The following is a 57,671-nucleotide window of genomic DNA, read 5'->3' on the forward strand; positions in this document are numbered from 1 at the left end:
GAACTGACCTCTGGTATTCAAGAAAAGTCGGACAGATAAAAAGAGCGATATTCTACCTGCTTTCTAGTAGAGAGAAAAACGCTTTTGTGCTTTTTAAGTTTAGGGGGCAAACTAAATATATATAAGATCTATATATATGATCTTTTATTAGATCTACTATTAGGATCGACGATCTCTGTGGATAAGTTAAAAATGATCAACAAGATCATGGATCTTATTAGGATCATATCATGTGATCTTACCTTGATCAGATCGAGGATTAGCTGGGATCAAAATCGGTACTTATACACAGGGGTGAATTCGGATCAAAGTTGTTATTGGGATAACTATAGGTTAATCACCGGATAAACGCTGACTTATACACAGTTAGTTTGATTAAAAACTGTCCAATTAAACCTGTTGTTGTGACTCAATCCTATCCACAAGACAAAAAAATAGGCCAGCATTGCTGACCTAGTGACATTTTCTTCGTCTCTATTTACCGATATCGTTGCTAAATCTGGTTTAAAAACGTTCGATATGATCCTGTAACCAGAGTTCCGCTGCATCTTCAGGGACTGGGTGAGCCAAAACATCGATGGTCAAACAGTCACTAATTGGTGTTCCACCAATGTCTTCTAATAGCTCATGCGCATGTTTTCCAGCGGCGCAGAAGGTATCGTAGCTTGAATCACCAATGGCAATCACCGCGTATTTTACTTCGCTCATTTTTGGTGGTGTTGCTTGAAGTGCCTGAATAAACGGTTGGATGTTGTCTGGATAGTCGCCAGCCCCATGAGTGGATGTGACGATTAGCCATGTTCCCTGAGGTTCGATTTCAGCAAAGTTAGGTTGATTGTGGATCGTGGTTTTAAATCCCTTATCCACCAGCAGATCACTTAAATGATCGCCGACATACTCAGCTCCGCCTAAGGTGCTGCCTGTAATAATATGAATCATACTGTTTTGATCCCTTATAGATTCAAACGCATCAAACAATGCATCATTAAAGATATAAAAAAACGCGTATCACTGATACGCGTTTAGAGCTATTTACCGATACAGAAAGAGGAGAATATACGTCCGAGCAAGTCATCAGAGCTGAACTCGCCGGTAATCTCATTGAGGTGTTGCTGAGCAATACGCAGCTCCTCTGCGAGAATTTCTCCAGCCATGTAGCCTTCAAGTTGCTGTTGGCCAATGTCGAGGTGCTCTGCTGCACGCTCGAGAGCCTCTAGATGACGTCGACGAGCCATAAAGCCCCCTTCGTGACCACCCGCAAAGCCCATGCACTCTTTTAGGTGACTGCGCAGCGCATCAACACCTGCGCCAGTTTTGGCTGAAAGGCGAATTAAGGTTGGTGAGTTAACGTGGCAGATCCCAAGCTCTTCGCCTGTTTGATCGGCTTTATTACGGATCACAGTCATGCCAATACTATCGGGTAAACGATCGACGAAGTCTGGCCAAATATCTTTTGGATCGGTGGCATCGGTTGTCGTGCCATCCACCATAAATAGTACGCGGTCTGCTTGAGCGATTTCGTCCCAAGCGCGCTCGATACCTATTTTTTCAACTTCATCTGACGCATCACGCAGACCTGCGGTGTCAATAATATGCAGCGGCATGCCATCAATATGAATGTGTTCACGTAATACGTCACGAGTTGTCCCCGCGATGTCAGTGACGATAGCGGACTCTTTGCCTGACAGAGCATTAAGAAGGCTGGATTTCCCTGCATTTGGACGACCAGCAATAACCACTTTCATCCCTTCACGCATTATTGCGCCTTGGTTGGCTTCTTTACGCACTGCGTGAAGGTTATCGATGATCGCTTGTAAGTCGGCAGACACTTTACCGTCAGCAAGAAAATCGATTTCTTCTTCTGGGAAGTCTATCGCGGCCTCAACGTAAATACGCAGATGAATTAATGACTCTACCAGCGTGTTGATGCGTTGCGAGAATGCGCCTTGTAACGACTGTAGTGCTGATTTTGCCGCTTCTTCTGAGCTGGCATCAATCAAGTCTGCAATGGCCTCTGCTTGCGCTAAATCGAGCTTGTCGTTTAAAAATGCGCGTTCAGAGAACTCACCTGGACGAGCGGTGCGAATCCCCTCAATTTTAAGAATACGCTTGATCAGCATATCCATGACAACGGGCCCACCATGACCCTGTAGCTCAAGTACATCTTCACCCGTAAACGAGTGTGGGTTAGGGAAGTAGAGTGCAATACCTTGGTCAAGTTGATTGCCCGCCTCATCACTAAATGACAAATACTCGGCGTAGCGTGGACGCAAAGTTTTACCTGTGACTTCAAGAGCCACTTTTTCAGCTAACGGACCTGAAACGCGGATAATACCGACACCGCCACGACCGGGCGCAGTGGCTTGGGCGACAATGGTATCTGTTGTCATAACGAGTGTGCCTATGATTGTGTTGCTCTTCAATTGAGCAGAAATAATGCGATTAGCTGAATTGTAATCAGCTCGAATAAAAAAGGCGACCTTTTGGTCGCCTTTGTATTCGATTAAGACTTACTTCGTCTTAGTGTGTAAGCCTTTCTTCTCCAGAGACTTGTAGATAAGTGTCTGCTGGATAAGCGTTACAATGTTCGATACCAACCAGTATAGAACTAGACCTGAAGGGAAGAACAGGAAGAAGAACGTAAACATAACCGGCATAAAGGTCATGATCTTCTGCTGCATTGGGTCAGTAACAGTTGTTGGGCTCATCTTCTGGATCATAAACATTGACGCACCCATCAGTAGCGGCAAGATGTAGTACGGGTCTTGCGCTGAAAGGTCGTGAATCCAACCGAAGAACGGTGAGTGACGTAGTTCAACCGATTCCATTAGTGCCCAGTATAGAGCGATGAAGATTGGCATCTGTAGAATCAGAGGTAGACAGCCACCCAATGGGTTCACTTTCTCTTTCTTGTACAGTTCCATCATCTCTTGGCTCATACGCTGACGGTCATCGCCGATACGCTCACGCATCGCTTGCAGCTTAGGCTGAAGCATACGCATTTTCGCCATAGAGGTGTACTGAGCTTTAGTCAGTGGGTACATCGCACCACGAACAACAAAAGTCAGTAGGATGATTGCCACACCCCAGTTACCCACGAAGCCGTGAATAGTCGATAGTAGCCAGTGCAGAGGTTTAGCAATAAACCACAACCAACCGTAGTCCACTACTAGGTCTAGGTGTGGAGCAACTTCAGCCATTTGGTCTTGAAGTTTAGGACCTACCCATAGTGTTGCTTTTAGTTCAGCCGTTTCACCGTTCGCGATGGTTTTATTTGGCATACGAACACCGATGTCCGCAAGGTTGCCAATAACACGCGTGTAAAGGTTAGTGCCTGGTTCATCACGTGGAATCCAAGCGCTAGCGAAGTAGTGCTGAATCATCGCAGCCCAACCTTGACCATCAGTCAGATTGATAGACAGGTTGCGATCTTGCATATCGTCAAAGCTGTACTTTTTGTACTTGGTATCTTCAGTCGAGTAAGCACCGCCACGGTAAGTTGGCATTGTGATGCTACCGCCGTCATCCATTACGTTTTGACGTAGGTGAGCGTACATACCGAAGGTCGCGTTGTTACCAGAGTTGTTTACAACATCGTATTCAACATCAACCGCGTAGCTACCACGTTTTAGGATGAAAGTTTTTGTGTACTCAATACCGTTTGCTGCAAACGTCATTGGAATACGTAGCTCATCTTGACCATCTGCTAGAGTAAAGCTGTCAGCGCTTACTGCGTAGTGTGGACGGTTTGAGCTACTCAAGTCGATGCCTTGAGGGCCAACTAAGCCACTTTGTGCAATAAACTGATGACCAGGCTCGTTCTTGAGAAGCTCAAATAGAGCTGGAGAATCAAGTTCTGCTGTGTACTGGTTTAGGTCAGCTTGAACAATGTCACCACCAACCGTATCAATAGACAGAGTTAATACATCCGTTGTTACAGTAATCGCTTTCGCTGTTGCCTGTTGAGCAGGCGCAGGGTCTAGCTCATCGGCAAAAGATGGTGCAGGTAGGGAGCTGCTTGATTGTGCCTGTTCAATCGCTTGCGGAGCTGGATTCTTTGCTACGTTCCATTGCTGGTAAAGTAGGAAGGAGACCAAAGCCAAGGCGATTAACAGGATATTACGTTGAGAATCCATCGTTATTTATCTCTGTCGTGTTTTTGAACTGGTGGAACGGGGTCAAAGCCCCCTTCATTTAGAGGGTGGCATTTTAATAGACGTTTGCCCGATAACCAACACCCTTTTACAAAACCGTGAGCTTTCAGCGCTTCTACAGCATAAGTTGAGCATGTTGGTTGAAAACGACAACGGGGTCCGATAAGCGGACTAATTAGACCTTGATAAAGTCGGACTACACCGATTGCTAGCCACGTGATGGGCGAGACAGTCGTTGCCATAGCTTATCAAATAATTTGAACATTTCATCATTGCTTAGATCTTGTGCGCTTTTTTTCGCAATAACAACAAAATCTTTGTTAGGAAGGTTATGTTGATTGTTACGAAAACTTTCACGAGCAAGACGCTTGAATCGGTTACGACCTACAGCCGTTTTGATTTGCTTTTTAGGAACTGCTAAACCTAGTCGAGGATGAGATAGGTTATTGTTACGTGCAATGATGGTGAAATGAGGTGAGCCAGCTCGGTGAGCTTGCTTGAAGACATTTTGATAATGCTCGGGAGTTAACAAGCGTAACTCCCGATTGAACGCGTACGTATTCAAAATAAATTAATTATTATTTTGACAGGCGCGCACGGCCTTTAGCACGACGTGCATTAATTACTTTACGACCGTTCTTAGTTGCCATGCGAGCACGGAAGCCGTGAGTACGCTTGCGCTTTAGAACTGTAGGTTGAAAAGTGCGTTTCATGATAATTACCTTACTGATCAGTAGTTTTAGGTTCTTAGTTAACCCGGCGTGGGTACAAAGTCTTCTTTATATATAAAGAGGACAAACCGACGCCTCTCAACAAAGAGGCGGAATTGTAATCACACTCACAAATTGTGTCAACGACTCATGTGTGTGAAATTCCGCGTCGGGCGATTATACGTAGTGTGAGCAAAATCTCAAGGATCAAGCGATCCTTCTGTTGGATCTTTATTCAACACCGACTTGATTAAGGAATTTTTTCAATCTTGGATCTTGCGGATTGTCGAAAATTTCCGCAGGCGATCCTTGTTCGACAATATTTCCCTCTGCCATGAAGATCACTCTATCAGCGACTTCTTTGGCAAATTGCATTTCATGAGTGACCACCAGCATGGTTTGATGTTGAGTGGCGAGTTGTTTCATTAAGTTGAGCACTTCGCCGACCCACTCAGGATCCAATGCAGATGTTGGCTCATCAAATAGCAATAGTTCTGGCTGTAGTGCCATCGCACGGCCAATACCAACGCGTTGCTGTTGTCCACCTGAAAGTGCCGCAGGGTAGCTATCGCCTTTATCGCTTAAGCCAATATCATCGAGGATTTGTTGCGCGCGGGCGAGGGCGTCTGTTTTTTTCCAGCCGCGTACCGTCACCAATCCTTCGGCAATGTTCTGTCTTGCTGTCATGTGGGCAAAAAGCGCATAGTTTTGAAACACAAACCCGGTTTTACGGCGTAGGGCTAAGACTTCTGCTTGGGTGTGTTTTTCACTATTAACGCTCACGTCATCAATGGTAATCGTACCTTGGTCTGCTTGCTCCAAAAAATTAACGCAGCGCAGTAAGGTGGATTTGCCGGTGCCGCTTGAGCCGATAATGACAATGATCTCCCCTTGCTTGATTTCGAGATCAATACCTTTGAGGACCTCGCTCTCGCCAAAGCGTTTATGGATATTATTTAGCTTGATCATCGTACATACGCCTTATTCAATTTGTCTTCTGCCCAGCTTTGCACTCGAGTTAGAATCACGACCACACCCCAATAAATTAAGGCAACGGCAAGGAAAGCTTCAAAAAATCGGAAGCTTGAGGAGGCTTCCATCTGCGCTTTAGCCATAATTTCAGCCACGCCAAGAGTAAATGCCAGTGAGGTTGACTTAATCATATCGATGAAATAGTTCATCAGAGAAGGTAAGGCAACGCGGGTTGCTTGCGGCAAAATAATTCGGCGCATTGCTTGTGATGTCGTCATACCAACTGACAAGCTGGCTTCCATTTGGCTACGATCGATACCCATGATAGCGGCACGAATACTCTCTGCCATATAGGCAGCAAAATGGAGGGTTAGGCCGATCACTGCGGCGCTAAATGCATCGATGCCCACCATAATCGGGAAGATTTGCGGTAGGCCGTAATAGAGCAAAAACAGCTGAACTAATAGTGGTGTGCCGCGGAAAAAGCTGATGTACAGCTGGCTTAGTTGATCGAGAACTGGCAAACGAAATACGCGAATATTGGCGAGAACAACCGCTAAGATCAGCGAAAAGGCTAAGCCCCAAGTCGCCATTTCCATTGTGGTGCCAAGATACTTGAGCAATATCGGCATTAGCTCAAGCATGTAGTTAAAATCGAATCCCATATACCTTACCTAAAAGAGAAAAGAAAAGGTGGAATCAATCCACCTTTTTTATTGAAGTGATAGTTTGATATTAGTGGGTAATATCTGCACCGAACCATTTTTCTGAGATGGTTTTTAAAGTGCCATCTGCACGCATTTGGTTGAGCGCTTGATTGACTTCTGTTTGCAGCTGCTTACCGCGTGGGTTATCCAAAAATGGCCAAGCGTTTTGGATAGTTTCAAACGGTTCACCCGCTAATTCGAGTGGCAGACCGGTTTTTTTGATTAACTCAAGCGCTGAGAGTCGATCCATCACAAATGCATCCGCGCGACCAAGTGCAACGTCGTGCTCAATACCAGTATCGTAAGTTTTGATATTAATTTGATTATCTTTATCGTATTGGCGCAGCAGTTGCTCGAAGTTAGAACCTAAGTTTACCGCCACCGTTTTACCCGCTAAGTCAGTGACATCTTGGATTTCTTCGTTACCCTTACGTACCGTGATTTGAGCACCATCGACTACATATGGGTCAGCAAATAAGTACTTAGCTTTACGGGCGTCTGTCATGGTGATCTGGTTTGAAATCGTATCGATGCGTCCTGTTTCGAGCAGACCAAATAGGCCAGAGAAGTTAGCAGTCACATACTCGACTTGGTAGCCATTGCGTTTACCAATTTCGTTCCATAAATCGACTTCAAAACCTTGTAGCTTATCTTTCTCAACAAAAGTAAATGGGAAGTAACGACCAGACATCCCCACTTTCACTTGATCAATCACGGTTTCTGCCGACGCTTGGAGCGCTGCTGTAGAAAGGGCGATAGCAGCAATGGTTGTTTTTATCCAGTTTTTCATATTACATCCTCTTAAATCTATGGTTTCGCATACTACCTATGAGAATCTGGATAGATAAATAACTAAGAGCGATAACCTAGATGGGTTAGTAATAAGTTTATTAGTTATAGCGTTGAACTTCGCGATAAATATCATGCAACGTTGTGGATAAGCTGGTTAAAAATCACGTCATTCACAGAGTTATCACCAACCTTAAGATCCGCCCAAAATTACTCAAATGTGGATCAATATGTGGGTAATACTGGGATTGGGTGTGATGATCCGTCGAATAATCGCGATAAAATTGTGAATAACTTAGATCTTATTCACTGGATCATCGATCATTTGCTGGCGATCTTGGTTATCAACAGGTAAAATCTGCTCTCTTTTCCGATCAATTATCTCGAGTGGGGTCTCCGTGTCATCTTCGCTTTGGTTGCAATGCCTACAACAGCTTCAAGAAGAGCTGCCTGCTACAGAATTCAGTATGTGGGTACGTCCGTTACAAGCGGAGCTTAATGACAATACACTCACTTTGTTTGCCCCAAACCGCTTTGTGTTGGATTGGGTGCGCGATAAGTACCTCAATAGCATTAATCGTCTATTGCAAGAGTATTGCGGTAACGATATCCCTAACTTGCGTTTTGAAGTCGGCAGCCGTCCTGTGGCGGCTCCTACGCCTGCGCCTAAGCGTACACCTGCGGATGTGGCGGCGGAGTCATCGGCTCCTGCTCAATTGCAAGCGCGTAAACCTGTGCACAAAACATGGGATGACGATGCGCAAGCAATGGCAAACATTAACCATCGTTCAAACGTTAACCCGAAACATAAGTTCAATAACTTCGTTGAGGGTAAGTCAAACCAACTGGGTTTAGCGGCAGCGCGTCAGGTGGCGGATAACCCTGGTGCGGCATACAACCCACTGTTTCTTTATGGTGGTACCGGTTTAGGTAAGACCCACTTGCTGCATGCGGTTGGTAACGCGATTGTTGATAACAAGCCGAATGCGAAAGTGGTGTATATGCACTCTGAGCGTTTCGTGCAAGATATGGTTAAAGCGCTGCAAAACAACGCGATTGAAGAATTTAAACGCTACTATCGTAGTGTGGATGCGTTGCTTATCGATGATATTCAGTTCTTTGCCAATAAAGAGCGTTCTCAAGAAGAATTTTTCCATACTTTCAACGCATTGCTTGAGGGTAATCAACAGATCATTTTGACTTCGGATCGCTATCCAAAAGAGATCAGCGGTGTTGAAGATCGTTTGAAGTCGCGCTTTGGCTGGGGTTTGACGGTTGCGATCGAACCGCCTGAGTTGGAAACGCGCGTGGCTATCTTGATGAAGAAAGCGGAAGACCACCAAATTCATCTAGCGGATGAAGTGGCTTTCTTTATTGCTAAGCGTCTGCGTTCTAACGTTCGTGAACTCGAAGGTGCGTTAAACCGTGTGATCGCGAATGCGAACTTTACTGGTCGCCCAATCACAATTGATTTTGTCCGCGAAGCACTGCGTGATCTTCTTGCTCTGCAAGAGAAACTAGTGACGATCGACAATATTCAAAAGACGGTGGCAGAATACTACAAGATTAAAGTCGCAGACTTACTATCTAAGCGTCGCTCTCGTTCGGTTGCCCGTCCACGTCAATTAGCAATGGCACTTGCGAAAGAACTGACAAACCACAGCTTGCCTGAAATTGGTGATGCATTCGGTGGTCGCGATCATACAACGGTATTGCATGCATGCCGTAAGATTGAGCAGTTGCGCGAAGAGAGTCACGATATTAAAGAAGATTACTCGAACTTGATTCGTACCCTTTCTTCTTAATTCGCTGTATTCTTATCAGTTGCTAGTATTGGCTATCGAGCTAAACGCCATCAAGAATTCACATAAGAGCGCATTATGAAATTTTCCATTGAACGCAGTCATCTACTGAAACCACTTCAACAAGTGTCGGGTGCTTTGGGCGGCCGACCAACGTTACCAATTCTTGGTAACTTATTGATTAAGGTTGAAGAAAATACCTTATCAATGACCGCAACGGATTTGGAAGTTGAGCTGATTAGCCGCGTGACCCTTGAAGGGGATTTTGAAGCGGGCAGCATCACTGTGCCGTCACGTAAGTTTCTTGATATCTGCCGTGGTCTACCAGACGATTCAGTGATTACCTTTGTATTGGAAGGGGATCGCGTACAAGTGCGTTCTGGTCGTAGCCGTTTTTCTCTGGCTACACTACCTGCGAATGATTTCCCAAATATTGAAGATTGGCAAAGTGAAGTTGAAGTATCACTGACTCAAGCTGAACTGCGTGGTTTGATTGAGAAAACACAATTTTCAATGGCAAACCAAGATGTACGTTATTACCTCAATGGTATGCTGTTTGAAATTGATGGCACAACACTACGTAGTGTGGCGACTGATGGTCACCGAATGGCGGTATCACTTGTTTCATTAGGTGCTGATTTTGCCACTAAGCAAATCATTGTGCCACGCAAAGGTGTTCAAGAGCTAGTTAAGCTACTGGATGCGCCAGAACAGCCAGTCGTTCTGCAAATTGGTAGCTCGAACGTGCGTGCGGAAGTGAACAACTTTGTCTTCACTTCGAAACTGGTGGATGGTCGTTTTCCTGATTACCGCCGCGTCATGCCACAAAGCACAACAAAAACATTGGAAGCGAATTGTGATGAATTGCGTCAAGCATTCTCGCGTGCCGCTATCCTATCTAACGAGAAGTTCCGTGGTGTGCGTGTTAATCTAGCTGATAGCGAGATGCGTATTACCGCCAACAACCCTGAGCAAGAAGAAGCGGAAGAGATGTTGGATGTGAGCTTTGAAGGTGATGCGATTGAAATCGGCTTTAACGTCAGTTATGTATTGGATGTTCTCAATACTCTGCGTTGTGAAAAAGTGCGAATTTCAATGTCTGACGCCAATGCGAGTGCGCTTATCGAAAATGCCGATGATGACAGTGCGCTGTATGTGGTGATGCCAATTCGACTCTAGCATGCCGCTATCTCGCCTTATAATTAAGCAGTTTCGCAACATTAAAGCCTGTGATATTCAATTATCAGCAGGCTTTAACTTTCTTATCGGTCCGAACGGTAGCGGTAAAACAAGCGTACTTGAAGCCATCTATTTGTTGGGGCACGGTCGTTCATTTAAGAGCAGTTTAACTGGACGAGTGATCCAAAATGAGTGTGACGAGCTGTTTGTACATGGCCGTTTTTTGAACTCGGATCAATTTGAGCTACCGATTGGGATTAATAAGCAGCGCGACGGCACAACAGAGGTTAAAATAGGCGGTCAATCTGGGCAAAAGTTAGCACAGTTGGCTCAAGTTCTGCCGCTGCAACTTATCCACCCAGAAGGGTTCGATTTGTTGACTGACGGGCCTAAACATCGCCGTGCATTTATCGATTGGGGTGTGTTTCACTCAGAATCTGCTTTTTATGATGCATGGGGACGGTTTCGTCGCTTGAACAAACAGCGCAACGCCTTATTGAAAACCGCTCGTAGCTATCGTGAGCTCAGTTACTGGGATCAGGAAATGGCACGTTTGGCAGAAAATATTAGCCAATGGCGGGCTGGGTATGTTGAGCAGATGCGCATTAAAGCTGAGCAGATATGCCGAGCATTTTTGCCAGAATTTGATATCCAATTGAAGTATTATCGTGGTTGGGATAAGGATACGCCTTATCAACAAATCCTCGAGAAGAACTTCGAGCGCGATCAGGCATTAGGTTATACCTTTAGTGGGCCTAATAAAGCGGATTTGCGCATAAAAGTGAACGGTACACCCGTAGAAGATGTGCTTTCACGTGGTCAGTTAAAACTGATGGTGTGTGCGTTGCGCGTGGCGCAAGGGCAACTCCTTACCGAAATGACCGGAAAGCAATGCATTTATTTGATTGATGACTTTGCATCGGAATTAGATAGTCAACGTCGCAAGCGCCTAGCGGACTGCTTGAAAGAGACGGGGGCTCAAGTTTTTGTAAGCTCTATTACTGAGGGTCAAATTGCCGATATGCACGATGATAAAGGCAAGATGTTCCATGTGGAACATGGCACAATAGAGCAACTATAAATAGCGGAAGATAACTCATGTCTGAAAATTACGATTCATCGAGTATTAAAGTACTGAAGGGTCTGGACGCAGTTCGTAAGCGCCCAGGTATGTACATCGGCGACACGGACGACGGCACCGGTCTTCACCACATGGTCTTTGAGGTGGTGGATAACTCAATTGATGAAGCGTTGGCAGGTCACTGTAAAGACATCATTGTGACAATCCATGAGGATAACTCTGTTTCTGTTAGTGATGATGGTCGTGGTATCCCAACGGAGATGCACCCTGAAGAGAAAGTGTCAGCAGCTGAAGTTATTATGACGGTACTGCATGCTGGTGGTAAGTTCGATGACAACTCATACAAAGTATCTGGTGGTCTACACGGTGTTGGTGTCTCGGTAGTAAACGCGTTGTCTGAGAAAGTTGAACTGACTATCCACCGTGGTGGTCATATTCACACTCAAACTTACCATCATGGTGAGCCTCAAGCGCCACTAGCGATTGTTGGTGATACGGATAAAACGGGTACTAGAATTCGTTTTTGGCCAAGCGATCAAACCTTTACTAACGTTGAGTTCCACTACGATATTCTAGCTAAGCGTCTACGTGAGCTATCATTCCTAAACTCTGGTGTGTCTATCAAACTGACAGACGAGCGTGAAGAAGATAAAGGCGACCACTTTATGTATGAAGGTGGTATTCAAGCGTTTGTTAATCACCTCAACACCAATAAAACCCCAATTCATGAGAAAGTATTCCACTTTAATGCCGATCGTGAAGATGGCACTTCTGTAGAAGTGGCAATGCAGTGGAATGATGGTTTCCAAGAGAACATCTACTGTTTTACCAACAACATCCCACAACGCGATGGTGGTACTCACCTAGCAGGTTTCCGTGCAGCGCTAACGCGTACACTGAACACCTTTATGGATAAAGAAGGCTTCTCGAAAAAAGCGAAGACGGCAACATCAGGTGATGACGCGCGTGAAGGTCTAACTGCGGTTGTTTCGGTGAAAGTGCCTGATCCAAAATTCTCAAGCCAAACCAAAGATAAGTTGGTTTCATCTGAAGTGAAATCAGCGGTTGAATCTGCAATGGGTGAGAAGTTATCAGAGTTCCTTGCTGAGAACCCAACTGAAGCTAAGATGGTTTGTTCGAAAATCATCGATGCGGCTCGCGCTCGTGAAGCGGCACGTAAAGCTCGTGAAATGACTCGTCGTAAAGGTGCTTTAGATTTAGCTGGCCTACCAGGTAAATTGGCTGACTGTCAGGAAAAAGATCCGGCACTCTCTGAACTATACATAGTGGAGGGTGATTCGGCAGGCGGCTCCGCAAAACAAGGCCGTAACCGTAAGAACCAAGCGATTCTTCCTCTGAAAGGTAAAATCCTAAACGTTGAGAAAGCTCGTTTTGATAAAATGCTTTCTTCTCAAGAGGTTGCTACGCTAATCACCGCACTTGGTTGTGGTATTGGTCGTGATGAGTACAACCCAGATAAGCTGCGTTACCACAACATCATCATCATGACCGATGCTGACGTCGATGGTTCGCACATTCGTACGCTACTGTTGACCTTCTTCTATCGTCAAATGCCAGAGCTGATTGAGCGCGGTTACGTGTACATTGCTCAGCCACCACTATACAAAGTGAAAAAAGGCAAACAAGAGCAGTACATCAAAGATGAAGAAGCGATGAACCAATACCAAGTGGCATTGGCGCTGGATAACGCTGCTTTGCATGTTAACGCAGAAGCGCCAGCTCTCGCAGGTGAAGCTCTAGAGAAGCTAGTACAACAGTACAATGCAACGATTAAGCTGGTGGATCGTATGAGCCGCCGCTACCCACGTGCACTAGTGCATGAGCTAATCTACGTACCTCGTCTAACGGCTGAACAGTGCCAAGATGCAGCAACAGTTGAAGCGTGGACGAAGCAATTGGTTGAACAGCTAAATGCGAAAGAAGTCGGTGCAAGCCAATACAGCTTTGAAGTTGAGCAACACGCTGAGCTAGGTATTAACCTACCTAAGATCATCGTACGTACTCATGGTGTGACTTACGATTATGCACTAAGCGCAGACCTACTTAACTCGAAAGAGTACGGTAAGCTAGCGTCACTATCAGAAGCGCTAGACGGTCTGATTGAAGAAGGTGCTTACATTAAGCGTGGTGAGCGTACCCAGCCAGTTGTCAGCTTTGTTGATGCACTAGAGTGGTTAATTAAAGAATCACGTCGTGGTCTGAGTCTACAGCGCTACAAAGGTCTTGGTGAGATGAACCCAGATCAGCTTTGGGAAACCACGATGGACCCAGAGACTCGCCGCATGATGCAAGTAACGATTGAGGATGCCGTAGGTGCAGACCAATTGTTTACGACATTGATGGGTGACCAAGTTGAGCCGCGTCGTAACTTCATCGAAGAAAACGCATTAAAAGTAGCCAACTTAGACGTTTAATCATTGCGATGCGTCGTTATTTCGCATGATTTCTGCGTTCGGCGTACTCACATACACTTGTATGCTGCGTGCGCCTTGCTTGAACCAATAGCGAACTAACTTAGCCTCGACTGACTAAATTTCTTTTGATGAAATTTTGAAAGCACTGCCTTCGGGTGGTGCTTTTTTATTGGGTGAGGATACGAGCGGGATGCGGGAACGCTTCGCTTCGAGAATATGACATCGTTAGAAAGAGTGGGCTTTATTTATCAGAGTCTTAGATCGTTATCCTCGAGAGGGAGGGACGACCGAGTCGGGGATCTAAAAAATATTTTTTGCCGATCCCTTGAAAGCCCATCTTTTGACCTTATATCTAGTTATGAAGAGGGATGGCTAACTTGCTCATAAGAGAAGAACAGCGCCTCTGGAATCGCTAAGTGAGATCGCTCAGGAGAGGATACTCAAATTAGCACACAACTTGACCCTAGATTCGACATCATGTCCCCGAACCTAAAGAGTAGGTCAGAGGAATGAATCATCGAATCCCTTAGCTCGGCGCTTTCTTGCATAAATGCGCCATATGGATGACCCTCATCCGGGCTAAGACTATTGCTTAAAAAGAGGATAGGATTATGCGTAATGTAGATTTCTCACCACTATACCGTAATGCAATTGGCTTCGACCGTCTGTTTAACCTAATGGAAGCAAGCTCGGCGAAGAACACTTCTGGCGGTTACCCTCCATACAACATTGAGCAAAAAGATGAGCATAACTACCGTATTACTATGGCGGTGGCTGGCTTTGCTGAAGATCAGCTAGATCTGACTCAAAACGAAAATATGTTGATTGTAAAGGGTGAGCGCAAAGCGGAAGAAGGCAAAAATTACGTTTATCAAGGCATCGCTGAACGCGATTTTGAGCGTAAGTTCCAACTTGCTGATTATGTGAAAGTTGTCGGTGCATCAATGGAAAACGGTCTACTTCATATTGATTTAGTTCGTGAAATTCCAGAAGCGATGCAACCGCGTAAGATCGCTATCGGTGGTAACACCCTGATTGAAAATAACTAATCGTAGTTTCCACGGTAATAGAATGAGAAAGAGCGCCAAATGGGCGCTCTTTTTAATGCTCTTATAGAGAGAAGTAAAACCTCTATTGTGCTTCTTGGTAAGCCTTTGCTACTTCTTCTGCAATAATATTAATGCCTTTTTGCATCATCTCATCTTCTTGGACATAGTTCATTCTTAGACATTGATGAGCGTGCTCCCAATCGTCTTCCTGACCAATAAAGAAGTATTCACCCGGAACAATCAAAACCCCGCGAGCTTTTAAGCGTTGGTAAAGCTCCATGGTGGTTATCGGCAGTTCATCAAACCATAACCATAAGAAAATAGCGCCTTCAGGTTTATGGATTCTAAAGCGAGGATCGGTAATCGCTTGTTGCAGCAACTCAACCGCGCGCAGTGCTTTTTGTCGATAGAATGGCTTAATTACCTCGGTGCTGAGTTTGAGTAAGTCACCATTTTCAATCATATGGTTAGCATAAGCGGGGCCGACACTGCTCGGCGCAAGGCTAATAATACCGTTCATATTGGTCATCGCTTGCGTAATGGCTTCATTTGCAATCACGACGCCACAGCGCACACCTGGCAAGCCCAGTTTAGATAAACTCATGCATAAGATGGTGTTTTCATTCCAAAATGGTTCGACATCTTCAAAAATGATATTAGGAAAAGGTAGGCCGTACGCATTGTCGATGATCAACGGCACATTGTGTTGACGAGCGAGTGTATCCAATTTTTGGATTTCAGCATCAGTCAGGACATTGCCTGTTGGGTTGGTCGGGCGTGAAGCACAGATTGCCGCAATCGAGTCATCAACAGAAAGTTGTTCAAAATCGACGTGGTATTTGAATAATCCATCTTCTAGGAGTTCAATTTCTGGATGATAAGAGATAAAAATGTCTTCATCGATGCCCGCATCACCATAGCCGATATACTCTGGCGCTAATGGCAACAATATTTTTTTATGTGAGCCATCGGGTTGTTTGCCCGCGAGCAAATTAAAAAGATAGAAAAATCCGCTTTGGCTGCCATTGGTCAGGCTGATGTTTTTTTCGCTGATGTCCCAACCGTAGTGCTGCTTGAACATGTTCGCCAACGCTTTTACAAAGCTATCTTTACCTTGTGGGCCATCGTAGTTAGCAAGTGCAGCTACCAACTCGCCATTAGCGAGCATTTTCTCACTGGCTTGATGAAAGTAATCGAGCATTGCTGGAATTGCGGCAGGGTTGCCGCCTCCGAGCATGATGGCTCCTGGAGTGCGTAAACCATCATTCAAGTCGTCCATGAGCTGCGTTATACCAGAGTACTGATTAAATTTTTCACCAAATTTTGAGAATTGCATGTTTTGCGAGACCTAATACATTGTTTTTGCTTTCATGTGTATGGCGTCAGTGCTTTGCTGACCAATCGAATAATCCTTGAACATACCGCAATGGCTTTGAGACGCAAAGCACAAATTTACTCATTATTAGAGAAAAGTGCTTTTATCTATTCGTTGATAATTGTGTTAGAAAGTATTTAGTACAACGATGAAATAAAAGAATGAAATCTTGTCGTAATAATACCCATCACAATTATAGGTATAAAAAAGGGAAGCCATTGGCTTCCCTTTTATTGATTTAGTCTCGATTATTTTTGCAGCAACGAGATATCAGCGATCTGTAGGAACAGATTACGCAGGTTATTTAGCAGCGTTAGACGGTTAGTTTTAAGTGCTTCGTCATCGGCCATAACCATTACGTTATCGAAGAACGCATCAACAGGCTCACGAAGGTCTGCCAGCTTGCTTAGTGCTTGTTGGTAGTTACCTGTTGCAAATGCTGGTTCAAGCGCTTCAGTCATCACTTCAACATTTTCAGCCAGTACTTTTTCTGCATCTTCTTGTAGTAGAGCAAGATCGATTTCTGCAGCTAGTTCGCCATCAAATTTCGCTAGGATGTTACCTACACGCTTGTTCGCCGCTGCCAGTGCTTCTGCTGCTTCCAGTTCACGGAAGTGAGAAACCGCTTTAACACGTTGGTCAAAGTCAGCAGGTTTAGTTGGACGACGTGCCAGTACCGCTTGAATGATGTCAACACTGAAGCCTTCATCTTGGTACCAAGCGCGGAAACGACCCAGCATAAACTCGATGACTTCTTGTTCAACGTTGTCGTTAGTTAGACGGTCACCAAATAGTGATTTCGCTTTCGCTACGAGGTCTACTAGGTCTAGGTTGTAACCGTATTCAACGATGATACGTAGTACACCGAGTGATGCGCGGCGTAGTGCGAATGGGTCAGAACCTTTTGGCGCTTGACCGATACCGAAAATACCGACGATAGTGTCTAGCTTATCTGCCATAGCAACCGCTGCTGACACACCATTTGATGGTAGATCGTCACCAGCGAAACGAGGCATGTATTGCTCGTTTAGTGCCACTGCGACTTCTTCCGCTTCACCGTCATGGCGAGCGTAGTGCATGCCCATAACACCTTGAGTATCGGTAAATTCGAATACCATTGATGTCATTAGGTCACATTTTGCTAGCAGACCAGCGCGTTTAGATTTTTCAACGTCCGCACCGATTTGCTCAGCAATGTAGCCTGCAAGTTCTGTGATGCGATCGGTTTTGTCTTTGATGGTGCCAAGTTGCTGTTGGAAAATCGCGTTTTCTAGCATTGGCAGGCGATCGATTAGCTTGCTCTTACGGTCAGTGTTGAAGAAGAATTCAGCATCAGCAAGACGTGGACGAACCACTTTCTCGTTACCTTCGATAACGTAACGAGGCTCTTTCGATTCGATGTTCGATACGAAAATGAAGTTTGGTAGAAGCTTTTTGTTCTCGTCGTAGACTGGGAAGTACTTTTGGTCACCTTTCATCGTGTACACCAAAGCTTCCGCCGGTACTTTTAGGAACTCTTCTTCAAACTTAGCGGTTAGTACAACCGGCCATTCAACGAGAGAAGTGACTTCTTCAACTAGGTCGTCTTCTAGATCCGCGATACCGCCGATGGCTGCCGCCGCTTTTTGTGCGTCGGCTAGGATAATGGCTTTACGCGCGTCGTAATCTGCCATTACTTTACCGCGCTCTTCTAGAATCGCTGGGTATTGCTGTGCAGAATCGATAGTGAACTCTTGTTCACCCATAAAGCGGTGACCGCGAATGGTACGATCTGATTGTACGCCTAGGATTTCGCCTTGGATAAGGTCATTACCCATTAGCATAGTGAGCGTTTTCACTGGGCGGATAAACTGAGTCGTTTTGTTGCCCCAACGCATAGGTTTTGCGATTGGCAAGCCAGCTAGTGCTTTGGCTGCGAGTTCAACTACGATATCAGCCGTTGGTTGGCCTTTTACTTCTTGTTTGAACAGTAGCCATTCGCCTTTATCAGTCACCATGCGCTCAGCTTGATCGACGGTGATACCACAACCACGAGCCCAACCTTGAGCGGCTTTAGTTGCGTTGCCTTCTGCATCAAACGCTGCAGAAACCGCAGGGCCACGTTTTTCAACGATCTTGTCTGCTTGGTTTTCTGCCAGTGCTGCCACTTTAAGTGCTAGACGACGAGGTGCTGCGTACCATTTTACGCCTTCGTGCGTTAGCTCAGCACCTTTCAGTTCAGCTTCAAAGTTTGCTGCAAATGCTTCAGCCAGAGTACGAAGTTGCGTTGGTGGCAGTTCTTCAGTACCTAGCTCGATTAGAAATTCTTTTGCCATCTTACTCTACCCCTTACGCTTGTTCTTTTTTACACATTGGGAAGCCAAGTGCTTCACGCGATGCGTAGTATGCTTCTGCTACTGACTTAGTCAGGTTACGGATGCGCAGGATGTAGCGTTGGCGTTCAGTTACTGAGATCGCTTTGCGAGCATCAAGTAGGTTAAACGCGTGTGCTGCTTTTAGAATGCGCTCGTAAGCAGGTAGCGGAAGCGGCGTTTCAAGTGCAAGTAGGTTTTGGCACTCTTTCTCACACTGTTCGAAGAAACCAAATAGGAAATCAACGTCAGCGTGTTCAAAGTTGTAAGTTGATTGCTCAACTTCGTTTTGGTGGAAGATATCACCGTAAGTTACCTTGCTGCCATCTGGCGCAATGTTCCAAGTAAGATCGTAAACAGAGTCTACTTCTTGGATGTACATCGCTAGACGCTCGATACCGTAAGTGATTTCACCAGTAACTGGTTTACATTCAAGACCGCCAACTTGTTGGAAGTAAGTAAACTGAGTGACTTCCATACCGTTTAGCCATACTTCCCAGCCTAGACCCCATGCGCCTAGTGTTGGGTTTTCCCAGTTGTCTTCTACGAAACGAATGTCGTGCACAAGTGGGTCAATACCAAGTACTTCTAGAGAACCTAAGTACAACTCTTGGATATTGTCTGGTGATGGTTTTAGCGCTACTTGGAATTGGTAGTAGTGCTGTAGACGGTTAGGGTTTTCACCGTAACGACCATCAGTTGGACGACGAGAAGGTTGTACGTAAGCTGTAGACATTGGCTCTGGGCCAAGCGCTCGTAGACAGGTCATTGGGTGAGATGTACCCGCACCTACTTCCATATCTAGCGGTTGAACAATGGTGCAACCATTTTGAGCCCAATAATCCTGCAGCGCGAGGATCATTCCCTGGAAGGTTTTGATATCGTATTTTTGCATAAGTCGTTTCGCGCGATTCTCTAATTACTCGCATGCATCGAGGCGGAGGTTTTCGCTCCTCAGCAGTGATGTTTGGGAGTAATGACGGTTGAATAAAATAACAATCAAGTATACCGAGATATTGTGTGTGGGAGTAGCGCTAATCTTGCTTATTTCATAGCCAGAACCGCTTAGTTTGCCCAATTCTTGATATATTCGCCTTTTTTAGCTCGAAATGGTCTGTTTAGAGTGATTTTTTCTTACAAAACCCAGCTTGAGATTGCTGGTGGATATGATTACTATTGCGCCGTCTTTGGGGAGTAGCTTACTCAACTCACCGCCGAGTGAGGAGTTTGTTCGTCAACATAATTGGTGCAAAATCACCATGGCGTCCAAGACTTACCATTTTGGTAAGTTTAGCAAGACCTTAGGCAGATCATCATGAACCGAGGTGGGGCATGAGGTTTGTCTATGGTTATAAAAACTATAATCCCCGCCTCGCAATGAGCATGTTGTGAGTGTATTAGCACTATCTTTAACTACGGTTGCGATCGCAGAGATCGGCGACAAAACCCAGCTATTGTCGCTGGTGCTTGCCAGTCGTTATCGCAAACCTATACCAATCATCTTGGCGATTCTAATCGCTACCTTGGCAAATCATGCCTTAGCCGCTTGGCTTGGGGTTGTAGTTGCCGACTACCTTTCTCCTGATATTTTGCGTTGGGTTGTGACCATCAGTTTCTTGTTGATGGCCGGTTGGGTATTAATTCCCGATAAACTCGATGAAGAGCAAACCTATTGCGGAAAAAGTGCCTTTGTGACCAGTTTTGTCGCTTTTTTTGTTGCTGAGATTGGCGACAAAACGCAAATCGCCACCTCAATTTTAGGCGCGCAGTACGCAGATGCGTTGCTGATGGTTATTATTGGCACGACGCTCGGCATGATGGTCGCCAATGTCCCTGTTGTGCTAATGGGTAAGATGTCGGCAGACAAGTTACCTTTGGCGCTTATTCGCAAAATCAGCGCGCTGCTTTTTGTTGGCCTGGCGCTCGGTACGGCCATCGTTTAATTATCAGTGCGAGTAAGTTAAGAGTTTTAATTTACTCGCATTTTTGCGTTCTGATCTTGTCAACGTGTTGAATGAAGACTTGTGGTAATTTTCCAACAATAGTTACTGATATTTTCGAGGGATATCGAGGTTTATTCTGCCAAAATACCAAAACTGATGTTACTGCGCTATCAAACGCCGTATAGCTATTAATATATGTATAAATAATTGTTTTTAATTGGATTTTTCTGTATTGCTGATGAGTGTTTAACTGGTTATTTTGTGTGCGTGTCTATAGTTAAGGTAACGTCATGAAAACCTCATTACTCTCTGCAGTGATTGCATCTGCATTGATTCTCTCTGCCCAAAGCGCAGTCGCTGCGAATGTTGATACCATGTCGCAACTAACCATTATTCCTAATCATAACGCTTCGTTGATTCGCAACTTTAACCCATATGCTGTCTCTCGTTTGCACACTGCACGTGATTTTATTTTTGAACCTCTTGTGGTTTTCAATGAGTTGAAGGGCAATATCCCAGAATTTCGTCTGGCGACAAACTATGAAATGAGTAATGACTTATTAAGCATTACTTTTGATTTGCGAGAAGGCGTGAAGTGGTCTGATGGTGAGATTTTCGACGCTGATGACGTCGTATTTACCTTTAACTTGGTTAAAGGGCACCCAAATATTGATGATCGCGGCATCAATAGCAAAATTACTTCTGTCGAGAAGTTGAGCCCATACAAAGTGCGCTTCAACCTTTCGGAAGTAAACACCAACATCAGTTATGAAATTGTGCAAGTGCCGATTGTGCCTGAGCATCAATGGCGTTCAGTGGATGACCCTGCCGCTTTTATGAACCCTAATCCAGTGGGCACTGGTCCTTTTACGGAGTTGCCTCAATTTACATCGACCTTGTTCCTACAATGTCGCAATCCACATTATTGGGATAACGCAGAGTTGGAAGTGGACTGTTTGCGCGTACCGCAAATGAACCACAATGACCAAGTGTTAGGTGAGTTGATTAACTCTCGTATCGACTGGGCGGGCTCTTTTGTCCCCGATATCGATGCGACTTTCTTGCAAGCTTCTCCAAATCATGGCTACTGGTTCCCCCCTGCGGGCACTCAAGCATTTGTGTTTAACTATGCTTCTAAAGATACCGTGAAACAGCAAGTATTAACGGATATCGATTTTCGCCGTGCATTCTCAATGGCTCTGGACCGCCAAACGCTGATTGATATTGCTAACTATGGTAATGCGGTACTGAATGATTTCGCCTCAGGTCTTGGTTATGCATTTGAAACTTGGTCAGATGAGAGTGTGCACAATCAGTACAAACCATTTATGACCTATTCTCCAGAGAAAGCGAAAGCGCTTTTGGCTCAGGCTGGTTACAAGGATAGCAATGGCGATGGTTTTGTTGAGTCTCCATCAGGCGCTGAGTTTGAACTGTCGATTCAGTCGCCACAAGGTTGGACTGACTTCAATAACACGGTGATGTTGGCGGTTGAGCAGTTGGCTGAAGTGGGGATTCATGCCAAAGCGCGTACTCCGGATTTTTCAATCTATAACAAAGGGATGATCAACGCAGATTACGATATTGCCTACACTAACTATTTCCATGGACCAACCCCGCATAAATATTGGGACAGCGGCTATCACTCGCGTTTGCAAGCTTCTGAGGGGATGCCACGTTTTGCCATGCACCATTGGAAAAATGCAGAGTTAGATAAGTTGCTTGATAGTTTCTACAAAACGGCAGACAGCCAAGAGCAGCGTAAGATTGCCCATAGCATCCAAAAGTTGATTGCAGAAAACCAAGTTACCGTACCTGTCTTGTCTGGCCCTAACTTCTATCAATACAACACGACTCGTTTCACTGGTTGGTGGACGAAAGATAATCCGAAAGGGCGACCAATGATTTGGGAAGGCACGCCTGAGCGTTTGTTGCATGTGCTTGACCTTAAGCCACGTAGTTAAGTTTACCTAACCTAAATAAGGCTCTAATCTTGGATTAGGGCCTTTTTTGTTGGTACTGCTAAAGGGAAAAGGGATGGTTTTTCTCATGCTTCACGGAAGTTGAGCCAGCTCAAAAAGCGATGCAAAATCGGTCGATAGCGTGACCAATGACATATAAGTGTCATGTTTGTCATGCTACTTTAATCTTAACCATAAGTGGTGGAGGGCAAGAGTATGTTGACACGTTACATGGGGATGACCCCGAAGAGTCAAAGCTATCTGTTCACCTTTGGGTTAGCCTTAACCCTGTTGGGAATGATGTTGACAGATATGTGGCTACCTATGGTCGCAGGGGCGATTATTCTCGCTGGTTTGACTGTTGAAGCTTGGATTCGCGTTGCGCATATTATTCCAATGCATGAAGAGATGCGTTCGATGCAAAAGCAAATTCGAAAACTACAATCGGAGATCCGCACCCTCGAATACGATGAATAACTAAAAACGGCAGCTTATCGCTGCCGTTTCTCTTTCTGAGCAAAAGGAGGGAGAGCTCGCCTTCCTCGTGCTTACAATCCTTTCTTGATGAGATATTGATACGGTAACGTATCCGTTTGAGCACCCACTAACTGGTGATCCATAAAGCGACAAAAGCTCGGGATATCTCGAGTGGTGGATGGATCATCTGCTTTGACGAGCAAAATATCCCCATCTTGCATATTTCGAATTGTCTTCCTGACCATCATTACTGGCTCTGGACAGCGCAGTCCTTCTGCTTCTAACGTATGCGTAGCCTGTTCTGGATTGAATGTCATGGTCATCACTTCGTAGCCTTTTAAGGCGGTAGATAATACTAGTGGAGAAAAAATATTCAATAATCACTTGGCAAAATGATCATTTTGTTTTAATTTAATTAACATGTTGGTAACAAAATTATTTCAAAGAGGTCGTGTGCATGTTTGACCGACAAAAGTCATACGCCTTTAGAGACCATTTTGTTAAGTGCTTTTCGATATCGTTGAGATCAACTAAAGGTAGTCGAGCACCTTCATGTAACCAAACGTCAATTGTAGGGATTTGAGGTGGGTTGCGCTAGTGCTATGTCTTTAGAGAGCATATAAACCAGCTAATGTATGTTGAGAGCTTCCTCTTCGTATACAACACATTCCGACACTATCCCCAGTTTTCTTGGGCTTCCCCGCCGAAAGGCGGGATTTTTTTTGCTTCAAAAAGCACTACGAACATAAAAAACACGCCAATTGACGAGAAATTATTCCCACCAATAACGCAATTCCGAGCAACATGGCTTATTGTCTTGACTAGGTATAGTAAACTTACCCGATTATCACTATTGGGGTTCAGTGTGGAATTAGAAGATATTTATCGTCGTGATTTGAACTTGTTGGTTGCACTGCGTGTTTTGATTGAAGAGTGCAGTGTGAGTAAAGCTGCGACGCGTCTAAACCTAAGCCAGTCAGCGATGAGTCGAGTTCTGGGTAGGCTAAGGAGCCTACTTAACGATCCTCTTTTTACTCGACAAGGTCAGCAACTTATTCCTACCGAGAAAGCGTTGGAGATTGATGCTCAATTAGGGATTCCACTTGAGTCGTTACGACAGCTATTGGCACCTGCCGAGTTTGAGCCGCAACGTTGTGAGCAAACATTTACTATTGCTACCACTGATTACGCAATGCAAACCATTTTGCCGTTTGCGATCCCAAGAATTTACCAAGAAGCTCCGCGGGTCTCCTTAAATTTTCTTCCTTTGCATCATGACCGCCTAGCGGACCAGTTAACCTATGAAAGTGCTGATTTGGCGATTTGTCGCCCTATAGGAGCCGTTGAGCCGCTGCGTAGTGAGGTTATCGGCCGAGTGGGCGTCTTTTGCCTGCTCTCTAAACATCATCCTTTAGCTGACAAAGAGATGAGTTTGGAGGATTACTTGAGTTACCCCCATGCCATGATTGCTATCAGTGATGGTGTCAAAGCGTTAATCGAGCAAGCGTTAATTGATTTCCCGCAACGTAAAATGGTTTTGCGAGCCTATCACTTGGAGGCGGCGTTGGCGATTGTCGATACCATGCCATTGATTATTACTGTTCCAGCAGACTTAGCTTACTTAGTCTCGGATCGTTATGACTTAGTGGTGAAGCCATTGCCGTTTTACTTTACGCCGTTTGATTATTCGTTAATTTGGCATCCGCGGTGTGAGCATTCACCGGCACAAGAGTGGTTGCGTGGTGTGGTTCGTGAAGAGTGCAGTCGTTTGATTGCTAAGCGGATTGAAGATATGGGTTTGGATTGATCGAAAACAGTTAGAAATGTCATGTCGAATTGAGGAACGAAATGTCCGGAATCTCTAGCGTTTAGAGATTCCTTACTCGCTCGTTCCTCACTTTAAGGAATAACGCGGAAGCGATTATAGCTTGATCACGACACGACCAGTTACTTGGCCATTAGTGATGTCTTCTGCGTATTTTGGTGCTTCTTCTAGTGTTGCTTCAGTACAAGCTTGCTCAAAGTAGCTCTCTGGTAGTAGCTCAACCAGTTTTTCCCATGCTGCGATGCGTTTCTCTGTTGGGCAGTTTACTGAGTCTACGCCTTGTAAACGAACATTACGTAGAATGAATGGCATTACGGTTGTCGGTAGATCGAAGCCACCCGCTAGACCACATGCCGCAACGGCACTGTTGTAATCCATTTGAGCAAGAACTTTAGCAAGAACTTTACTGCCGACAGTGTCTACTGCACCTGCCCAAACTTGTTTTTCAAGTGGACGCGCAGGCTCTTCGAATTCAACACGGTCGATGATGCGGCTTGCACCTAGTTTTTCTAGAAGTGGGCCGTTTTGTTCTACGCGACCAGTTACGGCTGCAACTTTATAGCCAAGCTGAGAAAGAAGCGTGACAGCAACAGAACCTACGCCACCGCTAGCGCCTGTTACCAATATTTCACCCGCTTCAGGTTTGATGTCCGCGTCAAGTAGCGCTTGAACACACAGCATTGCAGTGAAGCCAGCGGTACCGACCATCATTGCTTTTTTGCCATCAAAACCTTTTGGTAGTGGTACTAACCAATCTGCGTTTAGGCGTGCGCGTTGTGCCATGCCACCCCAATGGTTTTCACCAACGCCCCAACCTGTGAGGACAACTTCATCGCCAGCTTGGTAGCGTTCATCTTCTGAGCTAACGACTTTACCGGCTAGATCGATACCTGGCACCATTGGGAAGTTACGAATAATTTTGCCTTTGCCTGTGATAGCAAGGCCATCTTTATAGTTAAGCGATGAGTAATCAACTTCGATTAACACATTGCCTTCTGGTAGTTGGGCTTCGTCGATTTGCTCGATTGAAGCGATAGTACGTTTGTCTTCTTGATTTAGGATTAGAGCGTTAAACATAGGAATCTCCGCATAAGTGCAGCAAATAAATTGTTCTAGATTTTACCCACACAGTGTAGTCGGGTTACGGCTATGACAATAATGAAACTTTAGCATTTAATCTATGCAATCAATGCATTTATTACTAAAGATCAACTTGTTAAGCATATACTTAATCGCGGTTAGCAATGTATAAAGCCAGCGTTTCCGCTGGCTTTATGTCGATAGTGAGTCATCGATCATGGATACGATGTCTTAGTGGCTGTTGGTGAGCATTATGGTGAAGAGAGGAAGAACTGATAAGAAGGGTTGTCAGTCTCATCCTTGCACTGATAGCCAAGTTCACGTAGATGGGCAGAGAAGCGGGCTAAGTCGCTATCATCCAGCTCAAAACCACATAACACACGCCCATAATCTGCACCGTGGTTACGATAGTTAAAGAGGCTGATGTTCCAGTGGGTCCCTAGTGTACTTAAGAACTTTAGCAATGCTCCGGGATATTCTGGAAACTCGAAGCTATACAAGCGCTCTTTGAGTGGTTTAGAGGGTTTGCCACCGATCATATAGCGCACGTGAAGTTTTGCCATTTCATCATCCGATAGATCGACCACTGGATAACCACCCGAACGTAAGTCTTGGATTATTTGCTCCAGCTCTTCCTGTCCACCGTTGATACGGACACCAACAAAAATATTGGCTAAGTCATCATCAGTATAGCGATAGTTAAACTCGGTAACGGCTCGGCCACCAATTAAGTTACAGAACTCAAAAAATGCCCCTTGTCGTTCTGGAATGGTCACCGCAAGCAGACCTTCGCGTTTTTCACCTAATTCACAGCGCTCAGAAACATAACGCAAGCCGTGGAAGTTGGTGTTAGCACCGGAGAGTACGGTTCCAAGCTGTTTGCCACGCAACTGGTGTTGCTCAGCAAACTTTTTCAAACCTGCTAATGCCAATGCTCCTGAAGGCTCAGCAATTGCACGAGTGTCTTCAAAAATATCTTTGACCGCCGAGCAGATTTCATCGCTGGAAACGGTGACATGACCATCGAGATATTTATCACATAGGCGGAAGGTTTCTTCACCAATTCGCTTAACGGCAACGCCATCTGCAAACATACTGACTTGATCGATTACGACGGGCTCACCTGCATCAAGCGCGGCTTTGAGGCAGGCGGAGTCCTCTGGCTCTACCGCGATCACCTTGATTTCAGGCATTAACTGTTTCACCAGTACCGCAACACCCGCTGCGAGGCCGCCGCCACCGACAGGGACAAAAATGTAGTCGAGGTGACCATTTTGCTGCAGCATCTCCATCCCAATAGTACCTTGACCAGCGATCACCAGTGGGTGGTCAAAAGGCGGGACAAAGGTATAACCGTACTCGTCGGAAAGACGTTCAGCTTCGGTTTTTGCTTCATCGAAGTTGTTGCCATGAAGTACTACGTTGCCACCAAAGCCTCTAACAGCTTCTACTTTAATATCTGGGGTGGTTTTAGGCATCACAATGGTGGTTTTGATCCCCAACTTGGTGCCAGATAGCGCCATACCTTGAGCATGGTTGCCTGCAGAGGCAGCAATAACCCCAGCGGCTTTTTGACCTTCGCTAAGGCTAGATACCATGTTGTAGGCACCACGCAGTTTGAACGAATGAACGGGTTGGCGGTCTTCTCGCTTGAGCTGTACCTGGTTGCCAATTCGAGCGGAAAGCCTCGGCATCGCTTGTAAGGGCGTGACGATAGCGACTTCATAGACTGGCGCGCGCAACACTTGGCGCAGATAGTCTGCGCCAGATTGCAAAGGTTTCAGGGTTGAGGAGTCACTCATGGTTTACCCCTCAAGCTTACTCTTGTCGCGCACGGCACCTTTATCGGCACTGGTCGCCATGCTGGCGTACGCTTTTAAGGCCAACGAAACTTGGCGCTCACGGGCAACAGGTTTCCAACCAAGCTTATCTTGTTCCACGCGACGTTCAGCCAGCTCTTGTTCCGATATGTCGAGGCAAATGGTGCGGTTTGGAATGTCTATCGCGATAGTGTCGCCCTGACGTACCAAGCCAATCGCTCCGCCATTTGCCGCTTCTGGTGATGCGTGACCAATGGATAAACCCGAAGTACCACCAGAGAAACGACCATCCGTTAACAGAGCGCACTCTTTGCCGAGTCCCATCGATTTGAGGTAAGTTGTTGGGTAAAGCATCTCTTGCATACCTGGACCGCCCTTAGGGCCTTCGTAGCGAATTACTACTACGTCACCGGCTTTGACTTTACCACCAAGAATCCCTTCTACTGCGTCTTCTTGGCTCTCAAACACGACTGCAGGTCCGGTGAATTTGAGGATGCTTTCATCCACCCCCGCAGTTTTAACAATACAGCCATCAAGGGCAATGTTGCCTCTAAGTACCGCCAAACCGCCATCTTGGCTAAAGGCATTTTCTTTGGTGCGAATACACCCATCAGCACGGTCATTGTCGAGCGAATCCCAGCGGCAATCTTGTGAGAATGCTTGAGTGGTGCGAATGCCAGCCGGCCCTGCTCGGTAGAAAGATTTTACTTCCTCAGAGTCGGTTAACATGATGTCAAATTGAGCCAGTTGTTCTTCCCAAGTTAAGCCTAATACGGTTTTCGCTTGATTATGAAGGAGACCCGCACGATCCAGTTCACCCAAGATGCCGACCACACCACCGGCTCGATGCACATCTTCCATATGGTACTTCTGGGTGGAAGGGGCAACCTTACATAAGTGAGGAACCTGACGTGACATGCGATCGATATCGGTCATATCAAAATCGACGTCACCTTCTTGTGCCGCGGCGAGTAAGTGCAGAACCGTATTGGTTGAACCACCCATGGCAATATCGAGCGCCATCGCGTTTTCGAATGCTTGCTTAGTTGCGATATTACGCGGTAGTGCAGTGTCATCATCTTGCTCATAGTAACGTTTAGTGAGTTCAACGATGCGTTTGCCTGCATTAATAAACAATTCTTTGCGATCTGCGTGCGTGGCAAGCAGTGAGCCATTACCCGGTTGAGATAAGCCCAGCGCTTCGGTGAGACAGTTCATCGAGTTGGCCGTAAACATCCCTGAACATGAGCCACAGGTTGGGCAAGCGGAACGCTCAATTTGCTCACTTTGTTCGTCTGAAACATTAGGATCGGCACCCTGAATCATGGCATCAACGAGGTCAAGCTTAATGATTTGATCGGAAAGCTTGGTTTTACCGGCTTCCATTGGGCCGCCAGAAACAAAAATAACTGGGATATTAAGGCGCATCGACGCCATCAACATTCCCGGGGTGATTTTGTCACAGTTGGAGATACACACCATCGCATCAGCACAGTGCGCATTGACCATGTATTCAACAGAGTCAGCGATCAACTCACGAGACGGTAGCGAATAAAGCATACCTCCATGTCCCATGGCGATGCCATCATCAACGGCGATGGTATTAAACTCTTTAGCAATGCCGCCCGCTTGCTCAATTTCAGCCGCGACCAGTTGCCCAAGATCTTTAAGGTGGACGTGTCCCGGTACAAACTGAGTAAATGAGTTTACAACGGCAATAATCGGCTTTCCGAAGTCTTCTTCTTTCACCCCGGTGGCACGCCACAATGCGCGTGCGCCAGCCATATTACGTCCATGGGTGGTGGTGGCCGATCGGTATTTAGGCATATCCTTTTCCTCTACTACTTGGCTGTATCTTGCGGGTAGACATAATCAAGCCATCCCCATTTATCTTCCGTGGTGCCGTTAAACAGACCAAAGTAGGCTTCTTGAATCTGTTTGGTGATTGGGCCGCGCTTACCCGTGCCGATTTCGATTTGGTCAACGGTACTGACGGGAACGACTTCTGCTGCGGTACCTGTCATAAAGATTTCATCAGCAAGGTACAGAGCTTCACGAGCAATGTTTGCTTCGCGCACTTCGTAGCCCATTTCACGAGCGAGTGTCATGATGGAGTCACGAGTGATGCCCGGCAGGATGGCGCTGGTTGCTGGTGGTGTAGATAGCACGCCGTCTTTGACAACAAAAATGTTCTCACCCGCGCCTTCAGATAAGTACCCATCAACGCTAAGAGCAATGCCTTCCGCATAGCCATGGCGGCGAGCTTCGCCTCCCACTAATAAAGATGACAGGTAATTCCCGCCCGCTTTTGCGGCGGTAGGAATGGTATTGGGTGCTGAACGGTTCCAGCTTGAAATCATCGCAGCAACGCCATTTTCTAGGGCTTCTTCACCAAGGTACGATCCCCAAGGGAAAGCCGCAATCATAAGATCCATTTCCGTGCCTGCTGGTGGGCAGACACCAAGACCAACATTACCTACATAGGCAAGTGGGCGGATGTAAGCATTATCGAGCTTGTTTTGGCGCAATGTTTCGCGAGTTGCTTCCATGATCTGCTCAACAGAGTAAGGGATAGGGAAGCGATAAATTTTTGCTGAGTCCTTTAGCCGTTGTGCATGTTCGCGATGACGGAAGATAATAGGACCATTGGGGGTGTTGTAGCAGCGTACCCCTTCAAAGACTGACGTACCGTAATGCATTGCGTGAGTGAGAACGTGAACCTTCGCCTCAGCCCATGGAACCATTTCACCATTAAACCAAATATAGTCTGCTGTTCTTGTAGCCATTGCTTGCCTTCCTTATGCACAGATTTTTTGTTGGAGGTTGTTGTTTGGTAGTTCATCACGGGCGATTTGAGTGACGTCAACAGTGCGAACATCCCAGAGTTTTTCAATTTGATTGGTAATAAATGAGATAGGACGATCGCTATCTACAATGATTTCGACACTCGCCACATGACTGGCATGGTTTTGTGTCGCTGCCACTTGCTTAATGATGAAGCCACGATGGCGAATCACACGGAGAACACGCTCTAATAAAACAGGTTTATCGTCCGCTTTTATATCGAGTAAATATCTTTCCATTTTATGTGTTCTCCAGCATTTCACTATTCGACGCGCCTGGTGGAACTAGCGGCCATACGTTCTCTTCTTCATCAATTAATACATGCAGTAAGTATGCGGTTTTGCTCGCTAACATTTCCTTTAAAGCGGGCTCGACTTCTTGTTTGGTGGTAATGGTTTTTCCCGGAATATCAAACGCTTTGGCAAGCGCAACAAAATCAGGGTTGTCATCTAAAATGGTTTCACTGTGGCGACCATCAAAAAACAGTGACTGCCACTGACGAACCATGCCTAAGCGTTGGTTGTTAAGGAGAACAATTTTGACCGGAATTTGGCGACGCTTAAGTGTGCCAAGTTCTTGTACGTTCATCATAAACGAGCCATCGCCAGTGATGAGAATCGACTGATCATTTGGCCGAGCAACGGCTGCTCCCATGGCTGCGGGTAAGCCAAAACCCATGGTGCCAAGGCCTGCCGAAGTGATGAAGTTTTGTGGTTCACGCGGCTGGATATGCTGGGCTGCCCACATTTGATGTTGGCCGACATCGGTGGAAACTATCGAGCTGTCAGGCATTAAATCTGATAGTTGCTTTAGAAGGCCCGGTGCAAAAATAAGTTCGCCAGGGTGGTCATAGCGCCACTTAAAACCACTGCGCAAGCTTTCACTGTGTTTGACCCAAGGCGTGATATCTTGAGTCAGTTCAAGTTGCGGCAAAACTGTGTTGATTTCGCCGCGTAGCGGCGCATGAGCATGACGCAGTTTATGGATTTCTGCGGCATCAATATCAATGTGGATAATTTTTGCTGTTGGAGCGAAGGTATCGAGTTTACCTGTCACGCGGTCATCAAAACGCGCACCAACCGCAATCAACAAGTCACACTCTTGAACCACTAAGTTGGCTGCTTTAGTGCCGTGCATTCCCAACATACCTAGGTAGTGTGGGTCATGGCGCTCGATAGTACCCAAACCTTTTAAGGTGCTGACCGCTGGCATTGGGTTAAGACGCAGAAACTCGCGTACGGATTGGGTCGCATTGCCAAGTTGTACACCACCACCGACATACAATACTGGGCGTGAGCTTTGCGCGAGTAGTTGTTGCGCTTTGGCAATCGCTTCGGCACTGGCTACCGGCATGGCTGGTGGTGTAAAGGGTGGTAAATCGGTAACGGGGGCTTGGGCAAGCTGGACATCTTTGGCGATATCGACAATCACAGGACCGGGACGCCCAGTTTTTGCAACTTCAAACGCTTCAGCCATTGTTGGTGCGAGTTCGTTGATGTCAGTAACGAGATAGCTATGTTTGGTACAGGAGAGTGACATTCCGATCACATCCATTTCCTGAAATGCATCGGTACCTATGTGTGAGCTAGCGACCTGCCCAGTGATGGCAACAAGTGGTATGGAGTCCATAAATGCATCAGCAAGACCGGTCACTAAATTTGTGGCTCCTGGCCCTGATGTCGCCATGCATACTGCGACTTGCTGAGTGGAACGTGCCATACCAATTGCAGCCATGGCAGCACCTTGTTCATGACGACAAAGGATGTGTTCAACCCCACCGTCATAGAGTGCATCGTAGATGGGCATGATGGCCCCTCCTGGGTAACCAAAAACCGTCTTGATGCCTTGTTGCTGTAATGCGGCAACGACTAATTCTGCACCTGTCATTGTCCGCCTCCTGCGCTACCGAAATAGCATTCCTTGTATTGTTTGCACTTCATGTGCACTCCCATTCTTCCTGTCGTCGCTTAGCTGAAGCCTTTCAAGCCAAGAGATTGCTTTATAATTCTTACCCGTCAGAGCAAGCGTTAACGACTTGCTTTGATTGATATAGTTGCTGTCTGCACTGCATAAAAATAGTCAAAATGATTGTAAAAAAACCCCCGAACCTTTCAGTGCGGGGGTTTATCTAATTCTTGGCTTTCTTTCGCCCACTAGACCCCGCGCGATCCGATAATGACCACGATAATCAGGGCAATCAGTGAATGTAAGCGGGCGTTCAAGTTCATTCTAATTTCTTCGTTGTTGTGTTTGCGTAATATGTTACGTCTAAGTTTGCATCTCTAGTGGTATCACATATTTCCGTTAATTGACAAGCAAAAACTCATTCTTTTTTCACATTATCTCAGCAACTCGCCACGCTATATAACAATAACGCTATAAAAATGAGCGTTTGAATTGGTTGAGTGAATAAGGAAAATTATGGGGTTAGCGGTGGTGTATAGCCGAGCATCTGTAGGTGTTGAAGCGCCATTGGTGACGGTGGAAGTGCATATTAGCAACGGCATGCCGGGGTTTGCGTTAGTGGGGTTACCGGAGACCACGGTGAAAGAGTCTCGTGATCGAGTGAGGAGCGCAATTATTAACTCTCGATTTGAGTTTCCTGCTAAACGCATTACCGTGAACCTTGCGCCGGCAGACTTACCCAAGGAGGGAGGGCGATTTGATTTGCCGATCGCGCTGGGCATTTTGGCAGCTTCACAGCAAGTGCCACTTAACGCGCTACAAGATCAGGAGTTTATCGGCGAGCTCGCTTTGTCGGGAGAGTTACGGGCAGTAAAAGGGGTACTACCTGCGGCGTTGACAGTGCAAAACCAAGGTCGTCGTTTAGTGGTCCCGAGAGTGAATGGTGATCAAGCAGCATTAGTTGGGAGAGAAGTGCATAAATCTGCGGAGAGCTTAGTCGCGGTTTGTGCGGACTTGTGTGGTCAACAAACACTGCAATTGCACCAAAGTGATGTGGAGAAATCCCCGGTAAACTCCGGTCGTGATTTGCAGGATATTATTGGTCAGCAGCAAGGTAAGCGTGCGCTTGAAATTGCTGCTGCCGGGCATCATAACTTGTTGTTTCTTGGGCCACCAGGTACAGGAAAAACCATGCTCGCCTCGCGTTTAAGTGACTTGTTGCCAGAGATGTCCGATGCAGAAGCGATGGAGTCGGCGTCTGTTGCTTCGCTAACACAGCAGGAGATCAATCAGCACAATTGGAAGTTACGTCCTTTTCGCGCTCCCCATCACTCAAGCTCTATGGCTGCTTTGGTGGGCGGCGGGTCTATCCCGAGACCTGGTGAGATATCGTTAGCACACAATGGCTTATTGTTTCTTGATGAAATGCCGGAATTTGAGCGTAAGGTATTGGATGCGCTCCGTGAACCCTTGGAGTCAGGGGAAATCATTATTTCGCGAGCACAGGGGAAAGTCCGTTTTCCAGCGCGTTTTCAATTGATTGGTGCTCTTAACCCAAGCCCTTCGGGTCATTATGATGCGAGCCACTCGCAAGGAAACCCTCAAGCGGCACTGCGTTACGTGAGTCGTTTGTCAGGGCCTTTATTAGATCGTTTCGACATGTCGATCGAGATTCCATCGCTGCCAAAAGGGACGTTGGCAGCGGGAGGAGATCGGGGGGAAAGCACGCCAATCGTTAAGCAGCGTGTGCTACATGCGCGGGAGATTATGTTAGCTCGTAGTGGTAAGGCGAATGCTTTACTGGAGAGTCGTGAAATAGAGCGCGACTGCCATTTACAAAGCGCTGATGCGCAGTTTTTAGAGCAGGCATTGCATCGACTCGGCCTCTCGATTCGTGCCTATCATCGCATCATAAAGGTCGCACGCACTATCGCTGATCTTGCGGGAGAGGCGCAGATTACTCGCAGTCATCTTGCTGAGGCTTTAGGTTACCGCGCGATGGATCGCTTGTTGAAGCATTTACATGCGCAAGCGGTGTAAAGCTCTCAGCAAACCCACCTTACTCGGTGGGTTTTATGATTCCGTGTGGCAGATTAAAACTGGTAGTTCATACCGACAGACATGATTAGCTCATTTTTGTCGTAAAAGTCGATGTTTGAATCTGTGCTACCAAAGCCAGCGAATGAAATAAATGACCAATCTTGCCAGTCCATGACGTTCGCATACTCGTAAGCGGCAAACAGGCTGAGTTCATCATCTTCACGGGTCGCGTTAAAGATTGGGTTCTCAGCATCGTACTCACGGGTATCAAATCCGGCAGTTAGGGCAAACTGATGGCGATTTAGGAACTTAAAGTAGCTTAATTCCACTCCGTAGCCTTTAAAACTATTGGCATCCCCATCAGCGTCTGAGCTGATAAAAGAGAGGCGTGGTTTTAGCATCGTGGTTCTATCCACCATGTATTTGTAGTCGGTTCGAAAGAAGAATGTATCTGCATCGCGGCTCAGTTTGTCTCTCTGCGCTGTATCCGTGGTGAACTCATAGCCAGAGCGTTCATTTTCAACATCTCTGTTTCCATATGCCATATCGACAGAAAATTTGCTACCAGCAAGGTTTTCAACCTTCAGGCGATATGCGTTACCTTCTTCATCGGTGGTTTGGCGGTTTTGGGCTTGAAATGGATCGGCCCATACTTCGCCGGACATGATGGTAGGTAAAAAAGAGGCATCAATGATCATGCCTGACGCCAATTGGTATTTGTAACCCATTTCAAAAGCGAGTGTACCAGTGGCGATATCGTCACGGGAGGTACCCATATAGAACTGCTGGTTGAGATCGCTGCCAAACGTATAGGCGAGGTTACCAAGAGGTAGGATGAGCCCACCACTAACCGAGTCGTTGGTTTGATTTAAACCTTTGAGGTTTTTATTATCATCATCAGTATTAAGGTTTGACTCAACGGAGAAAAAACCAGCGTTTAAAGATATCTCACCAGAAAATCCAGCATTTTCAGAAAGTTGAGCAAAGCTTGCGCTGGAGATGAGTGCCAGCGTAAGTAGAGAATATTTAACGTCCATGATCCCTCGTTATCGTATGTTACTTCCCACCTGGTCCTTGGTTGAAAAATCGGCAAGCGTTAATCTAGTGTGAGCAACAAATCTGACCAATTGAGTCGCTGTTCCAAACTACGGGTGGGTTTGTATAATGCCTATCAAATTGTTATTCGGTACAAATTTTAACCTGATTGATTATGTTGGCGTATTTACTCTTTTTTATCAATGCATCACTGGTATTTATCAACTCTGCTTTGATGTCGCTAATTATCTGTTTGTTAGCACTATTCAAATTGATACTACCAATTAAAATCTTCAGACATTGGATAACCTATAGTGCAAATAAGATTATGTGGTTATGGGCAACCATCAATGGTGTGATCTTACGCGTCACTAATAATGTCGAATGGGATATCAAGGGGGTAGAAGGTTTAAGCCAAGATGGGTGGTATTTGCTGATTAGTAACCATCGTAGTTGGACTGATATTGTGGTGTTGTGCTGCGTGTTTAAAGACAGTATTCCGATGCCTAAATTTTTCCTCAAACAGCAACTACTCTACGTTCCATTTATTGGCATGGCATGCTGGGCGTTAGATATGCCATTTATGCGTCGCTACTCGCGGGAGTACTTGCTCCGTAACCCAGAGAAGCGTGGGCAAGACCTTCACACAACACGCCGTTCTTGTGCCAAGTTTAAACACACACCAACCACGGTAGTAAACTATGTTGAAGGCACTCGTTTTACTGCCGAGAAACATGCTAAGAGCAAAGCTGGCTATCAGTACTTGTTGCAGCCGAAATCAGGTGGCATCGCGTACACTTTGGCGGCAATGGGGGAGCAGTTTGATCACATTATTGATGTGACAATTGGTTATCCTGATAACCGCATTCAACCGTTTAAAGATCTGCTGATGGGTAAAATGAAGCGGATTGTGGTGGATGTTGAGTTACTGCCCGTTGATGAGAGGGTAACAGGGGATTACTTCAACGATAAGAAGTACAAACGACAGTTTCAGCTGTGGCTTGATGATGTGTGGCAAGGTAAAGATGCCAAACTCGATAAAATTTACCAGCCTTTACCACACCAGAGTGAGACTGAAATGACATCAACGCAATCAAACCATACATTGTGAGTAGAGACTAAAAAGGAGCTGCTAGAGCTCCTTTTTACTTAATGGGGTTATTTGAGAGTCAACAGATAGTTCACTAACTCAAAGTACTCATCAATGCTGGTGATTGAACCCGCTTCAACGAGGTATTTGTTGTTCACAATGACTGCTGGAACACCCGCAAGACCGCTGTCGTTGAACTGTTTGTCCATTCGACGAACAATCGAGTCCACCGCAAAGCCATTGTAGGCAGCATCAAACTTTTTCGCATCGACTCCTTCATCAAGGAAGATTTGACGGATCTCTTCGACATTCTTCGGACCTTTGCGCATGTTATGGATGCGGTTAAACATGATTGGTGCCATTTTGTCTTCAATCTTGAGCACGATCATCGTCGCGAATGCTTTGCTCATCGGTAAGCCCATCGCACCACCCATGAAGGATACGTGGTTTTTTTGTAGCTTAACGCCTTCTGGTAATTGCTGCTTTAACTGACGAATAATTGGGTCAAAAGTATTACAGTGTGGGCAGTAAAAAGAGAAGAACTCAGTGACAACCGGCTTTTTCGCTGGCTCAAGGTCGAGTACTTTGTAGTAGTCACCTTCGGTAAATTTAGCTGCCTGAACCGAAAAGCTCAGTACTAAGGTTGTAAATAGTGCAAACAGCTTTTTCATTATATTCTCCATCTAAGTTTGCGTTGCTTACCATTGAGGCGTCAGTGATAGTGGTGGTTCGTTAAGCACAGAAATCTGCTCTTTAAATGCCAGCACCTGACTTTCCCAGTACTTTGGATCATTAAACCAAGGAAAGGCAATTGGAAATGCAGGATCCTGCCATCTTTTTGCTAACCATGCCATATAGTGCACCATACGTAGACCGCGTAATGGCTCAATAAGTTTCAACTCGCTCATATTGAAGTCGCTAAACTCTTGGTACGCTTCAAGAACGATATCGAGTTGCATCATTTTATCGGCGCGATCACCGTTGAGCAGCATCCAGAGGTCTTGTACGGCAGGACCATTGCGAGCATCATCCAGATCGACAAACATCGGTCCGTCACGCCAGAGAATATTGCCAGGGTGACAGTCTCCATGTAGGCGTAAAACTTGTGTTGGCGCTTGCCAATGCTGCTCGATTTGACCAATTAACATATCCAAGTCATTAAAGAAGGCATTCTCTAAATGCATTGGGATAAATGTCGATTGTTGGAGGATTTTACGTGGTTGATAGAGATATTCATCTAAGCTAATCGTTGGACGATGCGCAAAAGGTTGGCGAGACCCCACTTTATGAATTCGTCCCATGAAGCGACCTACGCCTTCCAGCTGCTCTAAGTTGTCCACTTCAAATTGACGACCTCCAACACTGGCAAACAGAGCAAATAAGTAACCTTGATGTTCATGCAAAGTATGGCCATTGATTCGACACGGAGGTGCGACGGGGATATCCGCGTCGATGAGCTCTAGGGTAAAGTCATGCTCTTCTTGGATTTGCTCGCGGCTCCAACGTTCAGGGCGGTAAAATTTCACCACATAACGCTGGCGCTCTTCATCAGTAAACTGATAGACGCGATTTTCATAACTATTTAGGGCTAAAAATCCCGATTCTGCTCGCACCCCGATGCTTTCGAGGGCATACCACATAAAATCTGGGGTGAGCGCTTCAAAGTTAAATGCTGTATCTGACATATATAAATAAAGGGCTCATTACTGAGCCCTTTCCGTATCCTTGGTTAGTTAGGCTATAACTGTTTGATAAACCTACTTTCTACCGTAACGGTAAACTGTTCACTGTCAGACAGTATAAACTGAATTGTTGAAACAGGAGAGCTGAGATTTTCTGGATTGACGCCTAGGCTCATTGGCAGGTTCAGCACTTCACCAGGAGCGACTTGAACCGTTTGCTTGCCGTACCATGACACATCACTGAGTCCCGAGACACTCAAGGTGTATTCTTGAGGCTGCTGGGTTTTGTTGATGATTTTTAGGGTGTAGGTGTTTTCTATCTCACCAGCAACATTTTCGCGAGAGAGCTGATTCCGGTCGCGTAATACGTTCATACCAACCGGATCGACGGTGGCAATTTGGGCAAAGAACAAGCCAACAATCAGCAATAGAACGGTGCCATAACCAATCAGTTTCGGCCGGAGAATTTTGGTTTTGTGCCCAGCAAGTCGGTGTTCAGTGGTGTAATTGATCAGTCCTGTTTCGTAGCCCATTCTTACCATGGTTTGATCGCAGGCATCTATACAGGCACCACAGTTGATGCACTCATATTGCAGACCATCACGGATATCAATCCCAGTCGGACAGACTTGCACGCAGAGGTTGCAATCAATGCAATCACCTAAGCCAAGGGCTTTGGGATCGGCTTTGCGTGATCGAGGGCCTCGATCTTCACCGCGTTGAGTATCGTAGCCGACGATAAAGGTGTCTTTGTCAAACATCGCGGACTGGAAGCGCGCGTAAGGACACATGTGAATGCAGACGATTGAACGCATCCACCCCGCATTGCCATAGGTACACGCGGTAAAAAACAGCACCCAAAACACAGGCCAAAAACTGGCGTTGAAGGTGAAAAAGTCGATCACAAGTTCGCGCACGGGGACGAAATAACCAACGAAGGTAAAGCCTGTGGCAAGCGCGATAGCAACCCAAGCAATATGCTTGATGGTTTTGCGTATCATCAGCGCAGCCGTTAGTTTGCCCGAATCTTGTTTACGTCGTTTGTTGGCGCTACCTTCGAGTTTTTCTTCAAACCAAATGTAGATGAATGTCCACACTGTTTGAGGGCATAGATAGCCGCACCATACCCGTCCAAGAAACGTGGTGATAAAGAACAACCCGAAGGCTGCGATCACGAATAATGTTGCGAGTAAGGTTAAGTCTTGTGGGTAGAGCGTGGTACCAAAGAAGTTAAATTGTTGGTTGCCAATATCAAGCAAGATAGCTTGACGCTCGCCAAAGGGTATCCATGGCACTAAGGCAAACAGCATAAGTAGAAACCAGCCACCATAGCGGCGTAGTTTTTGAAATTTACCTTTGCTCTCTCTTACATAGATTCGGTTGTTGGGGTTAAAGCGATCGCCTTGTCCTTTGTGGGTCTTGGGGTTAAAAGTTTTGGGAGTCACATCCTTAATGTCGATCTTATCCTGACTCATTACGCTTCCTCTAGGCTTTCAATGGCGCTGTTTCTAGTGTCGCGCTCATATTGAATTTTGAAGTAGCTATTTTATGCCTAGTAAAATGTGTCGTTAGAATAGTATCTAGGCTTAGTACTTCAGACATTGCTAATTTTCATTAGAAGAGAAAGTATACAGGTAATAACAATTTTATTTCTTTAACGCTATCAACCTTTAACAATAATTATCAGTCATAACATTGATGAAAAATAGTCGGCTTGGTTATAAGTGGAAGATTTAACAGAACATTTTGGTATCAAAAAAGCAGCCATTGGCTGCTTAACAAATTGATTTGGGGTTACTTGATGATGCCACGCGCTCTTAGTAGTGCGGTTTTAAAGTCATCTTCTTGGTCTTTTTTCAGCCCAGGAATCATTTCATCTTTTTCGCTGTTGCGCATTTTAAGGTGGTAGATCAGCACATCATCGGTGAGATCTTCCAGTTTACCTTGGTAACCTGCTTCGTTAGCGAGTTTGACAATAAACTCAACTAAGTTCATCTCTTGGTCTTTTTGCCATTCAGGGCCGATCAATTCGAGCAGTTCTTCGATGCGATGACAATTCATTAACTTTCTCCACAATATTTATAGTCTTAACAATTTACGCTTGCTGAGCAACAAAGCCAGATTGTTTGTGTGTGATTATTGATTGCAAAGGTAACAAATCGATGTGGTGAATAGCAATCACAATCTCTAGTGATTAAAACGTTGTGTGGTTTGGATGAAAGAAAAAAGCGCAGTGTTCTGCGCTTTTTAATTATGCCGCCTTAATTTCTTCGCTAGGAGTAGTCACCAAAATGGTTTTCTTCTCTACCAAAGTCATTGCTGGCGTTAGTTTTGGTGCGACATACGCTTTGGTAAAACCACTGCGACGACGCATTGCACTACGGTTTGTGTGCGAAAACCTGACTGTTGTTGGGCGCATTTATTTACCTAACTGTCAGGCATATCCATTGCCAATGTAATGGCCTAATCAACCATGAGTTTACTTCAATGCTGAAGAACCGCTCTTCTGGCCTACGCCAATCCAAATGGTTGAATAGGGATTATGATATGAAAACCATATCACCAATAGGTTAGCATCAAGCTGCAAGTTGGTCGATATGTAAACAGTCTAACAACAGCACAAGTCACTACATTTTAAGGGGATATAGGCGATGTTGTGGCGTTTTTGTGAACAAGAACCGAGGTGAAATTGTCGAAAAGCTGATCGTTCATGGTAGCCGCCTAGTAAATAATATGCGATGGTCTATAGAGATGAGACTGGTGCAGCAACTAAACTACTGAAAGAGTCAGTTTGCTTTGACTTTGTTGTGTTTCAAGGAGGAGTTAGATGTCGTTTTTTAAGAAGACCCTTGCCAGTTTTGGTATTGGATCCGCTCAAGTTGATTCAGTGTTACAGCAAGAAGTGCTTTACCCAGGTCAAAAAGTCAATGTGACCATTCATGTCTATGGTGGTGCCACCGAGCAAGCGATTGATAATATCGATCTCAAACTGTGCTGTCGCTATATCAAAGAAGTGCCCGTGAATCCTGATAAGGCGCAACACCAGACTAGCCATAAGCGCCGTGCGCCACAAAGCTATGTGTTGGCAAAGTGGAACTTGCCTTATGCCTTCACCATCCACCCCGGAGAAACGCGCGACTTTGATGTTGAACTTGATGTGCCGTGGAATACGCCGATTACAATTGGTGACTCTAAAGTTTGGTTAGATACGGGTCTAGACATTGCGTTGGCAAAAGACCCGACGGATACCGATATCTTGACGGTACGTCCCGACCCATTGATGGATGGTATTTTGTCTGCCTTGGAAGCACAAGGTATGCGCATTCGTCAGGTGGAATGTGAAGCGGTAGAAGGGTTTTCGATGCCGTTTGTGCAAGAGTTTGAATTTGTGCCGACTACTGGCCCATACCATGGTCGATGGCGAGAAGTTGAACTGGTCGCGTATCGCGAAGAGCAACAACTCAAACTGTGGTTTGAAGTGGATAGACACCGTGATGGCGCAAGAGGGATGTTGGCATCACTACTCGGGGTTGGTCAGCTAAAAAGGGAATTGACCATCCCACTGTCGACGGCTCCAAGTGATGCCGGGGTGAAGGTGCTTGAGTATTTAGATAACACTTGCTAATGAGACGAACTGACAAAACTTTAACCACATTAAGCTTACACGTGTAAGCTTAATGTGCCATACTCGGGATTCATTGCTACCAATCCCGAGTGCCTCTTATGTCTGACGATGACAAAAACGCTGCTTATAGCGTAAAAGAAGAAATCGCCAACACCATTACCCATGCGATTGGCATGGTCTTAGGCATTGTTGGTTTGGTGTTATTGTTGCTCAAAGCGACAGATCACAATGCTGACACATTAACTATTACCAGCATGAGTATTTATGGCAGCAGTATCATCCTGTTGTTTCTTGCCTCTACGCTCTATCATGCTATTCCTTATAAACGCGCCAAGCGGGCACTAAAAACCTTTGACCATTGTGCGATTTATTTGCTGATAGCTGGCAGCTATACCCCATTTTTGTTGGTGAGTTTACGCACCCCATTAGCTATCGGTCTGATGATCGTGATTTGGTGTATTGCTTTGGTTGGCATCATCATGAAGCTGGCGTTCGTCTATCGTTTTAAACGTTTGTCATTAGTGACTTATTTGATGATGGGATGGTTATCGTTAGTGGTGATCTATCAGTTGGCGATGAACCTAGCATGGGGAGGGTTAACTTTGCTGGCTGTAGGTGGCTTGATCTACTCGCTGGGGGTTATTTTCTATGTCGCGAAGCGCATCCCGTACAATCATGCGATTTGGCATGGTTTTGTTCTGGCAGGATGCGCCTGTCATTTCTTTGCGATCTACTACTTTGTTCAGCCAGTATGACCAACTTAAGTTGGTCAGTTAGCGCTTCCAGAAAGCGGGGAAGAACAGTACTAAGATAGTAAGGATCTCCAATCTTCCCATTAACATGCCAAAGCTTAAGATCCATTTCGCGGCATCGGGTAGTGGCGCAAAGTTGCCTGTCGGTCCAACGATGGTTCCCATACCTGGGCCGACGTTAGCCACCGCTGTAATCGAGCCTGATATGCTCGTCACAGGGTCTAAGCCAAGACCACTCAAACAACCAGCGATAAAAATAATCGTAATAAAGTAAGTTAGACAGAAGGCGACCACTGAGCGGACAATATCATCATTAACAGGACGCTGATTGTAGCGCTGAATAAATACACCTGATGGGTGAATTAACTTCATTATCTGCTTGTTGAGCAGTGTCATGGCGATCTGAAAACGGAAGATTTTCATCCCTCCAGATGTTGAACCAGAGCACGCCCCCACCATTAACAAGAAGGCAAACAAGGTGGCAGGCAAAGCGCCCCAAGCCGTGAAATCCTCTAAGCCAAAGCCTGTTGTTGTAACGACAGAGACAATATTGAACAGTGAGACTCGGACTGCATCAAGAATAGTGTAACCATCTTGCACGACTAACCAACTGCTGATTACCACGCCAGACCCTAACACTAAGTAGGCAAAACCGCGCACCTGAGCGTCTTTGAGTAAAATGCTGGCACGGCGTTTGGTGAGTGCAGAAACAAACAACAAAAATGGTAACCCCCCAAGGAACATAAACAGTGTTGCGTTCCAGTGAGCACCATGAGAGAAGTTGTTCATCGAACTGTCTGAGGTTGAGTAACCGCCAGTGGATAAGGTGGTAAATGAGTGGTTGATTGCCTCGAATAAGTTCATGCCTGACAGCAGGAAGCCCAACATACATAACAGCGTTAGGATGAGATAGACCAAAACGATATTTTTCGCCACGGTTTTGGCACGCGGGCTACTTTTATCTGACCAGTCAGAAGACTCAGTTTGGAATAGTTTCATACCACCCACGTTGAGCATTGGTAGTACCGCTACCGCCATAACGATAAAGCCAATACCTCCCAACCACTGCAAAATGGATCGCCATAGCAAAATGCTAGGGGCCATATTATCCAAGCCGCTTAGTACGGTAGAGCCAGTCGTCGTGATTCCCGACATCGTCTCAAAGTACGCATCGGTGAAACTAATATGGTTGATAAATACAAACGGCAGTGCCGCAAAAGCACTGGCGATGGTCCAGACCAAACTGGTGATTAAGAACATATCGCGTACGCTAAGTTTAAAAGTAGCGGTACGACCAATGGATAAACAGGCAAAGGCCACTGCGTGGGTAATCAGTAATGACTGACCGAACTCGATAAAGCCGGAGGTACCCGAGAAAAATGCCACCAAGGTGGGAACGTACATAAATAGGGCGAGTTTAGACAGTACTAACCCTATCACGAACAGTACGGGACGAAAGTTAACCATGTGAAATTACGCCTTAGAGGAAGAATGGACTCGGTTGGAAGAGTGTTTCTACGTCAGGGACGTATTTTTTGTCTACCAAGAACATCACGACGTGATCATCTTGCTCAATGACAGTACGGTCATGGGCAATCAACACTTCATCACCACGAACAATTGCACCAATAGTGGTACCTGGTGGTAACTTGATATCCCCAATGGCACGCCCCACCACTTTAGAGGTGTTCTCATCACCATGAGCAATCGCTTCGATGGCTTCGGCTGCGCCGCGACGCAGAGAGGAGACATTGACGATGTCAGCACGACGAACGTGGGTCAGCAATGCCGAAATCGTAGCTTGCTGTGGTGAGATAGCCACATCGATAGCGCCACCTTGCACTAGGTCGACATAAGCACCACGCTGGATTAATACCATCACCTTTTTAGCGCCCATGCGTTTTGCTAGCATCGCAGACATGATGTTGGTTTCATCTTCGTTGGTGAGAGCAATAAACACATCGACTTGGTCGATATTTTCTTCAGTCAATAATTCCTGATCGGCGGCATCTCCGCAAAATACAATGGTGTTTTCCAACTCTTCTGACAGACGTTCTGCACGTTGGAAGTTTCTTTCGATCAGCTTAACGCTGTAGTTTTGTTCAAGTCGTTTTGCCAAGCTCGCCCCGATGTTACCCCCACCAACAATCATGATACGGCGGTAGGGTTTTTCTAGGCGCTGTAGTTCACTCATCACTGAGCGAATATGGTTACTTGCGGCAACAAAGAACACCTCATCATCCGCTTCGATGATGGTAGTACCTTGCGGACGAATTGGACGACCTTGGCGGAAAATAGCTGCAACACGGGTATCGATATGTGGCATATGCTCGCGTAGAGCAGAGAGTGCATTACCAACCAGTGGACCGCCATAGTATGCTTTAACTGCAACGAGGCTAACTTTCTGCTCGGCAAAACTGACTACTTGCAGTGCACCTGGATATTGGATCAGTCGTTCAATATAGCTGGTCACTAACTCTTCTGGGGCAATCAAGTGATCAACGGGTACAGCGCCTGATTGGAATAGGGCTTCTTTTTCAGCAAGATATTGAGGGGAACGAATACGAGCAATTCGGTTTGGCGTATTGAATAGAGAGAACGCCACTTGGCAGGCTGCCATGTTGGTTTCATCCGTGTTGGTGACTGCGACGAGCATATCGGCATCTTGCGCGCCGGCTTCACGAAGTACATCTGGATGACTTGCATGACCATTTACAACACGTAAATCATATTTATCTTGCAGTTCGCGCAGTCGGTCACTGTCTTTATCGACGATAGTGATATCGTTGTTTTCCCCTACGAGGTTCTCTGCCAACGTACCGCCAACCTGACCTGCGCCAAGAATGATGATTTTCATATTCTTATCTCATTTTGTTTGCTGATATACCCTGCCAATGAACATCGATCGCAGCGGTATAGAGCATATTCCAATGCATTGAAAATAATAGCGAAGCTCGTAAAGAGCAAGCTTCGCTTTAACACTATGCGTGATCTTGCATTATGCTTGTTTCGTGATCACTGCGTAGTAGAAACCATCCATATCATCTTCACCTGGCAGGATCTGACGCCCCGGGTTAGTGATATCTGAGCCTTGCAGTTGCGCATTGCTTGTTCGCTCAAGGAAGGCTTGCACTTGTAGTTTGTTCTCTTGTGGGGTGATCGAGCAAGTAGCGTAAACTAAGGTACCGCCTGGTTTTAATTGCTGCCACATTGCGTCGATGATCTCGCTTTGCAGCTCAGCTAGCGCTTTGATATCGTCTGCACGGCGCAACCACTTAATATCTGGGTGGCGACGGATAACCCCTGTCGCAGAACAAGGTGCATCCAATAAAATTCGGTCGAATTGCTCACCCTGCCACCAAGTTTGCGGTTGACGCGCATCCCCGCAGATCACTTCAGCTTGGAGTTTTAGACGTTTAAGGTTGTCATGGACGCGTTTTAAGCGAGCATCATCACAATCAATGGCCACCACCTGAGCATCTTTCGTTCGCTCAAGGATATGTGCCGTTTTACCGCCAGGTGCCGCGCAGCAATCTAAGATTAGCTCACCGTCTTTCGGCGTCAGATAATCAATTGAAAGTTGAGCTGCGGCATCTTGTACAGAAACCCAGCCTTTTTCAAAGCCTGGTAGCTTAGTCACATCACAAGGTGAAGCGAGTTTTAGTGCGTCTTTTGCCTGTGGATGAAGCGTGGTTTCAATACCTTCTTGGTTCAATAAGGCTTGGTACTCTTCACGAGTATGGTGCTGGTGGTTCACGCGCAACCACATCGGCGCTTTACTGTTATTCGCTTCAACAATCTGCTCCCACTGCTGCGGATATGCTTCTTGCAGCAGTTTGAGTAACCAGCTTGGGTGGCCATACTTACCCGCATTGTGGCTGATAGCATGCTGATCCAGTTGCTCTTGATTGCGCTGATAGTTACGTAGTACCGCGTTAATTAAACCACGTAGACGCGGACCTTTAAGCTCTTTGGTGCCTTCGACAGTTTCGCCAACCGCAGCATGGGCAGGAATGCGCATAAAGCTGAGCTGGTAGATGCCAACAAGAATAAGGTGATGGAAGACACGCTGTTTACCTTTGAGGGGTTTATCCATCAACTCATTTGCGATTGATTCAAGGCGTGGTAAGTAGCGCAGAGCTCCGTAGCAAATTTCTTGTAATAGAGCATGGTCACGAGGTCGAATCTGCTGCTGAGCCGCAGGAAGGGCATTAGAGAGAGACTGACCTTTGTCGACAACTTGGAAAAGGACGTTAGCTGCCGCAGCGCGAACATTCATGTTGAATACCTTAAAGTAAAGGAGGGCATCTCTGCCCTCAAAAAGTTCTTATATATCGGTTTGATATGCTACCAATTCACCGATTACTCATCGGTGATGGTTTGGGTTAAGCCAGTTGGCTACCAACTTCAAACCAAGCGGCGCGTGAGTTAAGAATATCTTGCACACCCATCGCTTTTTTGCCCGGAACTTGCAGTTGTTCCAGAACGAGTACGCCATGACCCGTTGCAACATAGATACCGGTTTTGTCGGCTTGAATGATGGTACCAGCCGGTTTGTCGCTTGTTTGTTCTGCAACACGGCTTTGCCATACTTTGATGCTATTTTCTGCAACTTCAAAGTGGCTCATCGGCCATGGATTGAAAGCTCGAACACAGCGCTCAATGTGCGCGGCATCATCATTCCAATCAATGCGTGCTTCTTCTTTGCTTAGCTTTTTGGCGTAATTGGCGAGCTCGTCATCTTGTTTGACCGGGACCGCAGTACCAGCGGCAATATCGTTAAGACATTCAACTAGCGCTTGCGGGCCGAGTTCTGCCAGTTTTTGATACATGGTTGCGCTGGTATCGCTTGCTTCAATCGGCAGTTTGGCGATTTTTAACATGTCACCAGTATCAAGGCCAATATCCATCTGCATAATGGTGACGCCAGTTTCAGCGTCGCCAGCCCAGATAGAGCGTTGGATCGGTGCAGCACCACGCCAGCGTGGCAAGATTGAACCGTGTACGTTAATACAGCCTAACTTTGGTGTATCTAAAACTGCTTGAGGAAGCAGTAGGCCGTATGCCACCACCACCATGATGTCAGCATTAAGCTCAGCAAGTTCTTGCTTTGCTTCGTCTGACTTGAAGTTTTCTGGTTGGTATACTGGAACGTTATGCTCTAGCGCTAAAGTTTTAACCGCACTCGCAGTTAGCTTTTTCCCGCGACCGGCTGGGCGGTCAGGGTTTGTGTACGCGGCAATAACTTCATGCTCCGAAGACAACAACGCCGCCATATGTTGGGCGGCGAAGTCCGGAGTACCCGCAAATACGATACGTAAAGGCTTGCTCAAGGTACCTTCCTTCTAATTCTTGTGAACGCGACTTAACGCTGTTTTTCGTTAAAGCGCTTAACTTTTGCTAGCTTGTCTTGGATACGTTTACGCTTAAGAGGCGAAAGGTAGTCGACAAACAGCTTACCTTCTAGGTGATCAAGCTCGTGTTGTACGCAGATTGCTAGTAGCTCATCAGCTTCAAATGTGAACTCTTCACCGTCACGGTTCAATGCTTTAACGGTCACTTCTGCCGCGCGTGGCACTAAAGCGCGAGCACCAGGAACTGAAAGACATCCTTCTTCAATACCATCTTCACCGCGTTTGTCGAGAATTTCAGGGTTGATAAGCACCATTGGCTCGTCACGAGTTTCTGAAATATCGATAACGACGATACGTTGGTGTACGTCAACTTGTGTTGCCGCAAGACCGATACCTTCTTCGTCGTACATGGTTTCAATCATGTCATCAACGATTTTTTGAATCTCTGGAGTCACAGCTTCTACTGGTTTAGCGACAGTACGAAGGCGATCATCTGGGAATGTTAATACTTGTAATACAGACATATTCACTCGAAATGTTATTTGTGCCGAATCGAGATAATCCTCGTTGGCTCAATTCTAGACATTTTATAACGCAAATGACAGCATCAATACGCTTTTTGACATGCATTTTTGTCGATAAAGTAACCACTTTTCATATTTGTATTTGCCTATCATCTGCCCTAAGAGAGCGTTATGTATCGAATGTTCACGACACTTACACTCCTTATATCATGCGCCTTTTGGGGCGTATCAGGCGATGCAAAGCAACAAGATGGCAATAACTCTATTCAAATACTTAGCCCTAAGATCAGGGCATCCAGTCACTCTGATTTGACCTCTGAACCAATCAAAGAGAAACCCACCCACTCCTCATTGTTGCTCTCTGAGCGGCAGTTAGAACAAGCTGCCCGTGTTTTGGGCCTTAACCACGGTAAACACTACATCACGGCTCAAGATTTACTGTTTATCAGTGGTGAACAGACGGCGCATCGTTGGGGTATATATCATCCAACGCAAACTTACTCTTTGGGTGAGCAGCAACTTGTGCAGCTTAAAGTGGTTGCGTGGGCTGAGTTAAAGCAGAGTGAAAACGCGATGTCGCGTTTACAAATCACGGCCCAGACACAAGAAGTGCGCGTCAATGATGTGGCGTTACCCCTAGATTGGCAGGCGTCGCGTAAATGAGCAGTGACCTCCTTCGCGCTTGGTTAACCCTCTATTTCACACCTCGCCTCGGCGCGAAAGGGTTGCACACGTTATTAGCCAAAGCGAGTCCACAGGCTTTGGTTTCTTTGGATCACCAAGCGCTACAAGCTCTTGGTCTAACAGCATCACAAGCGGCTTTTATTCTGATGGATAAACACCAATATGTGGAGCAGTGCATCGATTGGCGAGATAGCGCAGACAATCACCACATTATTACGCTAGACGATCCCCTTTACCCGCCGCTGCTTGCCCAGTTATCCATACCGCCACCCGTGTTGTTTGTTAAAGGTGAGCCATCAGTATTGACCACGCCTCAAGTCGCGCTGGTGGGGAGTCGTCATGCCACCATTGATGGTTTACGAAATGCGACCTATTTTGCGGGTGAGTTAGCGCAGCAGGGTTTAACCATCACGAGTGGATTAGCGCTGGGCGTAGATGGTCATGCTCATGATGGGGCATTGCGACAAGGAGGCTCGACAATTGCGGTGCTAGGATGTGGATTGAATACTGTTTACCCTGCGCGTCATAAGCGTCTTGCGCAAAGGATAGAGAATCAAGGGGCATTGGTTTCAGAGTTTCACCCCGCAATTTTGCCAAAATCGGCTAACTTTCCTCGTCGTAATCGCATTATTAGCGGTTTGTCGTTGGGAGTTTTGGTGGTGGAAGCCACCGAGCGAAGTGGGTCCCTTATTACCGCTCGATATGCCGCTGAACAAGGGCGTGATGTGTTTGCGCTGCCGGGTTCGATTCACTCCTCACAAGCCAAAGGGTGTAACCAGTTGATAAAACAAGGAGCTTGTTTAATCCAAACCGTTGAAGACATCGTAAATGAAATAGAGACGTTGCTGCGTTGGTCTAATCATTATATGGAAAAAATAAGCCCAAATGGCCCGATTGAAAAAGAGCCGAAAGAACAATTGCCATTTGCTGATCTTCTAGCTAACGTAGGCACACAAGTGACACCGGTTGATATTTTGGCACAGAGGACCAATATTCCTGTGCAGGAAGTCATGATGCAGCTGTTAGAGTTAGAGCTCTCAGGGCATGTTGTTGCGGTTTCTGGTGGTTATATTCGTAAGGGGAGGGGCTAGCTATGATGATGGATATCCTAATGTATCTATTTGAAACTTACATCCATAGCGATGCTGAGTTACAGGTCAATCAAGATGAGCTTGAAGATGAGTTACTTCGAGCGGGTTTTGATCAAAAAGACATTTATAAAGCCCTCGTCTGGTTAGAAGAACTGGCCGCATTGCAGCAAGGTGAGTTGGATTCTGCTATCTCAGTGAGTGGCGCGTCATCCACACGTATCTACACGGCTCAAGAAATGGACCGTCTGGATATCGAGTGTCGTGGCTTCTTGATGTTCTTAGAACAAGTCAGTGTATTGAGTATAGAAACACGCGAGATGGTGATTGATCGCGTTATGGGTTTAGAGACTGATGACTTTGAACTCGACGACCTTAAATGGATTGTGCTTATGGTGCTATTTAATGTTCCTGGCAATGAAAATGCCTACACTTTGATGGAAGAGCTTCTGTACAGCAAAGAGCAAGGTATCCTCCATTAATAAAAGTACTATGCGCATTCTTTATGAGTAATAAAATCGACCAACAACTGTTTTCCGCCCATGAACACGCTCTTGAGCATCAAGCCTGCCCCAAATGTCAGGATGAAGAGCGTGACGGTCGGTTACAACTTCGTCATGGTAAACACGGTCCATTTTTAGGCTGCAACCAGTATCCTGACTGTGACTTTATCAAGCCTTTACATCAAAACGATGGGCATATCATTAAAGAGCTTGGCGTCCCTTGCCCTCAATGTGGCAATGAACTGGTGCTGCGCCAAGGTCGTTATGGGATGTTTATTGGTTGTAGTCACTACCCTGAATGTCATCACATCGAGTCAATGGAGCAATCTCCACCCGAATCTAATGACCAAATTGTTTGTCCAGACTGTGGGAAAGGTCATTTGGTTGAGCGGAAAAACCGTTTTGGCAAACTGTTCTACGCTTGTGATAATTACCCTAAGTGTAAGTTTGCCGTCAATCAGCCCCCAATCGCGGGTCAATGTGAGCAATGTGGCTTTCCGTTGCTAGTCGAAAAGACATTGGCGAGTGGCATCAAGTTGCAATGTGCAGATAGAAAGTGTCATCACACCCAAACTGAAATTGAATAAAAAAAGCGACGCTCCAGCGTCGCTTTTCTGTATGCTGGCGAAGAGTTATCGAGCAAACTTTGCTAATGCAGGAAAGGCAGTTTTATCAAGGACATCGGCTAACGCGGATAATCTGCGTTGCAGTTCTCCACTGTAATCGCTACACACATTGATGTGCCCCATTTTACGACCTGTGCGTTTCTCTTTGCCATACCAATGAATATGTACCCCATCCATAGCGAGTAACTCGTTAGGTAGCGTATCTTCACCTAAGATATTGATCATTGCAGTTTCACGAATCAGTTGGGTGCTGCCCAGTGGTAAGTTGCAAACTGCTCTTAAGTGGTTTTCAAACTGACAAGTTTCCGCACCTTGTTGAGTCCAGTGTCCTGAGTTGTGTACGCGTGGGGCTATTTCATTGACAACCAGTTGGCCGTTAAGGTCGAAGAACTCTAACGCCAGTACGCCGACATAGTTCAAGCTTTCTGCGACAGAGGTAAACATTTGCTGAGCTTGGGCTTGTAGCTCTTGGTCAGCAATAGCCGTCGATAGGCTTAATACACCCTCTGTATGAACATTTTCAGCCAGAGGGTAGACTGCGATCGAGCCATCTCTACCACGAGCTCCGACTAATGACACTTCACGTTGAAAAGGGACAAACTCTTCGGCAACAATCGCTTGATTGTCGCTAGACGCGATACAGTCCGCCATTTGGGCCCAAATATTTTCGACATCAGCCAAATCTTTTAGACGCCATTGCCCTTTACCGTCATACCCGCCCAAGGCGCTTTTTAGCACCATTGGAATACCCACATGTTCAATCGCGACGTCAAAATCTTCTCGACTGTTGATCACTGCGTACTTCGCATTGCGAACGCCTGCGTTATCCAACAGTGCTTTTTCCAGTCGACGATCGCCCCCAGCTTTAATCGCTTCTGTTGTTGGTAGGAACTTACCACTTTGCTCACAGATATCGAGGATAGGGTGTGGAATATGTTCGAACTCAGCGGTAATCACGTCAGCATTGGCAATCGCATTGTCTAGGCCGCTGCCGAGTACAGTTTGCGTGAGTGGATGAACAATATTGCCATTGGTGACATCGTACGCGGATAGCTCGATATTAAGTGGAGCTCCCGCTAATGACATCATGCGGGCAAGTTGGCCAGAACCTAATACTAAAACGCGCATGGATTAATCCTCGGCTGGGTTTGAGTTTGCCAGTACTGTTTCTGTTTGCTCATTACGGAAGGCTTCTACTTTCGCCATCACATCTTCATCGTGTGTACCGATAATTTGCGCAGCCAGAATACCCGCGTTCGCGGCTCCAGCTTCACCAATAGCCAGTGTACCGACGGCAATGCCTTTTGGCATTTGAACGATAGAGAGAAGTGAGTCCATGCCTTTTAGCGCTCGTGATTGCACTGGCACACCAAGGACAGGCAAACTGGTAAAGGCGGCAGTCATGCCGGGTAGATGAGCGGCTCCGCCAGCACCGGCAATGATAACTTTGATACCACGCTCTTTGGCGCTGGAGGCATATTCTGCAAGCAGTTGAGGGGTGCGGTGTGCTGAAACCACTTTGGTTTCATAACTTACGCCAAATGTGTCGAGCATCTCTGCTGCAAGTTTCATGGTTGGCCAATCTGATTTTGAACCCATGATAATTCCGACTTTCATTTCAAACTCCTTCAAGCTGCCATTGAGTAACACCACTCTAATTTGTGCGCATTATACGAGTATTTTCACCTCAAGCAAACGTTTGCGCGGGGTAAAAAACGATTCGACATAATTTATCAATAAATTGCTTTAGTCAGCGCGGCAGATTGTTAGTAAACTGAGTAAAAATGTTAACATCCTATTCCTGCTAGAAGTGACTTTGGTGCTGGCGAATGCTTTCAACCCCCTGCCAAAGGTTGTTTTGCATATAAAGGGGGCTTCCCTAAGCAATGTTACCAAGCTTCAAATTATGAGGAATTGAAATGAGAAAGGAAACTTGAGTGGATAACTTTGAGCAAGCTCTTAGTGCATTACAGCAAGGTGAAGTGATCGCCTATCCGACCGAAGGTGTATTTGGTGTGGGCTGTGATCCCGATAACCCGCAAGCGATTGAAAAACTATTGACGCTAAAGCAGCGTCCGGTAGAGAAAGGGCTGATTTTAATAGCGGCTAGTTATGAGCAGCTATTACCCTACATCGATGAGTCACAACTCAATCAAGAGCAGTTGGCGACAGTGAAGGCTTCTTGGCCTGGGCCATATACTTGGATTATGCCCGCGAGCGATAAAGCTTCAAATTGGCTTTGTGGTCAGTTTGATTCGATCGCGGTGCGCGTGACCGATCATCCTTTGGTACAGAAAATCTGTCTAGCGTTTGGTAAACCACTCACATCAACAAGTGCTAATCTTACTGGTTTGCCGCCTTGTATGACGACAGAAGAGGTAGAAGCACAACTGGGCGATAAATTAGTGGCTATTTTACGCGGCGAAACCAGTGGACGAGATAAACCGAGTGAAATTCGCGACGCAAGAACATTGCAAGTGTTACGCCAAGGATAATCAACATATAGGAAGCCAATATGCCAACTTCAATCGATAAGCAAGCAGTAAAGCACTTCTTAATGGCGTTGCAAGATGAGATTTGTCGCCAGTTAGAACAGGCTGATGGAAAAGCCAAATTTGAACAAGATGCTTGGCAGCGCGAGCCTGGAGAGCGGCTTGCTGGTGGAGGTCGAACTCGAGTGATGACCAATGGCGCTGTATTTGAGCAGGGTGGGGTCAATTTTTCTCATGTCAGCGGACAGGAGATGCCAGCTTCGGCTACCGCTCACCGACCAGAACTTGCGGGGCGCAGTTTTGAAGCGATGGGGGTCTCGTTGGTGATGCATCCTCACAACCCATATGTGCCAACTTCGCATGCAAATGTTCGCTTTTTTATTGCCGAGAAAGAGGGCGAGGCGCCAATTTGGTGGTTTGGCGGTGGTTTTGACCTAACACCGTTTTATCCGTTCGAAGAAGATTGTGGTTACTGGCATAGCACCGCAAGAGAAATTTGTGCGCCATTTGGTGATGACGTCTATGCCGAGCATAAAGCGTGGTGTGATAAATACTTCTATTTGCCTCATCGTAACGAGACTCGAGGCGTTGGCGGTCTATTCTTTGATGACTTAAACAAGTGGGAGTTCGACAAGTGCTTTGCCTATATAAAAGCGGTTGGTGAAGGCTACACTCAAGCCTATCTTCCAATTGTTGAGCGCCGCAAAATGACCGCTTATGGTGTGCGCGAGCGACAGTTTCAGTTATACCGTCGTGGTCGCTATGTTGAGTTTAACTTGGTTTTTGACCGAGGAACGTTGTTTGGCCTGCAAAGTGGTGGGCGGACTGAATCTATCCTAATGTCTATGCCTCCAATGGCTCGTTGGGAATACGGTTATCAGCCGGAGCCGGGTTCTGCTGAAGCCGAGCTTTATGAGCACTACCTAAAACCAAGAGAGTGGTAAAATACTTCCCGCGTGATTTAGATAATGATAGGGTCATTAAATGACCCTATTTTGTTACTGGTAATAAGGATATGACGCAGCAAATTGATCGTTATGCCGTCTTTGGCAACCCAATTGGACACAGTAAATCCCCGTTTATTCATACGCTATTCGCACGCCAAACGAATCAACCGTTAAGCTACAGCGCTGAGCTTGCGGCTGTTGATGGTTTTGAACAAGCAGCGAAAGCATTCTTTTCTCAAGGTGGACGTGGCTGCAACATTACTATGCCGTTTAAAGAGGACGCGTACCAATTTGCCGATCGTTTGACGCAGCGAGCTGAGTTGGCTGGTGCGGTCAATACACTTAAAAAACTCGATGATGGCATTATTTTGGGTGATAACACCGATGGTGCAGGGCTGGTGTTGGATCTGCAGAATTATCAAGTTCCTTTGGAGAATGCGCGGATTCTTATTATTGGTGCAGGCGGTGCGGCGCGAGGTGTGATTCAGCCGCTATTAGAGCTAAAGCCACAACAAATCGTTATTACCAATCGAACGTTTAGTAAAGCAGAGCAGCTAGCTAAATTGTTTGCCGATCTGGGCCCGATTCAAGCTATACCACTTGAAGAAGTAAAAGAGGCGTTTGATGTCGTGATCAACTCAACCTCTGCAAGCTTGAGTGGCGATTTACCCAATATTTCACCGTCAATATTCAGCGCGACAACGGTTGCTTATGACATGATGTATGGCAAGGGAAAAACAGCATTTAATCAATGGGCTCTCGAGCAAGGTGCCGCTCAAGCGTATGATGGCTTAGGTATGTTGGTCGGCCAAGCTGCAGAAAGTTTTATGTTGTGGCGAGGTTTAAGACCAGGTACAAAGCAAATCTTACGCGAATTACGCAAGAACTTAGAAGGTATGTAATGAATCAATCGATTCTATTTCCAGACATTCAAGATTGGGATGATGCGTTGAACGGGGTAAAGTTTCCTGCTCAACAAGCGGGGGCGTTAATTGAATGTGTGGCGTCACTTGAGTATTTGAGTTCTCTAGCCAGTGAACCTTTGACCACTACTCAGCAAGCTCTAGCGGTTTTTGAACAAAACCGCTTTGAAATCGAAGAGCTCGCTGAACAGTTAATAGAAGAGGAAGAGTACAACGCTGAAGGTCTAGTAGAGCTCAGGGCGTAATATTCTCAACATGATGTAAGTAGTCTTCTTTATTCTGCACATAGTTATTGGCTGACTTTTGCAAGAAAGCGCGCTCTTCATCTTTTAAGGGGCGCGCTTGTTTTACTGGACTGCCCACATAAAGAAAGCCACTGGCTAATACTTTTCCTGGTGGCACTAAACTACCGGCACCAATCATCACCTCTTCTTCTATTACTGCACCATCGAGCACGATCGTGCCCATGCCCACTAAAACGCGATCATTAATAATGCAGCCGTGTAACATGACTTTATGTCCAATCGTGACATCATTACCAATAATCAGAGGGTAGCCGTTTGGGTTGCTCGCATTTTTATGGGTAACATGCAGAACACTGCCATCTTGAATATTGCTGCGTTGTCCTATCTTTATAGAGTTAACATCACCACGAGCTGCAACTAATGGCCAAATACTCGAATCGTCACCAATCGTAATATCACCAACTAAGACAGAACTGCTGTCTATATAGACGCGTTTTCCAATTGATGGTGCGATACCTTTATAACTGCGTAGCGAACTCATTTTTACTCCTGGATCGTTGGTTCAAGGCCAATATAGCCATGCTAAAGCTTAGAAGAGCTGAAGAAATAAGCGTTTGTGACTAGAAAATACTCAAACGATAAAAAAATCAAAAAAAAGCATAAAAAGGGCTTGCCAATGTGACGGCGATCTCTATAATGCCACCTCGCTGACACGGCACAGCTTCGAAGCCTCGGCTTAAAGGGGTTGGAGTCAAATCAGCACGGTTACTTAGCCAAGCAAAACGCTTGAAAAAAGTTTGAAAAAAGTGGTTGACACTAAACTTTAACTCGCTAAAATAGCCGCCTCTTCCGAAGTGAGGTGACTCACAAAGAAGGAAAGCTCTTTAACAATATAAACCTATCAATCTGTGTGGGCACTCGTTGATGATAATCCAAATTAGAAGCTTAGGCTTCAAATTAGATTTCAATGAAACGAAGTGACCATTGCTAGAAATAGCAGCACAGTCAATTCAAACATTACTATGTAATGTTCAGTATTCATTGAGTCGACAAAATCTTAAATTGAAGAGTTTGATCATGGCTCAGATTGAACGCTGGCGGCAGGCCTAACACATGCAAGTCGAGCGGCAGCGACATAAACAATCCTTCGGGTGCGTTTATGGGCGGCGAGCGGCGGACGGGTGAGTAATGCCTAGGAAATTGCCCTGATGTGGGGGATAACCATTGGAAACGATGGCTAATACCGCATAATGCCTACGGGCCAAAGAGGGGGACCTTCGGGCCTCTCGCGTCAGGATATGCCTAGGTGGGATTAGCTAGTTGGTGAGGTAAGGGCTCACCAAGGCGACGATCCCTAGCTGGTCTGAGAGGATGATCAGCCACACTGGAACTGAGACACGGTCCAGACTCCTACGGGAGGCAGCAGTGGGGAATATTGCACAATGGGCGCAAGCCTGATGCAGCCATGCCGCGTGTATGAAGAAGGCCTTCGGGTTGTAAAGTACTTTCAGTCGTGAGGAAGGTTCATGCGTTAATAGCGTATGGATTTGACGTTAGCGACAGAAGAAGCACCGGCTAACTCCGTGCCAGCAGCCGCGGTAA

54 protein-coding genes and 1 rRNA gene (1 of these 55 running past the window's edge) are annotated in these 57,671 nt (G+C 46.1%); 22 read left to right on the plus strand and 33 right to left on the minus strand.

Features of this window, described 5'->3' with window-relative positions; translation table 11 throughout:
- Positions 1-504: 504 nt before the first annotated feature.
- From mioC to GZK95_RS00045, 9 genes are all read right to left on the minus strand, one after another.
- Positions 505-939: an FMN-binding protein MioC gene (mioC, locus tag GZK95_RS00005; protein WP_075707178.1), complete on the minus strand. Its 435-nt coding sequence runs from the start codon at positions 937-939 to the stop codon at positions 505-507.
- Positions 940-1,028: 89 nt separating this feature from the next.
- Positions 1,029-2,390, minus strand: a complete 1,362-nt coding sequence (mnmE, locus tag GZK95_RS00010) for a tRNA uridine-5-carboxymethylaminomethyl(34) synthesis GTPase MnmE (RefSeq protein WP_075714865.1) — start codon at positions 2,388-2,390, stop codon at positions 1,029-1,031.
- Positions 2,391-2,510: 120 nt separating this feature from the next.
- Entirely contained in the window at positions 2,511-4,136 is a 1,626-nt protein-coding gene (gene yidC / locus GZK95_RS00015; protein ID WP_075707174.1) for a membrane protein insertase YidC, read from the minus strand.
- 2 nt (positions 4,137-4,138) lie between these two features.
- Positions 4,139-4,396, minus strand: a complete 258-nt coding sequence (yidD, locus tag GZK95_RS00020) for a membrane protein insertion efficiency factor YidD (RefSeq protein WP_075648154.1) — start codon at positions 4,394-4,396, stop codon at positions 4,139-4,141.
- Positions 4,363-4,686, minus strand: coding sequence for a ribonuclease P protein component (rnpA, locus tag GZK95_RS00025; protein WP_232061568.1), 324 nt, complete (start codon positions 4,684-4,686; stop codon positions 4,363-4,365). Before rnpA ends, yidD begins: the two co-directional genes overlap by 34 nt.
- Before the next feature lie 46 nt (positions 4,687-4,732).
- On the minus strand, positions 4,733-4,867 hold the full coding sequence (gene rpmH, locus GZK95_RS00030) for a 50S ribosomal protein L34 (protein ID WP_005378825.1): 135 nt from the start codon (positions 4,865-4,867) through the stop codon (positions 4,733-4,735).
- A 228-nt stretch (positions 4,868-5,095) separates the two neighbouring features.
- Entirely contained in the window at positions 5,096-5,833 is a 738-nt protein-coding gene (locus tag GZK95_RS00035; protein ID WP_075714863.1) for an amino acid ABC transporter ATP-binding protein, read from the minus strand.
- Positions 5,830-6,501: an amino acid ABC transporter permease gene (locus GZK95_RS00040; RefSeq protein WP_075707168.1), complete on the minus strand. Its 672-nt coding sequence runs from the start codon at positions 6,499-6,501 to the stop codon at positions 5,830-5,832. The genes GZK95_RS00035 and GZK95_RS00040 overlap by 4 nt, the downstream gene beginning before the upstream one ends.
- A gap of 70 nt (positions 6,502-6,571) precedes the next feature.
- The gene (locus GZK95_RS00045; RefSeq protein WP_075707166.1) at positions 6,572-7,333 is read right to left on the minus strand and encodes an amino acid ABC transporter substrate-binding protein; all 762 of its coding nucleotides are present in this window, start codon (positions 7,331-7,333) and stop codon (positions 6,572-6,574) included.
- A 397-nt stretch (positions 7,334-7,730) separates the two neighbouring features.
- On the opposite strand from GZK95_RS00045, the gene dnaA reads away from it, so the two are divergent.
- The 5 genes from dnaA to GZK95_RS00070 all read left to right on the plus strand — a co-directional run bounded on the left by dnaA (position 7,731) and on the right by GZK95_RS00070 (position 14,878).
- The gene (dnaA, locus tag GZK95_RS00050) at positions 7,731-9,137 is read left to right on the plus strand and encodes a chromosomal replication initiator protein DnaA (RefSeq protein ID WP_075707164.1); all 1,407 of its coding nucleotides are present in this window, start codon (positions 7,731-7,733) and stop codon (positions 9,135-9,137) included.
- 75 nt (positions 9,138-9,212) lie between these two features.
- Positions 9,213-10,313, plus strand: coding sequence for a DNA polymerase III subunit beta (dnaN, locus tag GZK95_RS00055; protein WP_075714861.1), 1,101 nt, complete (start codon positions 9,213-9,215; stop codon positions 10,311-10,313).
- A 1-nt stretch (position 10,314) separates the two neighbouring features.
- The gene (gene recF / locus GZK95_RS00060) at positions 10,315-11,394 is read left to right on the plus strand and encodes a DNA replication/repair protein RecF (protein ID WP_075707160.1); all 1,080 of its coding nucleotides are present in this window, start codon (positions 10,315-10,317) and stop codon (positions 11,392-11,394) included.
- Positions 11,395-11,411: 17 nt separating this feature from the next.
- On the plus strand, positions 11,412-13,829 hold the full coding sequence (gene gyrB, locus GZK95_RS00065) for a DNA topoisomerase (ATP-hydrolyzing) subunit B (protein WP_075714859.1): 2,418 nt from the start codon (positions 11,412-11,414) through the stop codon (positions 13,827-13,829).
- 611 nt (positions 13,830-14,440) lie between these two features.
- Positions 14,441-14,878, plus strand: a complete 438-nt coding sequence (locus tag GZK95_RS00070; protein ID WP_075707156.1) for an Hsp20 family protein — start codon at positions 14,441-14,443, stop codon at positions 14,876-14,878.
- Between the two features lie 82 nt (positions 14,879-14,960).
- Here the strand turns inward: GZK95_RS00070 and GZK95_RS00075 are convergent, their stop codons facing one another.
- From GZK95_RS00075 to glyQ, 3 genes are all read right to left on the minus strand, one after another.
- The gene (locus GZK95_RS00075) at positions 14,961-16,214 is read right to left on the minus strand and encodes a valine--pyruvate transaminase (RefSeq protein ID WP_075707154.1); all 1,254 of its coding nucleotides are present in this window, start codon (positions 16,212-16,214) and stop codon (positions 14,961-14,963) included.
- A 287-nt stretch (positions 16,215-16,501) separates the two neighbouring features.
- Entirely contained in the window at positions 16,502-18,568 is a 2,067-nt protein-coding gene (gene glyS / locus GZK95_RS00080; protein WP_075714857.1) for a glycine--tRNA ligase subunit beta, read from the minus strand.
- Between the two features lie 13 nt (positions 18,569-18,581).
- On the minus strand, positions 18,582-19,499 hold the full coding sequence (gene glyQ / locus GZK95_RS00085) for a glycine--tRNA ligase subunit alpha (protein ID WP_075707150.1): 918 nt from the start codon (positions 19,497-19,499) through the stop codon (positions 18,582-18,584).
- 493 nt (positions 19,500-19,992) lie between these two features.
- Between glyQ and GZK95_RS00090 the strand changes: the two genes are divergently transcribed.
- From GZK95_RS00090 to GZK95_RS00100, 3 genes are all read left to right on the plus strand, one after another.
- On the plus strand, positions 19,993-20,547 hold the full coding sequence (locus GZK95_RS00090; protein WP_075714855.1) for a TMEM165/GDT1 family protein: 555 nt from the start codon (positions 19,993-19,995) through the stop codon (positions 20,545-20,547).
- A 290-nt stretch (positions 20,548-20,837) separates the two neighbouring features.
- Positions 20,838-22,511, plus strand: coding sequence for an ABC transporter substrate-binding protein (locus tag GZK95_RS00095; protein WP_075714853.1), 1,674 nt, complete (start codon positions 20,838-20,840; stop codon positions 22,509-22,511).
- Positions 22,512-22,724: 213 nt separating this feature from the next.
- Positions 22,725-22,985, plus strand: a complete 261-nt coding sequence (locus GZK95_RS00100; protein WP_075707144.1) for a hypothetical protein — start codon at positions 22,725-22,727, stop codon at positions 22,983-22,985.
- Between the two features lie 71 nt (positions 22,986-23,056).
- Here the strand turns inward: GZK95_RS00100 and tusA are convergent, their stop codons facing one another.
- The gene (gene tusA / locus GZK95_RS00105) at positions 23,057-23,302 is read right to left on the minus strand and encodes a sulfurtransferase TusA (RefSeq protein WP_075707224.1); all 246 of its coding nucleotides are present in this window, start codon (positions 23,300-23,302) and stop codon (positions 23,057-23,059) included.
- Positions 23,303-23,850: 548 nt separating this feature from the next.
- Between tusA and GZK95_RS00110 the strand changes: the two genes are divergently transcribed.
- The gene (locus tag GZK95_RS00110; RefSeq protein ID WP_075707142.1) at positions 23,851-24,792 is read left to right on the plus strand and encodes a LysR family transcriptional regulator; all 942 of its coding nucleotides are present in this window, start codon (positions 23,851-23,853) and stop codon (positions 24,790-24,792) included.
- Positions 24,793-24,906: 114 nt separating this feature from the next.
- On the opposite strand, the gene acuI is transcribed toward GZK95_RS00110, so the two are convergent.
- The 6 genes from acuI to ilvG all read right to left on the minus strand — a co-directional run bounded on the left by acuI (position 24,907) and on the right by ilvG (position 32,441).
- Complete coding sequence (gene acuI / locus GZK95_RS00115) at positions 24,907-25,887, minus strand: acrylyl-CoA reductase (NADPH) (RefSeq protein ID WP_075714851.1); 981 nt, start codon at positions 25,885-25,887, stop codon at positions 24,907-24,909.
- A gap of 254 nt (positions 25,888-26,141) precedes the next feature.
- Positions 26,142-27,692, minus strand: coding sequence for a threonine ammonia-lyase, biosynthetic (ilvA, locus tag GZK95_RS00120; protein WP_075707138.1), 1,551 nt, complete (start codon positions 27,690-27,692; stop codon positions 26,142-26,144).
- A gap of 3 nt (positions 27,693-27,695) precedes the next feature.
- Positions 27,696-29,537, minus strand: a complete 1,842-nt coding sequence (ilvD, locus tag GZK95_RS00125) for a dihydroxy-acid dehydratase (RefSeq protein ID WP_075714849.1) — start codon at positions 29,535-29,537, stop codon at positions 27,696-27,698.
- Positions 29,538-29,551: 14 nt separating this feature from the next.
- Complete coding sequence (gene ilvE / locus GZK95_RS00130) at positions 29,552-30,496, minus strand: branched-chain-amino-acid transaminase (RefSeq protein ID WP_075707134.1); 945 nt, start codon at positions 30,494-30,496, stop codon at positions 29,552-29,554.
- A 12-nt stretch (positions 30,497-30,508) separates the two neighbouring features.
- Entirely contained in the window at positions 30,509-30,793 is a 285-nt protein-coding gene (ilvM, locus tag GZK95_RS00135) for an acetolactate synthase 2 small subunit (protein ID WP_075707132.1), read from the minus strand.
- Position 30,794: 1 nt separating this feature from the next.
- Positions 30,795-32,441, minus strand: coding sequence for an acetolactate synthase 2 catalytic subunit (gene ilvG, locus GZK95_RS00140; RefSeq protein ID WP_075707130.1), 1,647 nt, complete (start codon positions 32,439-32,441; stop codon positions 30,795-30,797).
- A gap of 534 nt (positions 32,442-32,975) precedes the next feature.
- Between ilvG and GZK95_RS00145 the strand changes: the two genes are divergently transcribed.
- Positions 32,976-34,499 (plus strand): YifB family Mg chelatase-like AAA ATPase, encoded by a 1,524-nt coding sequence (locus GZK95_RS00145; RefSeq protein ID WP_075714847.1) that lies wholly within the window; start codon positions 32,976-32,978, stop codon positions 34,497-34,499.
- A gap of 53 nt (positions 34,500-34,552) precedes the next feature.
- Here the strand turns inward: GZK95_RS00145 and GZK95_RS00150 are convergent, their stop codons facing one another.
- Positions 34,553-35,536 (minus strand): DUF2860 domain-containing protein, encoded by a 984-nt coding sequence (locus tag GZK95_RS00150; protein ID WP_075707126.1) that lies wholly within the window; start codon positions 35,534-35,536, stop codon positions 34,553-34,555.
- 173 nt (positions 35,537-35,709) lie between these two features.
- On the opposite strand from GZK95_RS00150, the gene GZK95_RS00155 reads away from it, so the two are divergent.
- Entirely contained in the window at positions 35,710-36,645 is a 936-nt protein-coding gene (locus GZK95_RS00155) for an acyltransferase (RefSeq protein ID WP_075714845.1), read from the plus strand.
- 47 nt (positions 36,646-36,692) lie between these two features.
- Here the strand turns inward: GZK95_RS00155 and GZK95_RS00160 are convergent, their stop codons facing one another.
- The 5 genes from GZK95_RS00160 to GZK95_RS22060 all read right to left on the minus strand — a co-directional run bounded on the left by GZK95_RS00160 (position 36,693) and on the right by GZK95_RS22060 (position 40,725).
- Positions 36,693-37,295 carry a thiol:disulfide interchange protein DsbA/DsbL gene (locus GZK95_RS00160; RefSeq protein WP_075707122.1) on the minus strand — a complete coding sequence of 201 codons (603 nt, stop codon included), beginning with the start codon at positions 37,293-37,295 and terminating at the stop codon, positions 36,693-36,695.
- Between the two features lie 27 nt (positions 37,296-37,322).
- The gene (locus GZK95_RS00165) at positions 37,323-38,309 is read right to left on the minus strand and encodes a serine/threonine protein kinase (RefSeq protein ID WP_075707120.1); all 987 of its coding nucleotides are present in this window, start codon (positions 38,307-38,309) and stop codon (positions 37,323-37,325) included.
- A 53-nt stretch (positions 38,310-38,362) separates the two neighbouring features.
- On the minus strand, positions 38,363-39,781 hold the full coding sequence (gene ccoG / locus GZK95_RS00170) for a cytochrome c oxidase accessory protein CcoG (RefSeq protein ID WP_075707118.1): 1,419 nt from the start codon (positions 39,779-39,781) through the stop codon (positions 38,363-38,365).
- Positions 39,782-40,100: 319 nt separating this feature from the next.
- Positions 40,101-40,367 (minus strand): YihD family protein, encoded by a 267-nt coding sequence (locus tag GZK95_RS00175; protein ID WP_075707116.1) that lies wholly within the window; start codon positions 40,365-40,367, stop codon positions 40,101-40,103.
- Positions 40,368-40,557: 190 nt separating this feature from the next.
- Entirely contained in the window at positions 40,558-40,725 is a 168-nt protein-coding gene (locus GZK95_RS22060) for a hypothetical protein (protein WP_167369914.1), read from the minus strand.
- A gap of 408 nt (positions 40,726-41,133) precedes the next feature.
- Here GZK95_RS22060 and GZK95_RS00180 point away from each other — a divergent pair, with 408 nt between their 5' ends.
- Both GZK95_RS00180 and trhA read left to right on the plus strand, forming a co-directional pair.
- Positions 41,134-41,931, plus strand: a complete 798-nt coding sequence (locus GZK95_RS00180; RefSeq protein ID WP_075714843.1) for a sporulation protein — start codon at positions 41,134-41,136, stop codon at positions 41,929-41,931.
- Between the two features lie 98 nt (positions 41,932-42,029).
- Positions 42,030-42,686, plus strand: a complete 657-nt coding sequence (gene trhA / locus GZK95_RS00185; protein WP_075707112.1) for a PAQR family membrane homeostasis protein TrhA — start codon at positions 42,030-42,032, stop codon at positions 42,684-42,686.
- Positions 42,687-42,704: 18 nt separating this feature from the next.
- Here the strand turns inward: trhA and GZK95_RS00190 are convergent, their stop codons facing one another.
- The 5 genes from GZK95_RS00190 to def form a co-directional block, all read right to left on the minus strand.
- A complete protein-coding gene (locus GZK95_RS00190) occupies positions 42,705-44,150 on the minus strand; it encodes a TrkH family potassium uptake protein (protein ID WP_075714841.1) in 1,446 nt (481 codons plus the stop codon).
- A gap of 13 nt (positions 44,151-44,163) precedes the next feature.
- Positions 44,164-45,540, minus strand: coding sequence for a Trk system potassium transporter TrkA (trkA, locus tag GZK95_RS00195; protein ID WP_075707108.1), 1,377 nt, complete (start codon positions 45,538-45,540; stop codon positions 44,164-44,166).
- A 141-nt stretch (positions 45,541-45,681) separates the two neighbouring features.
- Positions 45,682-46,962, minus strand: coding sequence for a 16S rRNA (cytosine(967)-C(5))-methyltransferase RsmB (rsmB, locus tag GZK95_RS00200; protein WP_075714839.1), 1,281 nt, complete (start codon positions 46,960-46,962; stop codon positions 45,682-45,684).
- A 106-nt stretch (positions 46,963-47,068) separates the two neighbouring features.
- Positions 47,069-48,016 (minus strand): methionyl-tRNA formyltransferase, encoded by a 948-nt coding sequence (gene fmt, locus GZK95_RS00205; RefSeq protein WP_075707104.1) that lies wholly within the window; start codon positions 48,014-48,016, stop codon positions 47,069-47,071.
- Positions 48,017-48,048: 32 nt separating this feature from the next.
- On the minus strand, positions 48,049-48,561 hold the full coding sequence (gene def, locus GZK95_RS00210; protein WP_075707102.1) for a peptide deformylase: 513 nt from the start codon (positions 48,559-48,561) through the stop codon (positions 48,049-48,051).
- A 171-nt stretch (positions 48,562-48,732) separates the two neighbouring features.
- On the opposite strand from def, the gene GZK95_RS00215 reads away from it, so the two are divergent.
- From GZK95_RS00215 to GZK95_RS00230, 4 genes are read left to right on the plus strand one after another with little or no spacing between them, the layout of a single operon-like run.
- Positions 48,733-49,224, plus strand: a complete 492-nt coding sequence (locus tag GZK95_RS00215) for a hypothetical protein (protein WP_075714837.1) — start codon at positions 48,733-48,735, stop codon at positions 49,222-49,224.
- Positions 49,221-50,336: a DNA-processing protein DprA gene (gene dprA, locus GZK95_RS00220; RefSeq protein ID WP_075714835.1), complete on the plus strand. Its 1,116-nt coding sequence runs from the start codon at positions 49,221-49,223 to the stop codon at positions 50,334-50,336. Before GZK95_RS00215 ends, dprA begins: the two co-directional genes overlap by 4 nt.
- A 2-nt stretch (positions 50,337-50,338) precedes the next feature.
- Positions 50,339-50,815: a DUF494 family protein gene (locus GZK95_RS00225; protein ID WP_075707096.1), complete on the plus strand. Its 477-nt coding sequence runs from the start codon at positions 50,339-50,341 to the stop codon at positions 50,813-50,815.
- A gap of 23 nt (positions 50,816-50,838) precedes the next feature.
- On the plus strand, positions 50,839-51,423 hold the full coding sequence (locus GZK95_RS00230) for a DNA topoisomerase family protein (protein WP_075713724.1): 585 nt from the start codon (positions 50,839-50,841) through the stop codon (positions 51,421-51,423).
- Positions 51,424-51,468: 45 nt separating this feature from the next.
- Here the strand turns inward: GZK95_RS00230 and GZK95_RS00235 are convergent, their stop codons facing one another.
- Together GZK95_RS00235 and purE are read right to left on the minus strand one after the other, a co-directional pair.
- Complete coding sequence (locus GZK95_RS00235) at positions 51,469-52,590, minus strand: 5-(carboxyamino)imidazole ribonucleotide synthase (protein ID WP_075713726.1); 1,122 nt, start codon at positions 52,588-52,590, stop codon at positions 51,469-51,471.
- A gap of 3 nt (positions 52,591-52,593) precedes the next feature.
- Positions 52,594-53,079: a 5-(carboxyamino)imidazole ribonucleotide mutase gene (gene purE, locus GZK95_RS00240; RefSeq protein ID WP_075707090.1), complete on the minus strand. Its 486-nt coding sequence runs from the start codon at positions 53,077-53,079 to the stop codon at positions 52,594-52,596.
- Positions 53,080-53,399: 320 nt separating this feature from the next.
- On the opposite strand from purE, the gene GZK95_RS00245 reads away from it, so the two are divergent.
- The 4 genes from GZK95_RS00245 (at position 53,400) to GZK95_RS00260 (ending at position 56,069) form a co-directional block, all read left to right on the plus strand.
- Positions 53,400-53,957: an L-threonylcarbamoyladenylate synthase gene (locus GZK95_RS00245; protein ID WP_075713728.1), complete on the plus strand. Its 558-nt coding sequence runs from the start codon at positions 53,400-53,402 to the stop codon at positions 53,955-53,957.
- A gap of 20 nt (positions 53,958-53,977) precedes the next feature.
- Positions 53,978-54,898, plus strand: coding sequence for an oxygen-dependent coproporphyrinogen oxidase (hemF, locus tag GZK95_RS00250; protein ID WP_075713730.1), 921 nt, complete (start codon positions 53,978-53,980; stop codon positions 54,896-54,898).
- Between the two features lie 71 nt (positions 54,899-54,969).
- Positions 54,970-55,803 (plus strand): shikimate dehydrogenase, encoded by an 834-nt coding sequence (aroE, locus tag GZK95_RS00255; protein ID WP_075713732.1) that lies wholly within the window; start codon positions 54,970-54,972, stop codon positions 55,801-55,803.
- Positions 55,803-56,069: a DUF1488 family protein gene (locus tag GZK95_RS00260; RefSeq protein WP_075707082.1), complete on the plus strand. Its 267-nt coding sequence runs from the start codon at positions 55,803-55,805 to the stop codon at positions 56,067-56,069. The genes aroE and GZK95_RS00260 overlap by 1 nt, the downstream gene beginning before the upstream one ends.
- Here the strand turns inward: GZK95_RS00260 and GZK95_RS00265 are convergent.
- A complete protein-coding gene (locus GZK95_RS00265; RefSeq protein WP_075713734.1) occupies positions 56,059-56,610 on the minus strand; it encodes a gamma carbonic anhydrase family protein in 552 nt (183 codons plus the stop codon). The genes GZK95_RS00260 and GZK95_RS00265 overlap by 11 nt on opposite strands.
- Positions 56,611-57,128: 518 nt before the next feature.
- Between GZK95_RS00265 and GZK95_RS00270 the strand changes: the two genes are divergently transcribed.
- A 16S ribosomal RNA gene (locus GZK95_RS00270) occupies positions 57,129-57,671 on the plus strand (it continues 1,010 nt past the right edge of the window).

It is taken from the genome of Vibrio panuliri (assembly GCF_009938205.1).
Lineage (GTDB): Bacteria > Pseudomonadota > Gammaproteobacteria > Enterobacterales > Vibrionaceae > Vibrio > Vibrio panuliri.

Excerpts from the sequence above, each read along its gene's own strand:
- mioC (WP_075707178.1), bottom strand. The coding sequence starts at position 939 with ATGATTCATATTATTACAGGCAGCACCTTAGGCGGAGCTGAGTATGTC.
- mnmE (WP_075714865.1), bottom strand. The coding sequence starts at position 2,390 with ATGACAACAGATACCATTGTCGCCCAAGCCACTGCGCCCGGTCGTGGC.
- yidC (WP_075707174.1), bottom strand. The coding sequence starts at position 4,136 with ATGGATTCTCAACGTAATATCCTGTTAATCGCCTTGGCTTTGGTCTCC.
- yidD (WP_075648154.1), bottom strand. The coding sequence starts at position 4,396 with ATGGCAACGACTGTCTCGCCCATCACGTGGCTAGCAATCGGTGTAGTC.
- rpmH (WP_005378825.1), bottom strand. The coding sequence starts at position 4,867 with ATGAAACGCACTTTTCAACCTACAGTTCTAAAGCGCAAGCGTACTCAC.
- GZK95_RS00035 (WP_075714863.1), bottom strand. The coding sequence starts at position 5,833 with ATGATCAAGCTAAATAATATCCATAAACGCTTTGGCGAGAGCGAGGTC.
- GZK95_RS00040 (WP_075707168.1), bottom strand. The coding sequence starts at position 6,501 with ATGGGATTCGATTTTAACTACATGCTTGAGCTAATGCCGATATTGCTC.
- GZK95_RS00045 (WP_075707166.1), bottom strand. The coding sequence starts at position 7,333 with ATGAAAAACTGGATAAAAACAACCATTGCTGCTATCGCCCTTTCTACA.
- dnaN (WP_075714861.1), top strand. The coding sequence starts at position 9,213 with ATGAAATTTTCCATTGAACGCAGTCATCTACTGAAACCACTTCAACAA.
- recF (WP_075707160.1), top strand. The coding sequence starts at position 10,315 with ATGCCGCTATCTCGCCTTATAATTAAGCAGTTTCGCAACATTAAAGCC.
- gyrB (WP_075714859.1), top strand. The coding sequence starts at position 11,412 with ATGTCTGAAAATTACGATTCATCGAGTATTAAAGTACTGAAGGGTCTG.
- GZK95_RS00070 (WP_075707156.1), top strand. The coding sequence starts at position 14,441 with ATGCGTAATGTAGATTTCTCACCACTATACCGTAATGCAATTGGCTTC.
- GZK95_RS00075 (WP_075707154.1), bottom strand. The coding sequence starts at position 16,214 with ATGCAATTCTCAAAATTTGGTGAAAAATTTAATCAGTACTCTGGTATA.
- glyS (WP_075714857.1), bottom strand. The coding sequence starts at position 18,568 with ATGGCAAAAGAATTTCTAATCGAGCTAGGTACTGAAGAACTGCCACCA.
- glyQ (WP_075707150.1), bottom strand. The coding sequence starts at position 19,499 with ATGCAAAAATACGATATCAAAACCTTCCAGGGAATGATCCTCGCGCTG.
- GZK95_RS00095 (WP_075714853.1), top strand. The coding sequence starts at position 20,838 with ATGAAAACCTCATTACTCTCTGCAGTGATTGCATCTGCATTGATTCTC.
- GZK95_RS00100 (WP_075707144.1), top strand. The coding sequence starts at position 22,725 with ATGTTGACACGTTACATGGGGATGACCCCGAAGAGTCAAAGCTATCTG.
- tusA (WP_075707224.1), bottom strand. The coding sequence starts at position 23,302 with ATGACATTCAATCCAGAACAGGCTACGCATACGTTAGAAGCAGAAGGA.
- acuI (WP_075714851.1), bottom strand. The coding sequence starts at position 25,887 with ATGTTTAACGCTCTAATCCTAAATCAAGAAGACAAACGTACTATCGCT.
- ilvA (WP_075707138.1), bottom strand. The coding sequence starts at position 27,692 with ATGAGTGACTCCTCAACCCTGAAACCTTTGCAATCTGGCGCAGACTAT.
- ilvD (WP_075714849.1), bottom strand. The coding sequence starts at position 29,537 with ATGCCTAAATACCGATCGGCCACCACCACCCATGGACGTAATATGGCT.
- ilvE (WP_075707134.1), bottom strand. The coding sequence starts at position 30,496 with ATGGCTACAAGAACAGCAGACTATATTTGGTTTAATGGTGAAATGGTT.
- ilvM (WP_075707132.1), bottom strand. The coding sequence starts at position 30,793 with ATGGAAAGATATTTACTCGATATAAAAGCGGACGATAAACCTGTTTTA.
- ilvG (WP_075707130.1), bottom strand. The coding sequence starts at position 32,441 with ATGACAGGTGCAGAATTAGTCGTTGCCGCATTACAGCAACAAGGCATC.
- GZK95_RS00145 (WP_075714847.1), top strand. The coding sequence starts at position 32,976 with ATGGGGTTAGCGGTGGTGTATAGCCGAGCATCTGTAGGTGTTGAAGCG.
- GZK95_RS00150 (WP_075707126.1), bottom strand. The coding sequence starts at position 35,536 with ATGGACGTTAAATATTCTCTACTTACGCTGGCACTCATCTCCAGCGCA.
- GZK95_RS00155 (WP_075714845.1), top strand. The coding sequence starts at position 35,710 with ATGTTGGCGTATTTACTCTTTTTTATCAATGCATCACTGGTATTTATC.
- GZK95_RS00160 (WP_075707122.1), bottom strand. The coding sequence starts at position 37,295 with ATGAAAAAGCTGTTTGCACTATTTACAACCTTAGTACTGAGCTTTTCG.
- GZK95_RS00165 (WP_075707120.1), bottom strand. The coding sequence starts at position 38,309 with ATGTCAGATACAGCATTTAACTTTGAAGCGCTCACCCCAGATTTTATG.
- ccoG (WP_075707118.1), bottom strand. The coding sequence starts at position 39,781 with ATGAGTCAGGATAAGATCGACATTAAGGATGTGACTCCCAAAACTTTT.
- GZK95_RS00175 (WP_075707116.1), bottom strand. The coding sequence starts at position 40,367 with ATGAATTGTCATCGCATCGAAGAACTGCTCGAATTGATCGGCCCTGAA.
- GZK95_RS22060 (WP_167369914.1), bottom strand. The coding sequence starts at position 40,725 with ATGCGCCCAACAACAGTCAGGTTTTCGCACACAAACCGTAGTGCAATG.
- GZK95_RS00180 (WP_075714843.1), top strand. The coding sequence starts at position 41,134 with ATGTCGTTTTTTAAGAAGACCCTTGCCAGTTTTGGTATTGGATCCGCT.
- trhA (WP_075707112.1), top strand. The coding sequence starts at position 42,030 with ATGTCTGACGATGACAAAAACGCTGCTTATAGCGTAAAAGAAGAAATC.
- GZK95_RS00190 (WP_075714841.1), bottom strand. The coding sequence starts at position 44,150 with ATGGTTAACTTTCGTCCCGTACTGTTCGTGATAGGGTTAGTACTGTCT.
- trkA (WP_075707108.1), bottom strand. The coding sequence starts at position 45,540 with ATGAAAATCATCATTCTTGGCGCAGGTCAGGTTGGCGGTACGTTGGCA.
- rsmB (WP_075714839.1), bottom strand. The coding sequence starts at position 46,962 with ATGAATGTTCGCGCTGCGGCAGCTAACGTCCTTTTCCAAGTTGTCGAC.
- def (WP_075707102.1), bottom strand. The coding sequence starts at position 48,561 with ATGTCTGTATTACAAGTATTAACATTCCCAGATGATCGCCTTCGTACT.
- GZK95_RS00215 (WP_075714837.1), top strand. The coding sequence starts at position 48,733 with ATGTATCGAATGTTCACGACACTTACACTCCTTATATCATGCGCCTTT.
- dprA (WP_075714835.1), top strand. The coding sequence starts at position 49,221 with ATGAGCAGTGACCTCCTTCGCGCTTGGTTAACCCTCTATTTCACACCT.
- GZK95_RS00225 (WP_075707096.1), top strand. The coding sequence starts at position 50,339 with ATGATGATGGATATCCTAATGTATCTATTTGAAACTTACATCCATAGC.
- GZK95_RS00230 (WP_075713724.1), top strand. The coding sequence starts at position 50,839 with ATGAGTAATAAAATCGACCAACAACTGTTTTCCGCCCATGAACACGCT.
- GZK95_RS00235 (WP_075713726.1), bottom strand. The coding sequence starts at position 52,590 with ATGCGCGTTTTAGTATTAGGTTCTGGCCAACTTGCCCGCATGATGTCA.
- purE (WP_075707090.1), bottom strand. The coding sequence starts at position 53,079 with ATGAAAGTCGGAATTATCATGGGTTCAAAATCAGATTGGCCAACCATG.
- hemF (WP_075713730.1), top strand. The coding sequence starts at position 53,978 with ATGCCAACTTCAATCGATAAGCAAGCAGTAAAGCACTTCTTAATGGCG.
- aroE (WP_075713732.1), top strand. The coding sequence starts at position 54,970 with ATGACGCAGCAAATTGATCGTTATGCCGTCTTTGGCAACCCAATTGGA.
- GZK95_RS00260 (WP_075707082.1), top strand. The coding sequence starts at position 55,803 with ATGAATCAATCGATTCTATTTCCAGACATTCAAGATTGGGATGATGCG.
- GZK95_RS00265 (WP_075713734.1), bottom strand. The coding sequence starts at position 56,610 with ATGAGTTCGCTACGCAGTTATAAAGGTATCGCACCATCAATTGGAAAA.